Raw genomic sequence first — 50,792 nt, 5'->3', positions numbered from 1 at the left:
TGCGCGAGCGACTTCGACAGCGAGCACGACGGCCTCTCGCTCGCGGACATCATGGGCTACGCCAACAGGTCGCCGGCAAAGAACAAGGTGATCATCCTCGACAGCTGCCACAGCGGCGCAGCTGGCGGCAGCGCGGTCTCCGCCAAGGTCGCAGAGATCTCCGAGGGCGTCACGATCCTTACCGCATCGGCGGCGAATCAGTACGCGATCGAGACAGGCGGCTCAGGCGTCTTCACAAGCCTGTTCGTAGACGCCCTCAGCGGGTCTGCGGCCAACCTCGTCGGCGAGGTCACGCCGGGCAGCGTCTACGCTCACGTGGACCAGTCTCTCGGCCCGTGGTCGCAACGGCCGATCTTCAAGACGAACGTCAAGGAGTTCGTGTCGCTGCGGAAGGCCGATGCCCCCATCGAGCTTGAGAAGCTGCAGAAGCTTGTCGAGCTGTTCCAGGAGCCCACCACCCTGCTCCAACTGGATCCCAGCTACGAGCCCGAGCGCACCGGAGCCGAGGACCCCTCGTTCCCGGCGCCGGACCCGGTCAAGAATGCGGACTTCGCAGTCCTGCAGGCGCTGGTGCGCGTCAACCTGGTGCGCCCAGTGAGCGCACCACACATGTGGCACGCGGCCATGAACTCCAAGACGTGCGAGCTAACCGTGCTAGGCCAGCACTACTGGTCCCTCGTGAAGCAGGAATTGATCTGATGTCGGATACAGAAGGAATCCGCGAAACGCTCGAGAACCATCGGGCAATCGACAGGCTCGCGGCGATCGAACACGACCGTTGGGCCCATTGGCAGCAGTATCTACACGACCAGTGCGAGCGTCGCGACGACGGCTCATTGGTAATCCCCACAGAGCTCGTCTCTCGATGGGAGGAACAGATCCGCACCCCCTACGAGGAACTTCCGCCCGAAGTACAGGAGAGCGATCGCGAGCAGGTACAACGATACCTGCCCACAGTCATCGAGATCCTGACCGACTGAGCTTGTTCTTTACCCTGCGGCCTCGAAATGTGCTTCGAACTATGCCGTTGAGCTAGGCGTTCGCCGGACAGTGAGGCGGCCTTCGTCTGATCATGAGCTCCGACCAAGGTGCACTGATCAAGACGAAGGCCGTGAGAGTGAGTCTCTTGTCTCAGGAGGTCCCGGGGGAAGCGTTCGCGCAAGCGTCGCGCTTCCGGGACGAGTTCTACGCGTGTCTGACCCGACGTGGCGATGAGCTGTTCGAACTCGCGGACGCGGTGCTGTATGCGTCCGGCGCGGTGCACTCGGTTGTCGAGCTGACGCTCCTGCCCAAATACCGCCGTGGACATGGGGCAAGGGGTTACCGGAAATCGCCCTAAGGGCTGTCCCGCAAAGATCGTCTGGTGCGCCCGGCCTCAAGGGCGCGGCGCCAGGGCGGCATGATGTTCCCGTGATGAACAGTGCAGACCTGCAGCCTGCCCGGATACCGGGTTACGGCGGCGGCCCCCTCACGTACCAGGCCGGGCTCCTGGACGAGCCGCTCTTCTGGCTGGGGCACCTCTACTCGTGCATCCAGAGCGAGAACGCCGAGGAACTGCTGTTCGGCGCGGACTACGACGCGGCCAACGACTTCCAGCGGCGGCTGTGGGCGCGGGCCGAGTGGCCAGCATTCACGGTTTCCCTCGGTGCTGATCACCGTCTTCACGTGGTCTACCGCACGGTCGCAGACGACACCGGCACGGACTACCTCCTCCACCACCCCGACTGGGACCAGGCCGAACTCCTGGCCAGGGATGACGGGCACTTCATGGGACCGGGCCTGTCCTGGCCCGAGCTCGTGGCAGCAGCGGACAACACCCTGCCCGGCGGCAGCACCACCGATCCCCACTCCCGCCTGCTGCTCCTGCTGCCCGCGTTCGGCGACGATGCAGTACCCGATGATGCCGTTGGCCGTCTGGCAGGTGCGCTGCACGCCCGCACGAGCGTGGAAGACCCTGAAACCCTCGCCTCTGCTCTTCTGCAGGACCAAGGGGCTCCCGGCCCCGCACGCTGGACGATAGCCGGGCACGGTTTCTCCGGGAACGACGGCGAGTACTCCTTCCGCAACCCCACCAAGCGCTTCACCCTGTCAGCCGATCGCCTGGCCCGGGTGGCAGCCGCGCTGACGCCCTGACTCACACGCCCATTCCCAACGGCAAGTGGTCATGTTTGGAACGACCCTGCCGTGACTGCTGTGATCACGGCTACGCAGCCGGCGTGGATAACTCCGTTCACCGGGCTGAGCCCGCGCTCTTTCAACAAGTTGGTGACGATGCTGCGGCACGACGGGGCGGCCGCGGTTCGCAGGGGCCGACCGTGGAGCCTGCCGCTGGAGGACCGGGTACTGCTGGTCACGGCGTACTGGCGGACGAACTTGACGATGCGCCAGCTCGCCCTGCTGTTCGGCATCTCGAAGTCCGCGGCTGACCGCATCATCACCCACCTCGGGCCCCTGCTCGCGCTCCAGCCCCGGAAGCGGTTCCGCAAGGACACCGTGCTCATCGTGGACGGCACGCTGGTGCCCACTCGCGACCACACGGTGGCCGAGCAGTCCAAGAATTACCGGTACTCCACCAACCACCAAGTCGTCATCGATGCCGACAGCCGCCTGGTCGTCGTGGTCGGCCGGCCACTTCCGGGTAACCGGAACGACTGCAAGGCGTGGGAGGAATCCGGGGCCAAGGCCGCCGTCGGCAACACGATGACGATCGCCGACGGTGGTTGCCCCGGCACCGACCTGGTCATGCCTCACCGGCGCCGCAAGGGCGAGGAACTGCCCGACTGGAAACTGCTACGCAACAAGTCCCACAAGCAGGTACGCGCCCGCGTTGAACACACCTTCGCCCGAATGAAGAGCTGGAAGATCCTTCGTGACTGCCGCCTCAAGGGCAACGGAGTCCACCACGCCATGCTCGGGATCGCCCGCCTGCACAACCTCATCCTCGCCGTATAGATAGCGGGACAAGCTTTAGTCAGCGGGGTCTTGTGGCCCGCGGTTGCTCGGTAGGGTGTACTGCGGAAGGTTCTGGTGGCTGCCTGCGGTCGTCAGAGCACCGATGTCCGTGAAGGAGGCCTCGTGGCTGATTCGCCGAAGGTGCCCCGCTCAGGTAGCCAGCCTCAGACCAAGCCGGCAGGCCAGTCTGGGGGCCGGGGTCACAAACCTACGATGCAGCCGGGGCGGACCCCTGCGTCGCCACCGCCGCCGCCCGCGTCGCCCTCTCAGGGGCAGGGGGGTAGCTGACGAACATCGTCACGATCCGGCGGGCCGAGACGCATGCAGCACCCCAGGGAACGGCATGTGTCTCAGTCTCGCCGGGCGGGCGGTACTTCAGCGGTTCCACCAGGACCAAGTCCCGGTCCGGCGAGTCTTCTGAACTGACGTTGAACGATGCCTGGCGTCCCTCGATGTAAGAGCCGTCCTCAAGGATGCAGCCGACGAGGGGGTTCTCTCCCGGAAACCAGCTGTCGAACATGATCCACCACGCCGACATCGCAGACGCATGCGGCTTGCCTGCCGTGAGCGCAGCAGCAGCTGCGGCCAGCGCACAGGCAAACAACAGTAGCCCTACAGCCCACCAGCCCAACTGGGCGTAATGATCCCGCGCATAACCAAGTCCTTCACGGACTAGCCGGCCGACGTCCGGCGTCAGTCCAGGCATCAACCCACGTGCCAGGGCGAAGAGTACGAGGGCGGCGAGCTCGGTAAGAACGCTGCAGAAGACCACTGCGCCCGTCTCACGGAACGGTGTGGGACGGCGCTCGCTCCCCCGCCGCTCTCGGATGATCACGAACGTCAGGCCCGGAAGCAGGAGAACAACCAGCAACACGAGACCTGTGACAGTGGTGGGCACAAGGGGCCCTTCTGGTCCGTAGGTACAAGGCCGTCAGTCACCGTACAGCGCACCACCTGAACCATGACAAGCCGTCCTGTTTCTCAGCCGGTGTGCGCTAGGTACTGTCCGGCGGATCATGGGCGGAGCCATAGGCGGACTGCCGCTCCGGTGACCGTGCCGTGGAAGACATAGGCCCGCTTGTCGTAACAGGTGGCGACCGCGCGGGAGTTCTTGAGTCGGTTGATGGTCCGTTCGACCTCGTTGCGTCGCCGGTAGCGTTCGGGGTCGAAGTCGGCGGGTCTGCCGCCCGCGCTGCCTCTGCGCCGGCGGTTGGCCCGCTGGTCCTTCGGCTCGGGGATCGTGTGCTTGATGCGGCGTCTTCGCAGGTAGCGGCGATTTCGGCGGGAGCTGTAAGCCTTGTCGCCGCTGACATGATCGGGCCTGGTCCGGGGCCGCCCGACCAGCGGGCGGGGAACCCGGATTCGGTCCAAGACCTCGATCATCTGTGGGGCGCCACCCCACTGACCTGGAGTGATCAGTAGAGCCATGGGGCGGCAGCCGCCTTCACCGGCGAGGTGGATCTTGGAGGTCAGACCGCCCCGGGACCGTCCGAGTCCCTCATCGGGGGTGGTTCATGCTGGACGTTCCACAGGTTTCCAGGTGCCTTCCCCCCTCGTTCGATGACGCCTCGTGGCGTCCGTGTCCCTGCCGTCCCGCCCTGCCCCCTACTGACCTCGGACCGGGGCATGGCCGGACACCGGTCAGGGACTGGGGCGCGCGGAGGCGTGCGAGACCTGGATGGTCCCTCCTCCGAGGTTGTGCTGCACGATCTGCGTCCATCCGGCCGTACTGCCGTTAACCACCGAGATCGGGCGGTAGACCGACGGGTCGGCGGAGCTGTCCACGATCGACTGGAGCTCCTCGACCGCGCTGGGATCGTCCTCAATCAGCGCCTCCAGACGGCCCTGCCACCGGATCGCGGCCACCTCACTGCTGGAGGAGCCGCTCAGGACGACATGGCGGGTGTCCTCCAGTGCGCTGGTCATCTGCGCCTCGCGGTCCTCGGCCCGACGGCTCATCAGCCGCGCCAGACGATCCCGCAGGACGGGCCACGACTCGGTCACCATGGCCTGGACGAGCACCCGGCCGGCCGCCGCCGCGATCGACGCCGCGAATGGTTCCACCCCTGATCACCTCCATACATTCATAAAGTCTGCTCCCGACTGCCGAGACCGTTCTTCCGCATGTCTCAGTGGTCCCCTTCGGCGACCTCTTTCATGCGACGCGCGAGGGCGTTGTCGGGGCCGAAAACCTTGTGCATGTTCTCATTGATCAGCCGGGCCAGATCACGTGCCTCATCCGTTTCCCCCCTGGCCACCAGGGCGGAAACCAGACTCGCTGCGCAGCGGAGCGTATCGGGGTGCTGTTCTCCCATTGTCTTGAGACGGCCGGCCAGCGAGCGCCGCCTCAGGACCAGGGCGTCGGCGAATTCACCGACCTTTTCCCGGATGGACGCAAGGTTGTCCGCGGAGGCCAGACTCGCCGGATGGTCCTCACCGAACCGGTCGACCCTTTTTCGCCAGACGGACGACTCGATCTGATGCGCGTGGTCGAAATCCCCGGCGCCGTACAGGGAGGAGGCGAGATTCCCCTCCGAGACGAGGGTGTCGGGGTGGTCGTGGCCGAGACTCGTGATCCTGGCCCGCAGGATCTGCCGGTGCAGTTCCACCGACTCCAGCCAATTCCCCTGACCGGCCAGCGCCGCCGCCAGATTGTTCCTCGAGGCCATCGTCGCCGGATGCATGGGACCCAGCAGCCGCTCACGCGCTTCGGTGAGCCGGCGCAGCACCGCCTCGGCCTGCTGCACATTGCCCAGCTCCCACTCGCACAGTGCCACCATGTGGAGCGCCGCGAGGGTGTCCTCGTGGACCGAGCCCAGCAGCGGCTCGAACTGCTTGGTCACCCGGTCGGCCAGTTCCTTGGCGGTCAGCGGGTTACCCGTGGACAGCTGGTACCAGCACAACCGCAGCAGCAGTTCGCGGAACCCGGTCTCCGCCGACCAGCGCACGGAGTTGACCAGCGGCATGAGCGAGCGGTAGACGGGCCAGTCGGCCGCGTCACCGGGGTCGCCCGGATCGTTCGCGACGAGCATGCGGGTGAGTTCCAGCGAGAGGCGCTCGTGGTCCTCGGCGGAGAGGTTGGTGCGGATCACCGCGGCCAGCACGGGGTGCGCGCGCAGCCCCGCCCCCTTCTCCTCGGCGAGGTTCTCGACGAGCAGGGGCCGTACGGCCTTCTCCTGGTGATCGCCGTCCACCACCGTCAGCCGTAGCGGCGGCCCGAACACCTCGGGATCCGCCCTCAGCAGCCGCAGCGGAATGGGGTGGGGGGCGGTGAGGGCCAGCAGCGCCAGAAGGTGGGCCGCCGCCGGGCTCTGCCGCGCCAGCCGGTCGAACATCCGCTGGAAGCGGGCCATGAGCGAATGGCCGGAATCCCCACCCGCCCGCAGCACCACCTGGTCCAGCCGCTTGTCGAGCAGGACCAGGAAGTCCGAGACGCTGGAACTAGACACACTCAGCTGGTTGGCGGCGATCCGCAGCGCGAGGGGCAGGAAGCCGAGCCGCACCGCGATCTGGTCCGCCGCGTGGGCGGGGATGCCGGGCACGTACCGGTTCATCAGCTCGGTCGCCTCGGCCGGGGAGAAGCCCCGCAGGGTGGTGCTGTAGCGGAAGTCCGCGGTCGCGTCCCGGCGGCGCGTCACGATGACGTGGCACTGCAGGTGATGCCTGAGCAGCGCGTCGAGCGTCACCCCCTCGAACCCGTCCAGCACCAGCAGCACCTTCGGCCCGGGCGGCAGGGACCGCATCCGGTGTCCGACGTCGCGCAGCGCCGCCCCGAGGGCCGACTCGTCGTCGCAGTCGTGGCACACGTCCGACTGCCGGATGAACAGGGCGGCGCCGTAGTGCCCCCGGGCGCGATGGGCGAACTCCACCGCGAGCGTCGTCTTCCCCGCACCGGCCATGCCGGTGATCGCGTAGGGGGACCCGTCGTCGCGGAAGTGCCGCAGCATCCGCAGGAGTTCCGCGTCCCGCCCCACGAACGGCGGCGTCCGCTCGGGGACCTCCCACAGGCCGGGGAGCGCGTCGGGGTAAGAGGGCCCCGGGGGCCGCCCGCGGGAGCCGGAGCTCTCCGGTGCCTCCGGGGCCGGGCCATGGCAGGCCACAACAGCTTCCAGCAGACTCTCCCTCGCCTCCTCCTCGGTCAGCCCGGCGAGCCCGAGCTCCGCGAGGACGGACAGCTCGGGAGGCGTGTGCCCGTCGAACTGCGAGACCCGCACCGGAAGGACGTGCGAGGGCTGTTCGGTGGCCGCTTCGGCGCGCCAGGTGGCCTCCTCCGCCGCCCAGGCTCCGCTGGAGAAGTCGGGGGAGAGCAGCACCAGGACCTTGGCGCTGCCCTCCAGCGCGTTGCGCAGCATGTACGACCACGTGCCGCCGGAGGCGGCCGCCACGTCGGGCGAGACCCGGTAGCCGGCGTCGGTGAGCTGGGCGGCGATCCAGTCCGCCCAGGGTTTGTCCGCGGCCACGTGCGCGAGGAAGAAGTCGAACCTGATCCGGCCGTGCGGGCGCTGCCGGTAGCGCCGGCGCAGGGTGGCTCGCTGACCGGACTCCATCGGCACGGCCTTGGTGATCTCGCCCCGAGTCAGATGGGTCGTGAGCCGTTCGAACGCCGCCAGCAGGGTGTCCTCTTGCTGCGGCCGGTCGCCCACCGTCGCCAGCAGCTCCTCGTAGGCGTACAGGCTGCGGTAGGGCACCTCCACATCGCCCCAGTACCGCTCCACGTCCATCGTGCTGTCCAGTGGGAACGCGTGGCGGAAGCTCCACTGCGCCCAGTCCCGGCTCTCCTCCAGCCGGTCGGCCTCGCCGCTTTCCACCCGCATGGGGACTGGCAGTACGCGCACCGCGCGGTCGGCCCGCCGCCGCATCACGGATTCCACCACGTTGGCGCATCCCGAGATGGACTGGGTGCTCATGGTGAAGCAGGCGATCAGGGTGTCGGGCAGCTGGATGGTGCAGACGCCCGAGGTGTCGCTCAGCCCGGTCCTGCTGTCGATCAGCACGTAGTCGTAGGCACGCGCCATCTGTTCGCGCAGCGACTCGATGAAGGCCCCGCCGCCGAGCCGATTGTAGAAGGAGTGCCAGTCGAACGAGTTGACCCGCTGGCCGAACGACCTGTTCTGCTTGCCCGCGCACAGCAGGTCAATGTGACCGTTGTCCGGGAACTGCCAGCGCAGCGAGACCGCGTGCTCCAGCGGGTCGGCGAAGGCTTCGTGCCAGCCGGGCCCGTCATCGCCCTCCCGGTCCAGCGCGGCGAACGCGAAGTCCCACAGCAGGTCGAGCACGCCGGACGTGGACTGGAGCTCCTTGTCGAGGAGGAAGGGGTGGAAATAGCGGTGCAGGCCGGGCGCCTCCAGGTCCCAGTCGACCACCAGGACGGATTTGCCGTTGCTGGCCAGGATCCAGGCCACGTTGGCCAGGGCCATGGTCCTGCCGGTGCCGCCCTTGTACGAGTAGAACGTCACGATCTCGCCGGGCTTCTCAGCCGTCGCTGTCCCCATCATCCCTCCGAGGGTCCGTCGAGGAAGGGCCTGGAATCGAACGACACGCCCGGACCACTGCGCAGGGCAGGGCGCACCTGGGGCGCTTGCATCATCACTTGGCGGGTGAGTTCGACGAGGATCTGACGTAACGCGTCCTTGAAGGCCGCCACCGTCTTGAGCGACATCTTGAACACCGGCTCACGCAGCTGCGCGTGACGGCCGAGCACACTGAGCAGCTGCTGGCGCAGCGCGTCCGTATGGGCGGCCGTCTCCGTGTCGGAGGCGTTCTGGGGCACGGCCATCCCGGTGTTCATGGTTAGGCGCTTGTCGTACTCGCCCAGCGCGGCCTGACGGTCCCTCAGTCCGATGGTCCACGGGTCGAGGATGATGACGGCCAGCTCGTTGTCGGCCTCCACCTTGTCTAGTAACTGGGCCACTTCGCCATCGAATTCCTCCGGGTGCGGCATGAGCCGTAGCTCCGAGGCGACCTCGACCGCGTACATGAGGACCGGCTCGGGGTGGTCCGGCGCGTAGGGGGCCCAGTCGTGCTGCCGATCGCCATACGGGGTGGTGTCCTCCCGGAGCCCGCTGAGGTCCTCCTGGGTGCCCGATGCCACCACCAGCCGGACGTGCTTGGGGCCTGAGGGGGACGTGCGGGGACCCGGCACGGGGCGCGGGGAGGCCGGCCGCTCCCGCGACGGACCGTCGTCCGTGGCCGGGGTCGCCACCGCCCCGGCCGCCGCGGTGTCCTTCTGCGCGGTCAGCGGGTCGCAGAAGGCGTTGCCGAAGGAGTCGAAGTCCTCGGACATCACGCCGGCCGCCAGCGGGCTGTCGTCGATGAGCTCGGCCAGCCGCTTACCCAGAGCGAAGATGATCTCCTGGTAGAGGGGGGCGTACTCCTTGTTGTGCTTGAGCTGTACCAGCTGGCGCAACCCCCGCTTGGCGTACCGGTCGGCGAGGTCGGGCTGCTTGGCCCAGATGTCCGCGGCGGCCTTGGGGACGGACATCCTGCCGTCGAAGACCCCCTCCCAGATGACCGGAAAGATCATCTCCGGTTCGGGGCCGGCCGTGCCGAGGATGTGGTCGGCCTGGCGACGGCTGAAGGCCCACCACTCCTTGCCGCAGAACGGGCTGGCGAAGTAGCGCGGGGAGTAGAGCGGTATGAACACCTTGCAGGAGCCTAGTGCCTCACTGAGTTCTCTGCGCCACCTCATCGCCTTGCGCATGTCCAGGTAGTTGTAGCCCAGTCTGTCCGGCGCGAGGGCGGTAATGTGACCGATCTCGGTGCACAGGTCGTTGAAGAAGTCGCTGACCAGCCCATTGCCGTTGTCCTCCCCCGAGAAGCTGAGAAAAAGCTGCACCATGCACACCTGCCACCGGTCCGCTCCCCCCTGACGGCCAACGTCGCCCCCAGGTCTGCCGTCGGCAGTTTCCCAGAAGAGCCCGCCCGCGTCCCGGACTCCGCGAGGAACATCCCGATCGGACGACACGGCGGGCCCCGGCCGCCCCCGCCGGGGCCCCGCCCCTGGCCGCTTCCTCCGGCGCACCGGGGCGGGCGCGGCCGTGGCGGTTACAGCCAGCCGTTGCGGGGCGGAAGCTGCGGTGGGTGAGCCAGCAGGCGTCACTATGACGCAGAGCACGGCGGAATTCGTGCAAGCGATCACCGGCAACGTGATCAACGGCTGGACCCTGTGGCACCTGTCTGCCCCTGACGGGCGCACACTGGACGGCCTCCGCCGTGAACTCCGGCGGAACGATCCCCAGCACTGATCCGTACCGAACCGGAAGGGAGGACGCACGTGACCGTTATCAATCTCCGCGAACACCAAGTAGCCCAGAAAGCGGCCTTCCGAAGATGGTCTGGCTTCCCCGCCCGGCCGCCGGTGCCCCCGCAGGGCATACGGGGCACGATCGTGTCCGCGACCGGCTCCGGTAAAACGATCATGGCCGCCGCGAGCGCCCTGGAATGCTTCCCGGGCGGCAGGATCCTCGTGATGGTGCCAACCCTGGACCTGCTCGCGCAGACCGCCCAGGCGTGGCGCCTGGTGGGCCACCGGGCACCGATGGTCGCGGTGTGCTCGCTGGAGAACGACGCGGTACTCAACTCCCTAGGCGTGCGGACGACCACGAACCCGATCCAGCTGGCCCTGTGGGCCGGGCACGGGCCCGTAGTCGTACTCGCCACGTACGCCTCCCTCGTGGACCGCGAGGACATCACAGCACCGACAGGCCAGGGGAGGGTTCGCGGGCCGCTGGAGGCCGCTCTGGCGGGCGGAGAGCGGCTCTACGGGCAGCAGATGGACCGTTTCGACCTCGCCATCGTGGACGAAGCCCACTCAACCACCGGAGAGCTCGGGCGCCCGTGGGCCGCGATCCACGACAACCAGCGGATCCCCGCCGACTTCCGGCTCTACCTCACCGCGACCCCGCGCATCCTCGCCGCACTCCGCCCCCAGAAGGGCAGCGGCGGCCAGGAGGCAGAGATCGCGACGATGTCGGACGACCCGGACGGCGTGTTCGGCGCCTGGCTCCCCGGCGCGGAGCTGGGACTCTCAGAGGCGATCGAGCGGGAAATCCTCGCCGGGTTCGAGATCGACGTCCTGGAGATCCGCGACCCGGCCCCGGTCGTCGGGGAGTCCGAGGAAGCGCGGCGGGGCCGGCGACTGGCGCTGCTACAGACCGCACTTCTGGAGCACGCGGCGGCGTACAACCTGCGTACGGTCATGACGTTCCACCAGAAGGTCGAGGAAGCCCGCGCGTTCGCGGACAAGCTCCCCGAGACCGCAGCCCACCTGTACGTCAACGAAGCGTCCGACGCCGACCTGGCCGCCGCCGACCGGCTGCCGAAGTCGTCGATCGACGCGGAGTTCTACGAGCTGGAGGCCGGCCGCCACGTACCCCCGGACCGCGTCTGGTCGGCGTGGCTGTGCGGGGACCACCTCGTAGCCGAGCGGCGGGAGGCGCTGCGTCAGTTCGCCAACGGCGTCGACGTCACCGGGCGCCGGGTGCACCGTGCCTTCCTCGCGAGCGTTCGCGTTCTCGGGGAGGGGGTGGACATCACCGGCGAGCGGGGAGTCGACTCGATCTGCTTCGCGGACACTCGCGGCTCACAGGTGGAGATCGTGCAGAACATCGGCCGCGCGCTCAGGTTGAACCGCGACGGCTCCACGAAGGTCGCCAGGATCATCGTGCCGGTGTTCCTGGAGCCGAACGAGGACCCGACGGACATGGTCGCCAGTGCCAGCTTCCGCCCCCTTGTAGCCGTCCTCCAGGGGCTCCGCTCGCACGATGACCGACTTGTTGAGCAGCTCGCTTCCCGGGCGCTCACGAGCGGCAAGCGCAAGGTGCACGTCCAGCGGGACGAGGACGGGCAGATCGTCGGGGCCGGCGGCGCGGGCGACGGCGAGGACCAGGAGGACGACGACACCCAGGCCGCCGCCGAAGCCGCCCTGCTCCACTTCTCCAGCCCGCGCGACGCGGCGACGATCGCCGCGTTCCTGCGCACCCGGGTCTACCGGCCGGAAAGCCTCGTGTGGCTGGAAGGTCTCCAGGCCCTCATCCGCTGGCGGAAGGAGAACGAGATCACCGGCGTCCACGCCGTCCCCTACGACGTCGAGGTCGAAGTCGGCGTCACGAAGTCCTTTCCGCTTGGCCACTGGGTGCATCAGCAGCGGAAAGCGCTGCGGGCCGGGGAGCTGGAGGAGCGGCGCAAGACCCTTCTGGACGCACCCGAGGCCGGGATGGTGTGGGAGCCGGGCGAAGAGGCGTGGGAGAGCAAACTCGCCGCCCTGCGGTCCTACCGCCGGGCCACCGGGCACCTCGCACCGCGTCAGGACGCGGTGTGGGGCGAGGGCGAGGCGATGGTGCCGGTCGGGCAGCACATGGCGAACCTGCGCCGGAAGGGCGGCCTGGGCAAGGACCCGCAGCGGGCCGCCGTGCGCGCGGCGCAGCTGACGGAGATCGACCCGGACTGGAACTGCCCGTGGCCGCTGAACTGGCAGAGGCACTACCGGGTCCTCGCCGACCTGGTCGACGCCGACGGCGTCCTGCCGGCCATCGAACCGGGGGTGCTGTTCGAGGGCGATGACCTGGGCAAGTGGCTGGAGCGGCAGAAGAACCCGGGCATCTGGGCGCAGCTTCTCCCCGAGCAGCAGGAACGGCTGTCGAAGCTGGGCGTGCAACCCGACCAGCCACCAGCCCCCGCCCCGGCAGCCGCTCGTACGGCGAAGGGCCCGAGCAAGGCGCAGGCGGCGTTCCAGCGCGGTCTGGCAGCCCTCGCGCAGTGGGTAGAACGGGAAGGAGACCGGCCCGTGCCCCGGGGTGCAGTCGTTGAGGTCGCCGTCGACGGCGAGACCAAGCCGGTGCCGGTGAAACTCGGCGTGTGGATTTCGAACACCAAGACTCGGCGCGACAAGCTCACCGCCGACCAGCTCGCCTCGCTCGCGAAGCTGGGCATGGACTGGGCGAAGCCGGTGACGGACAGCCTCTGATCGCCTATATACGCCGTGACCGGGTCCCGGAGCTTTTGGAGGTCCGGGACCCGGTGCTGTACCCAGGGCCTCCTCTTGGTTACACCCCGAACTGGCTCATCAGGTCAGTGCATAGTTCGTCAGCACTGCTGCGTCCTTCGTCATTCGCTGCGGCGGGTGAGAGCGCGGTATGGGCCGGTTGGATGCGGTGGGGCCGGCGGGCGTACGGCGGCTCCGTCTCCGCCCCGTCTCCCCAGGTCGAGGTGAGCGGCGAGAATGCCCTGGGTCTGTCTGCGGAGATGATCGCCGCTGTGAGTTGCACCGTGCTGTCCAGGCGCAGTTTTCGCTGCTGTTCCTGGGTGGTGGCGATGAAGTCGTAGCAGCATGCGGTCACCAGGCGTTGGGACACCAGGAGGTCGTCGTCCTGGCCGGGGGGCTCTTGGATCTCGCGGATGTAGGACAGGTTGGCGGCCATTACTACGGTGCCGTCGTAGTGCAGTTCGGTGATGATCTCCCGGTTGATGGGCGAGGCGAGGTTGTTTCACACCCAGCGACGCAGGCCGGGCCGGGGGTTGAGCCGGGTGTCCGGTCCCACCCCGACCAGGGGCCCCGGCACCGGCTCTCGCGGGTTCAGATGGCGGGCTCGGGTCTGGGCGGCCTCGAGGACTTCCCGTGCTTCGTCGCGACTCATCGTGTAGGCGCCGCGGGGCAGGGGCCGCTGCGGCCGGGAGACCGCGACGAACCACGCCGAGGGCACGGAAGCGTGGGCGGCGATGGTCTGGGTGGTGAAGTCGATATGGCGCTGGATTTCTTCGTCGGCCCGGCCGACGCGGGCGAAACGGTCACGGTAAGCCCGCTCGATCCGAGGCTCTGCCATCCAGGCGGTGTGGTCGTTGTCCCGGTAGGGGATGACTGCGGCCTGCTGTTCCTTGTCTCGTGCTGCGCCACCGTAGACGAAGTGCGGTGCCATCTCGCTGGCCGGCACGTCGACGACCAGGACCGTCTTCGTGCTGTCGGTCAGCTCGAATATGTCCAGGTCCGGCAGGTAGGGCTGAACGTGGTTGCGGATCCACTGGGCATACTGCTGCCGGTTGACTTCCTCGGGGTCGATGCCCACCAGGGCTGTTGCGTGACGCCGTCAACGAGGGCCGGATCACGACGCCGGGACCGGTGAAGTGGGCGCGGGGGATGCCTGCGGTCATCGCGCGGAGCGTCTCGTTCACCTGGCTCATCGTCTCCGCGCCGGTCAGCTGCACCCGGGCCGCGAGCGGTGCCCGATGCCGGCGCGGTGGAGTTCGGCGGCCGTCGAGGTGACCGCCGCGGCGTGGTCGTCGTAACTGGTGCCGAGCAGCTGTCCGGTGACCGGGTCGTACTTCTCCTCACGCAGTGCCGAGATCCGTATGCCCTTCGGCTCCAGCAGCTTCTTCGCCTCGCCGTGTCCTCGCTTCGTCAGCACCCATACCTGCCGCTGGTCTGCCCGGACCGTTTCGATCCTCACCAGGTGGTGCTCCTGAAGATCCAGGAGGTTGTCCCGCACGAGCCTGTCGTGCTGGTTGTCCGGGCGGGTCAGCTTCCACAACTGGTCGGGCGTAGCCCTCTGGAAGATTCCCAGTGCTTGCAGCAGTTCCTGGCGTCGAGGTTCGGTCGAAGTCCTTCTGTGCTGGGGACGCCTTTGTACAAGAGGGTTGTCGGACCTGCGACGCCCCCCCCTTCGCCTGCTCTGACCTGCGGAAACGCCCGGCCCTTGGCGTCGGGGCGCGGAGGGGGTGATGGAGGGGTCCACGGAGGGGGTCTTTCCGGCCCGGACAGGGGTCTGCTCGGGGTCGTCTGCGGTGCTCGCCACAGGGTGCTAATGCAAGGTGGGGCGGGCCTATCCCGCCGTTCACTCTGTACAGGTGTGGTTTCGGGCCTCCGTGTGACGCCAGTCTTGGAAAACCTCTCCGCCGCGACCGGATCGTGATCAACCGTGTCCGTTCTCAGTAGATGTGGCGATTCCCGGTGGTTCTGGCGAACGACCTGGCGGGCCTGGCAACTACGCCGGGAAAAGCACGAGCGGGGGCGGGGCGAGACGCCGTAGCCTGGCGTAATGCCCGAATTTGCGCATACCGAAGCCACGGCTCAGCGCGCTCTCGATGTCATCGACCAACTTCTTGCCGCACGCGAACAGATCGCGACCGGTCAAGGTGGCATCTCTTTCTTCAAGGGCCATGAAGCGGTGGCACCGAGCGCCTGGAGCTGGTGGATGCTCATCGGCGACTCCGCGCGAGTGGTACGGGAAGAGACGGTGAAGGGCAACGGGTTCGTCGTCGCGCCTGTGATGCGGAACCTCATGACGCACGCGGTGGCGCTCGCCTGGCTCGTGGACGGCGGCGAGACGGCAGTCAAGGCCGTGGACGCCTACAGCGACGAGCAGCTCCTCAAACTGATCACCAACGCCAAGGAGGCCGGGTGGGACGTCGACGGAGACCCCGTCGAGGCCCGCGTCCGCAAGGCAGTCAACGACCGCGTCACCGACCCGGACCCGGCGGTCGACCGACTGAGGAACGAGATCCGCAATACCGCCGCGCTGATGGCCGCGTTCGGCGAGCAGGATGCATACCTGCCCTACCGGCACCTCAGCTCGTACTCTCACACCACGCGGGAGACCGCGCAGCTCTACTTGCACTCTGCCGCGTCGGGCGCATGGCAGATCCGCACTCGGCCCAGGCCGAGCGGTCTGAATGACATCATCTGGGCGGCGGTGTGCCTAATCCAGTCGGGCAAGATCATCGACTCCATCCTCACCGGCCAGCCATTCGCCCAGCTGCTCAACGAGGCCACCTCTCACCTTGGCCTGCCCGGCAACATCATGCCCACGCGTCGCAGTCGATCGGCCTAACCCCTCGCGCTTTCGTCCCTACCGGGTCAGCGGCCGGAGAGGAAACATCGCGCTCAGCTTCGGTAGTTTGCGCGCCGCCTCGTCTTCGCATCGCACATTCCACTGCTCGCCGAGTGGCCCTCGGCTGCCCTCTACATCGCCTTGCTCAGCTTGGACAGCTTCATGGAATGCGTCGCCGCAGTCATCATCGATGCCGGTGAGGAGCCCGTACGCCTCCATGGCGACGCTGTCGCAGTGAACGCTGAGCGTTCTCACCCCAGATTGAGTGCCGGCCCCTGTGGGGTGAAGTGGGCGGGGGCCAGCGACATGCTGCTACGGCAGGCCGCTGGCCGCTGTGCTTGGCCGTTGCGCCGGATCGAAGTTCCCACGCGCGAGGAGGCGGGGCAAAGACCTGACGCCGTCCGCCGCTGAGCGGCTGCGGCTACATCGCTGGTGGGAGTGTCGCACCAGGGCGATACCGTGCCGCCATGGCTGACGTTTTTGAGCTCTCAATCGTCCTGAACTTGCGGGAAAGCCTGTCGGATGAAGAGATCGCAGAGCTTCGGTGGCATCTCGGGCTGGGCGACAAACCGGAGATCCTCCGTCTCGTGACCTCGTTTCCGGTCGTAGTTGAGGACGACTGCGGCGAACCCGTCATAGAGAACCATCCCGTGCCACTGCTCGGCCGACATGGCGAGGCGTGGAAGGTGGACGGAGCACTCGTCTCGGTGCTGCTGTGCCCTGAAGAAGGCCGTCACGGGTCATGGGCCCTGACCGTTCGGCAGGAGATCCACCCCGATGAGTTCGAATCCACCGGTGAACTGCTCAGGTGGCTGGCTACCAAAGCCGATGACCGGCACCGTTCCTCCACCGGTGAGGTCCGCCTGGGCTGGACCAGGTTCTACGAGTCACACCAGTACGAGCCCTTGGTGGTTCGAGACGACGAGGTCGTGTGGCCGTAAAGCCCCAGCTTCACCCTCAGCCTGAACGGCGGACCGGCCTCCCATGGCAACAAATCTTGAGCGTTCTCACAGAAGTCGGTCTCCACCCGCTCCGTCCCATATGGATCACCCCTCAACCTTCAGTGAGAACGCTCAACGTTCACTGCGACAGGTCAGCAGGGGGAGAGTTCTCCCTCCTCAGCGGCCGGGCTCTGTCCACAGGGCCGAAATTAGAGGCTCCTCTTGAGGCCGCCGCGATCAGCGGGGCGGCCCGTCGTTGAGGAGCTGTCATGCCCGAGAACACCGTCACCGCGCCGCTCGCCCCGATGGAGCCGGCCGACGTCGCCGACGCCTTCGCTTACATCCAGGCGTAGCACTCCAGGGACATCGACACCGCTGACGCAGTCGCCGACGACATCGGCCCGGAGAAGCTGCACCGGATGCTCGTGGACGTCGCCGCGCGCGTCTTCATCCCGATCACCGCCGAGGACTACCACGACGGGGAGCCGTGCGCGCACTCCTTCCTCGCCGCCGCGCTAGGGCGGCTGCTGCTGAAGCTCGCCTGCCACGGCGTGTGCCTGGCCAGCACGCCGGGCACCGCCGACACCATCACCCGCTTCACCGACAACATCCTCACCGAGGACCACGGCGACGTCGCCGACGTCCTGCACCAACTGGAGGCCGCCGGGATGAAGCAGGCGACGGAAGCGCACCCGGCGCACCGCACCACCGCGTAGAACGCGTCCGGGACAGCAGTGGTGCGCATCGCGGGCGCACCACCGCACCGCGCCGCGCCGGGTACCTGGGGCGCGCCACCGCATCGGGCGCACGGCGTGCGGGCCCTCTATCACGCACCCCCTTGACCACGGCCTGACCGGCGACCGGAACGTGCTGTGTCAAGGAGAAACGCACCGGGTGGAGGCGCGGCCCCGCTCCCCTCCATGGCGCCCGGTCCCGGCCGGTGGACTCCACTCAGTGGAGTGGCCACCCGAAATCGACCGTGCGCACCACCACACCGCCCATGCAGAGGCGAGAACAGCGCGGCGAGGGTTCACGCTGCTTCAGGTCAGCTCAAATACGAGTCCATGAGCTGGCCATCAACCCAGCATAGAAAGGCTGCTCGCCTCGCCGCTCCGAAACCTCGGTTCCGGGCGGTGCAGGCCAGCGCCCTCATGGCCTTCGACGTCCGGACGGTGCCCGCCCGGGAAACGACCGTCCGGACCGTCCGCGTGCGCCGATCTGTTGGCGGCCGCAGGGGAGGGCAGTAGGGCGTTGGTCAGGGAACCAGCCTGACCTGTGTGGTCTGAGCCCACCTCTCGATTCGTACCTTGTTGTAGGCGGTCCAGTGGGCGAGGCTAATGCTTCCGTCCCGCGTGACTGGAGTGGCTTCGGCTATCCCGAACGCCTGGATGAGTTCGTCGGCGACGTACGCGGCTGTCTGAACCAGAGCGGTGCCAGCGTCGGCAAGATCGTCGACCAGCGCAACGGCCTCGGCGTCTGCGTAGGCGCACGTGTGGGTACTCAGAGGCATTCGGCGTCCGCGGTACTCGTCCGTCTGATCGATCCGGAAGGGCAGCAGCGGTGCCATCTGCGGGCGGGGCGGGCCGTGAGGGTGCGTGTGCGGGGCTTCGATCAGTGCTGCCTTGACCAGGACGGTGCCGGAGACGCCAGCGCGATCCCGGGCATGGGCGCCCAGGAAGTACAGCATCGAAAGCAGCTCGTAGACGACCGTGTCCAGGTCGGCGAAGTTGAACTCCTTGAGGTCCACCGTTGCCGTACCGGAGTGGATGCCGGGTAAGGCGACGTGACCAGCAGATTGCGTCGGTGACGGTTGAAGGTCCCCTGTGTGATCGGCATGTCGCCGGGGACCTCCGGCGTGACGCTGACCATGAGCTGCGGTTGGTTGCTGGGCGGGAGCGCCATCAGGGCTTCGCGTTCGATGTCGAGCAATCTCTTGGCACGGTCTGCCGTGGTGGTGAACCGGTGGTGATAGGCGGTGGCGACATCCGTCTCGGTCAGCCAGGTGGTCAGGGATCCAGTACGTCGGGGGTAGCGCAGTGCTTTCTCCGTCGCCTTGACCGGCGGTGTGGTCACAGCATGGGGCCCATGAGGGCTGCGCGGCACCGCGAGAATGAGGAAGCCCCGGCCGGGATCGTCCGGGTTGCGAACGGGGTAGGTCTCGTAGCGGACCTGCGGTGCGGTACTGCTGCCGATGACCTGTTCAAGGTGTCGCAGATGAGCGTCCGCGAGATCGATGTCCATAACCTTCGTGGGGACACCTTTGACGTCAGTCAGGCCGATGACCAAGGCGCCGCCGATGTGGTTGGCCAAGGCGCAGATGTCCTTGGCCAGCTCTTCCTTGCCCTTCGGATCCGCAGCGGCAACCTCCCGCTTGTACTCCAGGTCCTCCGCCTCAGCAGCGGCTTCTACACCAGCCAGCCCAGCTATCTGTTCGTAGGTCAACTGATCAAGTCGGCTGCCGAACAGTGCTTCCAGGCGCCGGGAGCGAAACGTCATGACCGGGCACTAGTGCACACATCGGTACCTGCCACCCGGCGGAGGTGAGCCGGAGGGAGGGTACTGAGCAGCAGGCTGAAAGCGGCAACCGGGATCACCTCACCCGCGTTCTACTGCGGCGAGTTGCTGTGGTCCGTGCCTGTTTGATCGCTGAACTGTGGGTTCCGGTTCCACGGGTAGCTCTGCCAGCCGGCATCCAGCACCTGATTGCGTCCCAGCTGCCTGCCGACGAGCATCTGGCTCAGCGAGTACGTCGACTGGTGCACATCCGCTTGGCGTTCCAGAAGTAGCTGATCGACTGGGCGGTCTTCCACGGTGACGAGATGCTCGATCTCCTCGGCGCTGCAAACGGTGACGAAGGTGTCAGTCTCAGGGTGCTGGTCTCTTTGGAAATTGGCGTTGGCGGTGTGGAATGCCTCCAGTGTGACCACAAGGCCCTGAAGTGGACGTTCCCTTGGTATGTGGGAGAAGTCGGGGTGGCCCTCCTTGATGAGAGCGGCCGTGGTGTCGATTTGCTCGTAGGCGTGCGTGAGCTGTTTCTGGACGGCACTCGTCCGTTCCAGGATTCCCAGTCGCATGGGCTGCGTTGGACGGGTCGACTTGACCTCCACAAGGAGGGTCAGGTCGTCCATGGCGACGATCCAGTCGACGCTGCGTCGGTTGTCCCGGTTGTAGAGGACCTCGGCATGGACCGTGGCGTGGGGAATCTGGCGGAGATTGCGTCCGATGTACTGCTCGAAGAGGTGCCCCAGGTCTTCAGCAAAGGCGTTTCCGTACCGGACGACGCCCATGTAGAACAGACCCAGCGGGCTGCCCTTCGGAGCGATGAGGTGTGAGGAGGGGGCCAAGAAACCGGGGCCGAACCCACGAAGAAAGGGTTGGCCACGCAGGGGGTTGTACTCGAAGCGTCGCAGGTGAGGGTCCCGACTGATGCGGCGTTCGTTCGTGGCTTTGAAGGCGGGCTGATCAACGACAAAGTGCGTCTCGACGACGCGCCGGATGGTTTCTGCGGGTATGACAGCGCAGATCTCCCGGAACTGCGGTTGGTCGAGCCAGGCGGGGTCGAAGCGGCCGGCGTTCTGATACGCCGCTACCTGGAGAAGCATCGTCACGCCCACGTACTCGGACAGCGAGCATCCGAGCAACTCGTTCGCCCATCCGGCAGTCATGCAGCGTAGAGGGCCCTTCACCTGCGTCTGCTCGAACAGTGCCGCCGTACGCGCCAGCGCGTTGTACGTCGCGCCTTGATATGTCAGTTGCTGTCCCGACATACGCAGCATGAAACCGGAGACTGCCTCGTAGGTGCCGTTGTCCCTGATCATCATGTCTGTCAGCTGTGAGTACGCTGCCAGGATGCGCAGCAGGTCCTCTTCGGTACAGGATCCGTCGCCCCGATGCTCATTGCCGTAAGCAAGCGAAACTCGTGCTGTTTCAGCGAGGGCCCAGGGCGTGTACTTCATGTACGGGCTGTTCCAGTAGCTCGAGTCCTTCCACCGGGCTGACGCTGCGGCAACCACTGGCAGCAATGCGCTAGGACGGTGCCGACGGACTCGCTGCACATACTCGTGATCAGACACAAGCCGGTCATAGAGGTTCGCTGCCATCCAGCAAGGATGGCCGCCGGCACAGGTCCTGTCCTGTGGGTTTCTAAGATCAGTGGAGCGGAAAGCCTCTGTCGGGCCCGGCATTTTGCGCCCGCTGCTGGCCTTCTTCGTCCGCAGCACCGGATCCGAGGACCCGGCGCGTGCTTGCCGTGCCAGCCAGGTGGGAGCCGACCACCCCGCGCGCTCGCAGTTCCTGAAGGTCTGGCAGGCGTATGCCGGGCAGCGAGTCGAGGATGTCGGCCTCGGCTGCGCGAATACTGCTGGGCCCGGAAGCTTCAGGGCCTCCGCCAAGGGCGCGGCGAGTGGTCACAGAGATCATCGTATGAGCGCGAACCCCACGCCGACTACGCTGCGGCCCGCAGCCGACCACAGCCGGCGCCCTCCCGTGTTCTGGGACCAGGACGTGCGGCATGATCGGACGCTGCCGGACCGACGAACACTTCTCGCCGGTCCGGCGCTCCTCCGGCGCCCTGCGGTCTGCCTCGCCGCCCCTGTGCCGGGGCGGATTCCCTTGCACTTCCAGTCGTTCCAGCGGGCACACGATGTTGGAAAAGACCTCGCCCACGTGAGCCCGGCCAGAGCGTCACCAGTTCCGCCTGTTGCTCAAACCTGGGCGGGTTTCAAAAACTAGCCCCTGCACGAGGCGTGCAACCGCACGGCTTCGACTGTGATCCAGCCGTACTGATGCCAGCGGAACTGGCGGGTTGAGCTCCAGTTCCAACGATCGTTCCAGTTGGAAAATGGCTGTTCAGAGCGTTCCAAGTGCCCACTCGGTGGACGATGCGCGGCGTCGTCACCACAGCCAGGCGGTGGAGTGCCGTACCCGGGACAGGGCACGGGCATCGCGACGCGCGGCCGCGTTGCCGATCCGGCTCTGCCGGGAGCGGGGCCGGCGGGACTCCCCAGCCGCGAGGCGGCGTTTCCCGGCGTCCTGGAGCCGGCGCCGCTGCTTGTGCAGCTCCAGCTTCTCCGCCGCTTTCGACTTGCGCTTCCGGGGCCGCTTCCAGACCGGCTGCCACCCCAGGTCCTCGTCGAGCTCGGGCTCCTGGTCCTCGTCGAGCGCGGCGGCCATCTCCTTGTGGGCTGCGCGGGCTCGGGCGAGGGCGTCCTCTACTCCCGGGATCTCCGGATTCTCCTCCGGTGTGCTCATGCGACTCCTCCAGTGGGTGTCCGGCCCGGCGTCTGTTGCACGCCGGGCTGCTGGGCGTGCGGTGGCGGGGACGTCGCCGGGGCGGGTCGCGGCGCGGGTTGGCAGCCATCTTGGCGGCGGCCTCGATCGTGGCCCGGGTCTGCTCCAGCGCGGCAACATCGGTCCCCCGCTCCTGGGCGCGGCCGGCCTTCCGGTCCGTACGCGAGAGCCGCAACCGGCGACGTCCTGGCGCCGGGTGACGGCGTTGTCCAGGGCGGTCACGGCCAGCCGGGACTTCATCCGGGCGTCGATGGAGTAGCCCACGATCCGGTTGCTGAAGACGTCCTTGACCGCGCAGAGATACAGCTTGCCCTCGCCGGTGGCGTGTTCAGTGATATCGGTGAGCCACAGCCGGTTCGGTCCGGTCGCGGTGAAGGTCCGGTTCACCAGGTCGTCGTGGACCGGTGGGCCCGCCTTCTTGGCCCGCCCTCGCTTCTTGCCGAACACGCTCCACCACCGGTTGTCCCGGCAGATCCGCCACGCGGTCCGATCGGCCATGTCGGCACCGGCGTCGCGGGCTTCGTCAGCCAGGAAGCGGTAGCCGAACTCCGGGTCGTCGCGGTGCGCGGCAAACAGCGCGTGCGCGCGATGGGCCTCGGCGAGCTCGGCTGCGGTCACCGGGTCGTCGAGCCAGCGGTAGTAGGGCTGTCTGGCGAGCTTCAGCACCCGGCACGTCACCGTGACGGGCACCCCGCCTGCGGCCAGCTCTTTCACGAGCGGGTAGATCCTTTTCCCGGCAGGTTCGCCTGCGACAGATAGGCCGCCGCCCGCCGCAACACCTCGTTCTCCTGCTCCAGCAACTTGATCCGCCGACGTGCTTCGCGCAGCTCCGCGCTCTCCTGGCTGGTCGTCCCGGGCTTCACGCCGTCGTCGATGTCCGCGCGGCGCATCCACTTCCACAACGTCATCGCGTGGACGCCGAAGTCGGCGGCCACCTGCTCGACCGTGACGCCCGGGCCGCGGTTCCTCGCGACCCGCACGACGTCCTCGCGAAACTCCTGGGGATAAGGCTTGGGCACAGCAACATCCTTCCCACCTGCCATAGACGGCAAGCCAGTTCAGATGTCACCCGATCGTGCGGCAGACCCAGGCGCAGTCTCACACGGGCAGTCTCCTCGCAATCGAACATCGAAGTAACGCTCCGCGACGACTCCCCAAGATCTGTGCCAGAATCCCGTTTTCATCAGCGAAGCCAGGACCGGTCACCACCCGGACCCAGCAGGAAAGTCCATCTTCGGTACCAAGCACGATGGAGCTCTGGCCGTAGACGGCGGCAACGCGCTCGTGATGGTCGTCAGCGAAGGCCACGCCTTCCCAGGCAGAGAGCGTTCCATGCGGCTCGGGTGCCATGACGGGTTCTGCCTCCACGTGTTGCTGGCGCCTGCGAGCGCCGGTGGGAGCAGATTCGCGTGAGCGGGGATTCTGCGATACGGACAAGGTTGATTCCCGCGCAGGTGGAACAAGGCGTGCAGCGAGGCCACATTGTCCGCGGACGAGCAGCACGTCATGAACGGTGACCTGTGGCGCGGGTGCGAGGACGGCTCGGCCGCCTATTGTCTCTCCCCCGGCGCCTACCTGCGATTCCAGCCTGCCCGTCACGAGGTGGGCACCAAGCGCTCAGTCGGTTGGACGTCGCGGTACACCGTCGAGTCGGGCGAGGGCGCCACCGTCGTCGCTGGCGCAGCTCACCTCCTGGAGGTGGTGGACGCGGGGCCCGAGGACGGCAGGCATCCCTCACTCCGGAGCTGTACGACGCGGCCGTCATTGCCGACGGGCCGACCACCGGGGACGCATGGGGCGCCTTCGGGTGGGCCGGAGACGGCAAGGTCGCCACGTGCCGGGCGAACGACACGACCAGCGACTGACGCTCCGCGGGGGCGCATGCGGGTGCCGCCCCGCTCGCATGTGAGGTTGTCGGGGCCTGCGCCGGCTGGGCAGAGGGGTTCTCAGCCCGCACGGGGGATGGTCCCGGCCACCCTCGTGAGGTGACCGGGATGCTTTCGCTCGGGCATCGGCGCTGTTGAAACTGAGAGGAGTTCATGCCGTCGGTGGTCCGCGGGTCGGATCGGGAAGGGACTGACCGTGAGGGGCAGGGTTCACGATATGGGGGTGAATTCGGGCAGGGTGAGGGCCGAATAGGCTGGGCGTCCTTCACCGGGGGGCATGGCGCTGAGGTTGCGCAGTCTGTCGTTGCGTTCCTTCAGGGCCTGGGGCGTGGTCGGGAAAAGGGTGGCACCGCCCTTGCCGACCAGCGCCTGGTTCGTGGTCACGAAGTCACGGGTGGAGTGTTCGTAGGCGGTGAAGCTTGTGGCGTGGTCCCGGTTGGCCAGGGAACCGGCGAGCATGTAGGCGCCGACGAGGGCGAGGCTGGTGCCCTGTCCGGTGAGGAACGAGGGCGCCCATGCGGCGTCGCCCACCAGCGCGATTCTGCCGCTGGACCAGCGGGGCATGCGGATCTGGCTGACCGCGTCGAAGAATACGTCGTCCGCGTCGCGCAGGGCGGCCAGCATGCCCGGGACCTCCCATCCGGCATCGGCGAAGGCCCTGGTGACCAGGTCGCGTTGGGCTTGCAGGTCCCGGAACGCGTCGAACGGCAGTTCCGGCTGGGCGAAGTTCAGGAAGGCGTGCACTTCGTCGTCGCCCACGGCGTAGAGGGCTGCGGCCCTGCCCGGCGCGTTCCACATCACGGTCTCGTGGGAGAGGCCGAAGGTGTTGCGCATGGTGAACACGGCGAAGCAGTAGCCGAGGTAGTGGTGGAATTGCTCCTCGGGACCGAACAGCATCTCCCGGGTATGTGAGTGCGTGCCGTCTGCGCCGAAGACCATGTCGAAGGTGCGTCTGCTGCCGCCGTGGAAGGTGACGTCGATTCCATGGCCCGACTGGTCGAGGGTGTCGATGGAGTCGTTGAAGAGGAACTCCACGTCGTCGCGGACCGCAGTGTGGAGGGCGTCGGTGAGATCCCCGCGCCGTACCTCCAGGTCTCGTCGGGCGACACCGCCGGTGATGGTGTGCGGGTGGAGCAGGGCCACTTCGTTGCCGTCTCCTTCGAGGAAGGTCAGCCGGCGCAAGTCGATGTGGGCTTCTCGCAGTCGGGGCAGGATCCCCATCCTCCGGACGACTTCCAGTGCGGTGCCGCGCACGTCGATGGGGTACCCACCGCTGCGCAGCGTGCTCGCTTTCTCCACCACCGTGACCGCGTATCCGTAGCGGTTCAGCCAGTACGCGAGGGCGGGGCCGGCGATGCTGGCTCCGGAGATCAGGACCTTGCGCCGCCTCGGCGTGGTTCGGGTAGCTGTCAGCTGGTCGGTCGGGGTCATTCCTTGGTTCCTTTGCTCATGGTTCGGACGACAAGCAGGGACAGCACCGCGACGGCTCCGGCGATGAGGAAGCCGGTGGTGAAGGCCGATTCGGCCGGGATTTCCGATCCGGAGGACGTTTTCGCGGTGAGGAGTGCGCCGCCGAGCATCCCGCCCACGGCGGAGCCCAGTACGCGGGTCACCAGGACCAGGCTGGTGGCGATGCCGGTGTCGCCTTCGTCGACGGAAGAGGCGATGCTGGTCACCATGGCGGTGACGCACAGGCCGCTGGCCAGTGCGATCAGCGCCTTGCCGACGGTGATCTGCCAGACCTCGGAGTGTGCGACCGACAGGGTGAGCAGGGCGGCGGCCATGAGGACGGCCGCGGTGGTGACCACGGCACGCGAGCCGAAGCGCCGCTCCCCGATCCCGCCGAGCGGGCCGGCCAGCATCGCGGCCACGGCGCCGGGCAGGAGGACGAGGCCGATCTCGGTGGCGTCGAACCCGAAACCGTATCCGTCGCCGGACATGTCGAGCAGCTGCGGAACGAGATAGACCCCCATCGCGGTGCCGAGGCAGATCACGAACGTCACCACACACGACTTCCAGATCAGAGGCCGTGTCAGCATGCGCAGATCGACCATCGGTGCGGATGCGCGGCGTTCCACGGCCGTCCATCCGGCCACGAGGGCGGCCAGCACCACGAGGAGGGCCACGAACACGAGTGGCTGCGAGCCCGCCTCGGGCGCCAGCGCGAACACGAGCATGAGGGTGACCAGGATCCCGCTCAGGAGAAGCAGGCCGGGCCAGTCGATGCCGGCGTCGTCCGACCGTCCCGGCGGATCGGACGGCATCAGCCGGTTCACCAGCAGGGTGAACCCGATGACCGCGAAGGTCGGTACCGCGAACATCCAGTGCCGGGAGAACGCCTCTGCCACGGGTCCGGCCGACAGCAGTCCCACCATCGAGCCGCCTACGAACATCCCGCTGACCAGCCCGATGGCCGCCTTGGAGTCTCCTGCAGGGAGGTGTTTGCGCACCACGATGAACGACAGCGGCAGTGCGCCCACCATCGCCCCTTGCAGAATCTGCCCGAGCAGCAGCACCGGCAGGCTGGGCGCCGAGGCGGACACCAGGCCGCCGACCGAGACCACCGCCATCAGCCGGATCAGGACTCGCTTTCCGCCGTAGCGGTCCCCGAGCTTGCCGGCGAACGGTGTGACGAGCGTGCCGGTGATGGCGAGCACGATGTTGAGGAGCGCTCCTTCGGCCGGGCTCATGTCCAGCTCACGTTGCAGGAGCGGGAGCGTCGGCGCCACGACCGACTCCAGGGCGCCGGTGGAGATCGCCAGCAGGCCGAGGGCCGCGACGGCGGCCTTCCTCATGCGGACCGGAGGAGCCAGGGCTGTGGTCATAAGCGTCCTTTCATTGTTGCCGGGCAGGTAAGGGCCAGACGTTGTCGCCGGGCAGGTAGGAGCCAGCCGTTGTCGCCGGGCAGGTAAGGGCCAGACGTTGTCGCCGGGCAGGTAGGAGCCAGCCACACGTGTGGCCCTGCCGGCGGCGGTGGGCGATGGCGCCGATAGGGAACCGCTCGTCGAGGGCGCGGCCGGTCCGGTCGGGGCTGAGGTCGCGCGGCCGGGCGCGCGGCCGGTCCGGTCGGGACTGAGGTCGCGCGGCCGGGCGCGCGGCCGGCCACGTGGGCGGGCGCGTGGCCACGACGTTCACGGCCGGTGTGGCGAGCCCTGCCGCGAGTACCACGCGAGCTTCGTGCGTCCGGCACAGCGCAGCGCCGGTGACTGATCAGACGATGATGAGCGCGGCAGCCCCAGTTCGCCGCCGTGCCCCTTGACCGCGGGCGGCTCCCCACCGGAAAACCCGCTGCGGGCCCGGTCAGTGCGGGGGTGACCACCGCGGCGGTGACGTCCATCACCGCCAAGTGGCGGGCCGTCGCCGCCTGCGCACCCATGGCCAGGGCGAGCAACGACACCATCAGCGCGCGGACGCCGGGCTGTCCGCCCCGACACCGGCCAGACGGAGCGCCGTCGCGGCCAGGACGAGTACGACATCGCCCAACAGCTCCGCGCACGCCAACGGCCCCAACCGGGGCAGCAGCCAGCGTAATACCGACGGCGTCACCGTGAGGAGGGCCGGGCCCACACCGGCGGATGCGAAGGAGCCGTACCGCAGCGGCGGCGCATGGGGTGGCTCGCCGCTCACGCCGCGCGGCATCGGGGTCAGCGTTTCCGCCGCGATCGCGGGGCCGGTGACCACGGCAGCCGCGGAGCCGAGCAGGCTCTCGCAGCTGAGGCATTGTCAGGACCTGGAGGTGGGTGGAGCCCGCCAGGCGCGGGGTGCCCCGTTCGCGACGGCGGTCCAGGGCCGTGATCACCAGCGTGTTGACGGCGCATCCCTCGAGGCCTGCGGGCATGGTGTTGTTCATCCAGGCGCCCGGCTTCGCGTCGAAGCTCTTCTCCGTGGCGTGCCCGGGGGCGTCGGTAACGTTGCCCAGGGCGGTGTGTAGCTTCTCCGAGCCACCGCGTTCCAGCAGAGTGCTGCCGGAGCTCGAGGTGACCTGGCCGGCAAGGGGCTCCCGGTCCATGGTCACTGTGGCCAGGCCGCGTCCGCGGCGTGGACGGCCTCACGGGCGAGTCCGTTGGGACGCCTCATGCCACCGCACCTGCCATCGCGCCCGTACGGGAGGTGAGTACCGGCACTCGTACCGCAGTCTGTTCCGCCGGCCCCTGTTCGAGGTGGTCGGCGAAGGTGCCGTCGGCGAGGAAGAGTACGCGGTCGGCCCAGGCTGCGGCGGTCGGGGCGTGGATGGCCAGGGCGACGGTGGCGCCGAGGGTGTTCACCGTGTGCCGGAGCAGGCCGAGGGCCTCGGCGGCGGTGCCGGTGTCAAGGGTGCCGGTGGGCTCGTCGGCGAAGATCACGTCGGGGGCGGTGACCAGGGTGCGGGTGACGGTCACGCGTTGCTGCTGGCCGCCGGCGAGTTCACCGGGCCGGCGCTTCGCCTTGTCGGCGAGGCCGACCAGGGCGAGTACCGCTTCCGCCCGGCAGTGGTCCTGGCGCTGTCCGGCCAGGCGTATCGGGAGCAGCACGTTCTGCTCGACGGTCAGTGAGGGCGGCAGATTGAAGGCCTGGAAGCCAAAGCCGAAGCCGAAGCGGCTGCGGCTGCGGCGCAGCTCGGTGAGCTTGTTCTCGCTCATGCCGGTGATCTCCGTGCCGCCGAGGCGCACCGCCCCGGAGGTGGGCCGGTCGAGCCCGGCGGCACATTGCGGGAAGGTGGACGTGCCGGACCCGGACGGGCCCATGATCGCGGTGAACGTACCTTGGGAGAGGCCTAAGTCGACACCCGCCAGGGCGCGCGCCGTCCCCGTGCCGCGGTCGTACTGCCGCTGCACACCGCGCAGTTCGACGGCGAGACCGGGAGCGGTGGCCGGGGCGGTGCCCCGGGCCGCCGGCCGATCGTTCACTTTCTGCCACTCTCCCTTGCGAAGCCTCATGCTCGCCCTTTCGTGATCTTTTCGTTCCGATGGGCTACACGGTGCGGGGACGGCTGCGCGCCGGGCGTCATACCCGGGAGCCAAACTGGAGGTGCTACCCCGGTAGGGGGTGGCGGGGGCAGAACGCCCTTGGCGTCGCTCGATGCGTACGATCCTGCCCCCTCGGGGGGACCAGGCCTGATTCGTAGGCCGTTATGGGGCGGAGAGAACGTGGCAATCTGCCGGACGCCGAGTGGGAGCAGCCGCGCCCGTTCCTGCCGGTGAGCAACGGGCGGTGTGGGCGGTGGCGTGATCATCGACAAGTGATCGACGGGACTCTTCACCGGGTTCGGACCGGGGTTCACTGGCGTGATCTGCCGCAGCGGTTCGGGCCGTGGAAGACGGTCTACGAGCACCATCGGCTTTGGTCTGCCGACGGAACCTGGGAACGGCTGCCGCAGCAGGTCCAGGCCACGGCCGACGCGGCAGGGGAGATCGACTGCGACATCTCGGCGGACTCCACCATCGTGCGCGCACACCAGCACGCGGCCGGCGCCCGCAACGAGCCACCACCGGCTCTTGCCGACTCAAAGGGGGACGAGTCGTTGGAACACCAGGACGAAACTCCGTGGCAGAGCCTCGTCGCCCGGCTGGTGGAGGTGGTGCGGGAGGCGAAAGCCCGAACCGTTCACGCGGTGGCTACACCAGCAAGATCCACCTGAGCGCCGACGGCCGCTGCCACCCGCTGTCCTGATCGTCACGCCGGTGCAGCGAGCCGACTGCACCCAGTTCATACCGGTGCTGGAGAAGATCCGGGTCCTCCGGTTCGGACTCGGCAGGCCCTGCAAGAAGCCCCACAGCATCGCAGCCGACAAGGCATACAGCAACGGTCTTTGCCGCCAATATCTGCTGCGGCGCACCATCCACCACACGGTCTCGGAGAAGGCCGAGAGCCAGACCACCCGCCTGCGCAAAGAATCGCGAGGTGGCCAGCCACCGGGGTTCGACGAGGAGCGCGGCAAGAAGCGCAACACCGTCGAGAGTGCCATCAACAGGCTGAAGAACCCCCGCGCCGTAGCGACCCGTTACGGCGCGGCTACGTCTGCCTCGGCACTGTGACCGCAGCCGCACTCGTCATCTGGCTCCGCACCTGATTGCGTGCCAGGAGCTCAACTCACCAAGGCACCTGGCGCCAACACCAGACCCGCTCCCGCGAGGAAGTCCTCAAGGCTGATGACACCGTTGCCGCTGCCGTCGTCCCATTCGATCAGGAATCCGGAGAGGCCCTCGTTCCAAGACTCCGACGTGTCGGCGTCGTCCTCGGGGCCGGGATGCAACTCGACGCACCCCTCACCATGCCGGTACCGGAGATACAGATACTGGCCGCCCGCCGTCCAGGCGTCCCACTGCGACGGGTATGCGGAGCACGTCTGCACAACCCGCGTCAGCTTCCGACCCTCATCCGCACTCATCCGGCGATGGTCGCGCAGCATCAGGCATCCAGCAATCGACTTCAGACCGTCGCTACACGCGCCCACACAGCAGCCATACGCACGCCGTCAACGATCGGCCGGACAGCTCCTAGCCGTCCTGGGCGGTCAAGTTTCGATGGCACGAACCACCTGGTGGCCGAACCTCAGTGGCAATCAGTCAAGGCTGGATGGCAGAGGACACCTACAAACCCGAGAAACGGACAAACAGGGACAAATTCCGGGCGGGGTGCATAAGATCTGACATCGCGAGGGAGCATCACAGCCACTCTCCGTCAGCGTGACACCGGGTCTGGGCCCGCAGGCAGTCGGCCGCCCGGTGGCGTTCTTCAACTCGCTCGGGTGAGGAACCGACGAGCGCGCCGGCTGCTTCCGGCTCGGTGGTGGCGATCAGGGCCGCGAACGCCAGTTCGTCGACATCGGCGCCGGGGACCAGGCGGGCGAGTTCGGAGAGCAGCGTGGCGTGCGCGAGGACCGGAGGCGTCAGAAGGACGGCGGCTTCCTCGCGGGCTGCCGGGTCGCGGTAGTGGCCGAGGTGCGCGGCCAGGGCGTGGGCGAGCCAGGCGTCGACTTCGACCTGGACGTAGCCGTCGGTTCGCCGGGTGAGTCAGTCCCGGACGGCTTCGTCGCCGGTACGGGGCTCGGTCTGTGCCAGGGTGCCGAGCTCGCGCAGCGCCTGGAGCTCGTCGGCGCGGGCCGCGATCCGCATCGCTTCGCGCAGCTCGGCTTCCCGGGCGTCGGCGGCGTCGGCGAGCTCGGCCTGGACGACGTCATCGGCGTCCGGGGCGTAGACGCTGCCCGCAGGCGCGGCGGCAAGCAGCTGGTCGATGCGTTCCCACTCCGCGAGTTCGGCCGGGCCGCGGGCGTAGTCGGCCAGGTCCTCGTGCCGGGAAGCCTGCCGGGCGTCATCGAGGGCCGCCGCGACGGCACCGGCGTCCGTGCCCCTCGCTCGGCCCCGCACGACGCGCCGCCCAATGCGGCCGGGTCGACCGGCTCACGGGGCGCGGCAACGCGCGGGCGAGCGGTCGAGCGGTCGACGAGTGCCGTCGCCTGGCGCCACATCTTGGTCATCTTCGGCCACGTATTTCATGGGACGGATTCGGAGCGGGCCGCCACCAGAGCGCTGTAAGACGGCCCGCTGGACTGAGCCGAAGCTCGGGAGTTGTCACCAGCGGGACCGGCTGAGCTGGTGAATGCGGACGGCCGAGTCAGCCCGGTTGCCACACGTGAAGCATCAGACTTGTCACAGGCGCTCGTTCGGCAGTCTTTCCGTCACCAGGCTGGACCTGAGCCCGCTCTCGCTACCAAGCGGCGCAGACGCCAAACCTCCCACACTGCGCCCTTCGGTCGCCGATGAGTTCTGGTCTCCCGGACGGTCCAAACTGGCACACCTGACGAAGGGAGAACCCAATGGGCGAGACGGGATTGCATCCGATGACTCACCTCGCACGTCGCATGTTCGAGCTCCTGGAGCCGATCTGCCTGGTCACGTTCCTCGCGGACGAGTGCAACGAAGAACTGGCCGCACTCGGCCACCGCACCTATTGGGACGGCTACTTCGCCAGCCGTGCCGCACCCCTGGGGCGGGTGCCGGCCCACGTCGTGCACGCGGCCTTCTACAACTTCGCCGACGGGGAAGCCGCACGGCACATCCCCAGCGCCTGGGAGACGATCTCGCCCGAGGCCTCCGTTGCCGCGCGGGAGCGGGGCAGCGCGGCCTCCCTACGCCGCATCCTCGGCGACGAGCTGGCCGGGTCCCCGGGTTTGGTGCGCGCCGCGGACTTGACCACCAAGGCCGCAACGAGCGCCCCCATCGAAGGCCGGGTGATGTACGCCGGCATGCGCACAATTGAGGTACCCAGCGACCCCGTCGCCCGGCTGTGGCATTCCGCGACCATGCTGCGCGAGCACCGCGGCGACGGGCACATCGCCGCTCTCGTCGGCGCGCGCATCGGCGGTACGGAGGCCCACGTGCTCTCCGCTCTGGAGCAGGGCATCCACCCCCCGGAGTCGTTCGGACGCATCCATCACCTGCCCAAGGAGCGCCTGGCCGCGGTCATGGGCGGCATGCGCGAACGCGGACTCGTCGACATCGACGGCCACTTCACCGACGCGGGCCACGCGATCAAACAACGCATCGAAACCCTCACTGACGAACTCGCCATCCCGCCCTACGACGCCCTGTCCCCCGCCGAACTCGACGAACTGATCACCAGCCTCGAACCCATCACCGCGACCCTGGTGGCCACAGGCTCGCAGTGACACATGGACATTGCCACAGTTCTCCGTGATCGGAAACGCCCTGGTGGGCGCGAGGGCCCACCAGGGCGTTTCCGTCACAGCATGCACCCAACGGCAACCGCGTAGGTGAATACAAGTCTGCATATGCGACAACTGCCGCGCTTCGGATCACGGACTATTTTATAGCAGGCGCGGAATTCGGCCGGTCAGAACCGGAAAGAAATTCAAGACACAAACGCGAAATCCGCACGGAGGCCATCGGCCCGTGTGCCCCATTCCGTGAAATATGACTCCGTGATGGCCTCCGCAATAATCGGATGCAGATCTTCCTCTGTCGCACCGGCCTCCTGGAGCTCCAGGCTCTGCTTCACATAGGTGGGAGAGACGTCCGTGGTGATCTGGCGTTGTAGCTGTAGCTGTACTGGTTTGTGCCGGAGGTGTTGGTGAGGGGCGGTGACGGAGCCGAGGCCGTCGTGGTGACAGTAGAAGGGGCCAGCGCTGGTCTTGAGGGATTCGACTTGGCCTTGCGGATCCCAGGTGTAGCTGCTCTGGAGCTGGCCTATGCCGTTCGTCTCGGCTGCGATGGTGACGAGCGGGTTGTTGATGTCCCAGTAGGAGGTGCGCTGGCGGACGCCGTTCTTGGCGGTGGCGGTTCTGTTGCCGCCGGCGTCGTAGGTGCCGGTGCCGGTGCCGGTGCCGGTGCCGGTGCCGGTGCCGGTGCCGGCGTCGTAGGTGCCGGTGCCGGTGCCGGTGCCGGTGCCGGTGCCGGCGTCGGTGCCGGCGTCGTAGGTGCCGGTGCCGGTGCCGGTCTTGGCTGAGGTGAGCTGGTTGCTGGCGTCGTAGGCGAGGGTGTCGGTGCCATTGCAGGTCTGGTCGCCGTCGGCCTCGTAGCTGAAGGACCGGATGGTGGTGCCGGTGGTGGTGCTGCGGCAGCAGGTCGTCGTAGGTGTAGGCGTTGGTGACACCGGTGGTGGTGGAGGTGACCCGGTTGCTGGCCTTGTCATAGGTGCAGCCGGTGTCGGGCGTGGCCTTCGGACAGGTGTCGGCCTTGGTAGCGGAGACGCATTCGGTCAGGAGCTGGCCGGTGTCGTCGTAGGTGAAGTACCGGGACGAGGCGGCCTGACCTTGAGTGGTGGAGTCGATTCTGGAGGGCTGTCCGGATGGGTCCAGGATTTGCTGCCACGTGGTGAGGGATGTTCCTGCCTTGGCGCTGTTGACGGCTGTGAACAGTCCGGCCTTGTCGTAGCTGCGGCTTTCGGTGTGGCCGTTCGCCAGGGGAAGGCTGGCGGTGGTGAGGTTCCCGGCGGGGTCGTAGCCGTAGTTGATGGTGGTGCCGTTGGCTGCTTCTGAGGTGCGGCGTCCGCAGCCTGCGCGGGCGTGTCGTAGTAGCCAGGCCGTGCCAGCAGGGCCGAGCCGAAGTAGTAGCCCTGTTCTTCTTCCTGTTCTTCTTCCGGCTCATCGTCGGCTGCGAACGGACGCCAGAAGCTCAGCAGCAAGTCCGGGGCGATGAATGAAGCATCGTCGTCAGGATCTTCCTCGATCGCGGTGACCTCACCGACACGCCGGACAACCTCGCGGGCCGGAGGCGCGAACACGTCCACACCCTGGAACAACACGCGGTCCGCCTGGGACGACGGCCTTCCCAGCTCGATGGCTTCGAGCAGGTCACGCGCGCAGTGGATGCTGACCATCAGCCCGCTGGCCGTTCCAGCGTTCGGGGGCCATGTAGGCGAGGTTGCTGTGGAACTTGCAGGTGCGGTTGGCGGTACTGACTTCGGCGTAGCGAGTGATCCCGAAGTCGGCGAGGCACCAGCGGCCCGCCTAGCAGCAGGATGTTCTCAGGCTTGAGGTCGCGGTGGACGACCTCTCGATCCTTGAGGTCGGTGAGTGCTTCGGCGACGTCGGACAGGACGGCGACCGCCTCGCTGAGCGGCAGCCGGCCGTGGTCCTGGAGGTGGCCGCGCAGGGACTTCTCGGCGCGGGGCATCACGAGTGCCCACTGGTCTTCGTTTCGCCGCTGTCGATGACCGGCACCACGTTGCGGACGCCGTCCGGGTCGGTGAACAGCATCTCGCGCTCGGTACCCGGGTTCTTGGGCACGAGCTTCACCGCCGCCTCCTCGTCCTCGGTGCTCACCGCCTCGAACACGGCGCCGAAGCCGCCACCCCCGATACAAGCGCCGACGGCCCATTCCTTGTTCAGTGCCAATGTCATGGTGCGCTTTGCCTCCATCGTCAACTGCTGTCTCGTATGAGCTGTTTCGGTCCTCCTCTATGGTCTTAGGCCCACTGGCACAGGGCGGGCTGATCGTCCGGGGATCGTGCCGTCTCACGGAGCGGCGAGGATCACTCCTCGTCGGTCCGCGCCTTCGCGAACGCCTCTCCGGAGTCCAGTGAGCGGAGTAGGGGACCAAGCAACCTTCGAGTCACCATGCCCGGCGCATCGCGCAGCTCGGCAAGCGAGGCGCCGGTGCTCTCCTCGTACGTGTCGGCGCTGTACCGGTGGTCGCTGGAGAGGATGGCCGGCTGGCTCCAGCGGCGTCGGCCACGGAGCCGGTTGGCGCCGACCGCCACGGCCCGGTTGCCGTGGTAGCCCACGTCATCGGAGATCAGGCGGATCAGTTCCGGCATGTGCAGGGTGAAGACGACGGCGGCGGGTCGAAGATGACCTGCTCGGCCTCGCCTGGTGACTCGTACGACCTGGAGTTGGCATCGGAGAGGCGGGTCATGAGCAGCGGCAGCCCGCCGTCCTCGAAGACCTGAAGCTCGATAACGTGCTCGCCAGAGGGACGGCCTTCCGGGGTGCGGATGCGACCGTCCTGATTGCTGCTATCAACGAGTGGCTGTGATCGGCACCCGTCGCGCGACGGCCTCGAAGCAGGGCTGCGTGACCTCAAGGCGGCCGCGGAAGCCGGTTCCCAGGACCACCGGAACCGACAGCCCGGCGGCACCCCGCCGAACGGGCTGCTCATCCGGGGGGTTGTAGCCTGACCGGATGAGGAGCGACGTATATCGGGACGTGGGCGAGGCCGCCTGGTCGTGGGTGCTGGACCACGTGCGCGAGGCCGAGGGCCCATGGCTCGTGCAGGCGGTGGTGGAGGGCGGTCCGGAAGCCGTGTCGCCGCCACAGGACCGCGACTCGCTGTACGCAGGGATCGCCGGCTTGGCCCCGGTGCTGGTCGAGATCGCGCAGTACCGGGAGCTGAGCGCGCGGGAAGCGGCACTGGCGACCGGCATCGTGACCAGGCTGTCGGCACAGGCCGGGCAGCGAACGGAACCCTCGCTGTACGACGGCCTCGCCGGTGACGCGACGGCGCTCAGGCTGCTCGCCCCGGGCGAGGAAGCCGTGGCACTGCGGCAGCTGGCCGCCCTGGCGACCGGCGACGGGTGGAAGACCACCCTCGATTTCGAACCGGGCTCCGACGCACCCCTCACCGACGTCATCATGGGGACCGCGGGCGTCGTGATGACGGCGGTCTGGGCGAAGAGCGAGTACGCAGAGGCGATCGCGACGACGGGAGGCGAGGCGCTGCTGCGGGCGGCGGACCGTACGGAAGCGGGCCTCGACTGGGGCATGACGCCGGGGAGGCCGTCGAGGGCACCGAACTACTCGCACGGAACCGCCGGCATCGCGGCCGCACTGGCGGTCGCGGGCACCGCCCTGGACCGTCAGGACTTCATCGAGGCCGCGGTGGAAGGCGCCCGGCACGTCCTCTCGGTGGGGTCCTTGGAGGACGCCGGTTTCGTCGTCCCGCACACGATCCCCCCGTCGAAACGGGAGGTGGAACCGGTGACGTACACGTGGTGCCACGGCCCGGCGGGCACCTCGCACCTGTTCACCGCACTGGCACACGCAGGGGTCGCCGAGGTGGCGGGCCATGACGTCGACGAGCTGCGGCACCGCTGTATGACCTCGATCCTCACCTCGGGCCTGCCGCAACGCCTCCGTCCCGGCTTCTGGGACAACGACGGCCGCTGCTGCGGAACGGCAGGCGTCGGAGACGTCCTGCTGGACGCCGCCCAGGACTGCCGGGCGCCGCAGCGGAGGCAGACCCTGCTGCGGGCCGCTCACCGGATGGGCGATGCGCTGGTCGACCGGGCCATCAGAGATGATACGGGCGCCCGTTGGCGCTTTCTGGAACACCGCGAGGACCCGCCGCTGCTGCCGCCCCAGACGACGTGGATGCAGGGCGCAGCGGGCATCGCGGCCTACCTTCTGCGCCTAGCCCGGTACGGCGAGAGCGGCCCCGACGCCCCGGTCGTGGACCGCCCGGACCAGTGGTGGGCCGTGCCGGCGCACCTGCGGAGTACTCGCACGGACTCATGAGCGAGTGGTGGCCTCATTCGAGACAAGCAATCCACAACGATCTCGGCCCAGGCCTTGTGCGATGCCTGGGCCGCCCGGGCCAAGAGCGGAACAGTGCAGGACGAGGTCGAGTTCAGGGGCGACCGCTGTCTGATGCCGATCTCGAATTTTCCCCACTGCGGCTCTTCGCCCCAGTTAGTTCACGGAGCGAATCAACTGGGGAGCGCGGGCGTGACGTGGTTGCTCTTCGACGAGTGTCAGAGCCGTAGGAGATGATCGGGCCATGCTGCAAGCGAGGGACGAGCACGGTCGTCAGGTAAGGAATCCGGGGCCCACTGCCTTGAGCCGGATGGTGGCGAACCTCGGCCGGGGCAACGCCTTCGTCATCGTCGAGCGAGTCGACGACGAGACGGTCGGCGATTGGTATGTGCAGGCGTGGCTGAGGGATGACAACACCTATCAGCTGGAGTTCCGTGACGGGACGGCGGCAGAGCACTACCAGACCCGGACGATCTCCCAGGAAAGGGTGATCGTTGCCCTGAGCCGCTGGACCAAGGGGCGCCCGGATTGGAAGGACGCGTTCATGTGGAACAACATCGGTGCCTCGTTTAAGAACGCCGCCTGACCCTGTCGCCGCCTGGGGCCGACAAGGTCAGTGACGTGCGGTCGCTCAGCTGCGACGCATGGGGGTGACGTCGGGACTTGATGCGGGGATGGTGGGCTGCGCGGCCTCGGGGGAAGCGGGAAGCACCACGATGGTGACGGGTTTGTCGCAGTGCGGGCAGTTACGGATAGCTGTGGGCGTCAGGGGGCGTGGGTGCCGGTGACTGCCGCGTGACCACGTCGGCCTCCGCTGCATTGATGGCTTCGTCGCGTTCACGGCGGCGTCGCCTGGCCGCTTCAGCTTTGCAGCGGGGGGTGCAGTAGGTGTGGCGGGTTGCCTGAGGGTTGACCTGGAACAGGGTCCAGCAGATGGGACAGGCCCGGAGTTCAACCAGCACGTCCGGTCACCCCTTTGCGGCGGTTGTCGGCGTGGGACTGGTGCGAGCGGAGACGGTAGGACGGTCCGTCGAAACCGACGACGGCAGCGCGGTGAAGGAGCCGGTCGAGCATCGCGGCGTCGACGGTCGCGTCGCCGAAGGCGCCTGCCCAATCTGCAATACCGACATTGGTCGTGAGGATCGTGCTCGGCTTCAGATACCTCTGGTTGATCACCTGGAAGAGGGCCGAAGCGCCGTCGCCTGGCAGCGGGAGGTATCCGAGTTCGTCGATCACGAGCAGGCGAGGTCCGGCGAAGAACCGCATGATGCTCGACCACCGACCTTCGAGCGCGGCCTTGTGGCATTTGGCGGCGAGTTCGGCGGCGGTGGTGAAGTAGACGCGGTGGCCGGCATCGACCGCGGAGCGGGCGAGTGCGACGGCCAGCATCGTCTTGCCGACGCCGGGCAGGCCGACCAGCAGGACGTTGGAGGCGTTGTCTAGGGACCGCAGGGTGGCCAGGTCGCGGATGAGCTTCTCGTCGACGCCGGGCTGGGCGGCGAAGTCGAAGTCGTTCAAGGTCCATGGTTCTGGCAGGCAGGCGAACCTGAGTCGGGAGGAGAGTTTGCGGGCTTCGGTCGCCTCCACTTGGATCTCGAGGAGTTTCTCCAGAGCGGTGGTGAGAGTCATCCGCTCGGCTCGAGCCTGGTCCAGGACGCGGGGAAGGGCTTCGGCGTCGTCGTTGAGTTTCAGGTAGGACAGGTAGCCTCGCAGCTGCTGGTAGCGGCGGGCCTCGCTCATCGGCATGGTGTCACTCACTCTCGCGCTCCTGGTGGGTGGGGCCTGCCGCAGCCGGTCGGCGACGGCGGCGTAGTGAGATAGGTCGATGACGACCCGGTTCGCGACGTCTGTTTCAGGTCGGCCGCGAAGCTTTTCGGCTTCCGCCTGAGCTGCAGCCGACGGGGGCCGGCGGACCTCGGTGCGGCGGCAGGGAGCCTTGTCGGAGAACGAAGCGAGAACGGCTCGTTCGAGGGCAATGACGTGCCCGGCGTCCCGGATGGTCTGCCCGGCTCCGTCCGGTGCCCGGCTGTGGTGGGCGCGCGGCCGGCGGTGACCACGTGCAGGTCGTCCTCGCCGAAGCGGATCCGGACTGTGACGTGGGCGCCGGTCAGCCCGGGCGGGGCGGAGTAGTGGTTGCCGGCGAAGGAGACGAGTCCTTGCGGGCTGACGACGCGGGTCTGCTCAAGCTCGGCGGGGAACGGGCGGGTCGGCAGTTCCAGCAGAGGCTCGGCTTCGGCAAGCGCGGCGACCGTGGTCGACGCTCCGTCGAGCTTGCGTTTGCGGCTGTCCATCTGGACGGACAGCTTGTCCACGCCGTTCTGGCCTGCCTCGATCCTGATGCCGTCCGGGACGGTTCGCCACCAGCGTTGGGCCGCTGAGTGGTTGGCCTTCTCAACGACGCCCTTGCGGTTGCCCCGCCGGGGCGGGCAGATGTCGATGCCGGCTCAGTAGTACTTTGCGACGGCGGCGAACGCCGGAAGGATCCGTCCGGTCGGCGGATGGCAGACGGTGGCCATCCGGTCGAACCGCCACCTTCGGGCAGTTCCGCCCAGGCGCCGCAGCACAGCGCCCATGGCTTGGACCAGGTGAGGGAAGGTCTCCGCCTCCGCGAGCACGGCCCGCCATCGTCCCGAGTGGGCCAGGGCGCCGACTAGGAGATGTGCGTTGGCGCCGACGCCCCACTCTGCGGGCGGGTCCGGGAGCTCGACCCAGTCGAACTGGATCTCCTCGCCCGGAGGATGCGCGATGATCGCCACGTCGCGGCCGCTCGAAGCCCGGCATGGTTCGCAGTGGGGTCGCGCTTTGTATCGCCGCAGGGCCCGGGTGAACGTTGAGTAGCCGCCCGAATAGCCGAGTTCCACCACTTCATCGAAAGGCGTCGAGGCCCACAAGTGGGGGTCATCGCTGAGTCGTTGACGGCAGTACTCCAAGAAGGGCATGAACGCGTCCGGCGACTGACGTCTATATCCGGAGACTCGCTCGCCATTCAGATACGCGCGGATCGTCTTGCGGTCATGCCCCAGGTGCCGGGCGATCGCCGAAATCGACCAGCCCTGGCGACGCAATGCGTGAGCATCCACGTCTTCCTCCCAGGTGAGCATCCAGGGCCCTTCAACAGCCCGAACTCCGTGCTCACGCAGGCTCTCCGCGACATGCCGACACCAGTGCGACACGCCGGGAAGATCACTCAATGGGTGGGGAGATCACCCGAGCAGGTTTGGCCACCTGAAGAGCGGCACCTGGGGAGATTCAAAGAGCGCCATCAACACGTCCACACCCTGGAACAACGCTCGGTCCGCCTGGGACGACGGTCTTCCCAGCTCGATGGCTTCGAGCATGTCGCGCGCAGTGGATGCTGACCATCAGCCCGCTTGTCGGCGTACACGTGAACGTCCCCACCCGCGTACGGATGAAAAGGGCCAGTTGTTGATGCGGTGAGACCTGCTGCTCGGCACTCTGCTGCTTGGTCGGTGAGAGGCGACGGGAGGCGGTCGGCGGTGGTCCTGGATCCGCAACGTTGGTTGGAACTGCGACGCTTTCGGAGTCTGTTGGAATCCGGGGCGGTCAGCCTGTCGGAGGTGGCTCGGGAGGCTGGGCTGGACAGGAAGACGGTCCGCAAGTATCTGTCGGCGCCGGGGCCGGCGACCCCGCCGCGCCGGTCGCCGAACGGGCGGTCGAAGGCGAGGGTGATCGACGAGTTCGCGCCGCTGGTCGATTCGATGCTGCGGGCGGAGATCCTGATGAAGGCCGCAGTGATCCACGAGCGGCTGGTGGCGGAGTACGGGTTCACCGGCAATTACCAGCGGACCAAGCTCTACGTCCAGGAAGCCCGGCCCCGGATCGCCGAGGAACTCGGCATCACGCCGAAGGAACTGGCGGGCATGCACCGACGCTTCGAGGTCATCCCCGGCGCCCAGGCCCAGGTCGACTGGGGCGACGAGGGCAAAATCCTCGCCCACATGGGTGTCCCGAAGGTCTACTCGTTCCACATGACACTGTCGTACTCACGCGACCCATTCTGCTGCTTCACCACCAGCCAGGACCTCCAGACGTTCTTCGACTGCCACCGCCGGGCCTTCGCCCACTTCGGCGGCGTCCCGATGACGATCGTCTACGACCGGACCAAGACCGTCGTCCGCCGCCATGTCGCCCCGGGCGAGGCGGTCCCGCTGCATCCGGAGGCGGTCGGCTTCGCCGGCCACTACGACTTCGACATCGACGTCCTGGCCGCCTACCGGCCCACCGGCAAGGGACGCGTCGAGCGGCAAGTCCTCATCGTCCGCGACCACGTCCTGTCCGGCCGATCCTTCTCCTCCGTCGAGGAGCTGGACGCCGCCTTCATCACCTGGGTCCCGCAACGGCGGGCACAGGCCCACAGGACCCACCAGCAGATCATCGGCGAGCGGGCGGCCCGTGATCACATGGCTCTCAAGCCGCTGCCGCCAACCCCGTATCTGGTGGCCGAACGGCACCTGCGGCCGGTCGGCAAGGACTGCCTGGTCGCCTTCGGCGGCAACCTCTACTCGGTCCCGGCCCGCAGGGTCCGACCGCGTCAGCTGGTGGAGATCCGGGCCACAAAGTCGCAGATCATGCTGCACTCCACCGTCGCGGCCAGCAGCGGCGAGACATTGCTGGCGACCCATCCTCGGGCGATCGGCCGCGGGGTCCGCGTCGTCGAAGAGGCCCACTGGGACGGCCTGCCCACCGGCAGAGGACGTCGCACCACAACCAGCGACGTCCTGCCCCAGCCCCGCCAAGAGCGTCCTCGGGGCGAGGAGGCCGGACCTCTGCAGGCCCTGCTGAACCAGGCTGCGGCCACCCGCGTCGAGGTCGGTCGCCGACCTCTGTCGGTCTATGACGAGCTGACCGGAACCCGTCCCTTCACCACCCGTCCGAGCACGAGGGAAACGTCTTGAGCGAGCTGGTCTCCACCCGCATCCGCAACACGGCCGGCAAGCTCGGCCTGCCCCACCTGGCCGAAACGATCAACGAGTACACCCGTCGGGCCGACGAGGGGAAGATGGGCTACCTCGACTTCCTCGACCTGGTGCTGTCCGAGGAACTCGCCGTCCGCGACGACCGCCGCTTCCGCCAGGGCCTGCGGCTCTCCCGGCTGCCGCACCACAAGACGCTCGACGAATACGACTTCTCCTTCCAGCCCGACCTCGACCCGCGGAAGGTCAAGGACCTTGCCACCCTCTCGTTCGTCGACGGCAAAGCGAAGGCCGCCCTGCTGGGTCCGCCCGGGGTCGGCAAGACGCACATCGCCGTCGCCCTGGCGGTCGCGGCCTGCCGGGCCGGCTACTCGATCTACTTCACCAGCCTCGACGACATGGTCCGCAACCTCAAGGCCGCCGAGGCCGCGGGACGGCTGACGAACAAGCTCGGCACCTACCTGCGACCGAGCGTCCTCGTGGTCGACGACGTCGGCTACCAGCCCCTCGAACGCGCGGAGGCGAACCTGGTCTTCCAGGTCATCTCCAAGCGTTACGAGAAGGGCTCGATCATCCTGACCTCGAACAAGACCTTCAGCGAATGGGGCCAACTGTTCGGCGACGAGGTCCTCGCCACCGCCATCCTCGACCGGCTCCTCCACCACTGCGAAGTAGTCTCCATCAACGGCCCCAGCTACCGGCTCAAAAACCGTCTCAAGGCCATCGAGCGAGAGAACGACGTGGCCTAACCATCCACGACGCCTCCGGCAGCCGAGCACTTGATCAGTCGTCGATCACCCGTTGAAAGATCTCGGAGAACTCGCCGTTCTCGATCAGGCCGGCGATCACGCCGGTCATACTGTCGATGCCGGGATCTCTGACGATCAGACCATCCGAGACCCAGAAATACCGGCCCCCGAGGGCCTCGTCGGTCCCTGCCCAGAGCTTCATCAGGCGCTCGACTTCCACGACGGTGAACACGGTCGCGGTCCAACAAGATCCGTCCTCCAGAGTCACGAAGACATCGACGTTGCAGACCTCGTCCAAGTCCTCGTCGTCGCTGGGCACGAACGACGCCTGGAAGTTCTCCATGCTGACCCGATACCAGGGCTCGTCCCACCCTCGCTCGATCGGCTCAGACGATGTGCTGAAGCTCATCGCGTGAGTGTCCCTGCTCGGGCCATCGATCTCAACCGAAATCCTCTATCCCATTGCCGCTGCCTGCGGCCAGAGCCGGGGACGTTCGTCCGTACGCATCTGGGGAGAAAAGTCCGTACGCCGACACCGCTGGCCGGAACACGTGCTGGCCCGACCGGTCGGACTCCGATATCACAGAAGGATCGCGGAGCGAGTCCAACGCGGTGTTGGCCGCGTGTCGAGTCATACCGATCCGTAAAGGGCCAACGCCGTTTGGTGGGGCGAGGTCGACGTCCATGCGGGCATGTTCCCAAACAGGTCTGACCGCGAGTGACGAAGGGGCATCCAGTCCCGGCAGGTTGCAGAGTGTGAGGGCTCCACAGAAGTTGGACCAGAACCGAAACTCGTGAACATCACCCGACCGTGGATCTGGGTGCCTCTCAAACCCGTGAACAACTGACGGCACTACTGGGTTCTGACACAGATCTTGGGGAGCCATCGCAGAGGGTGAGGGGGCTATTTGATTGAGAAAGGTCCAAGCCCGGTGGCTCGACATAGGGGCTCACCTCGTACCCTCCGCACATGACTGATGATCCGTTCCAGTGCCGTTGTGTCCTCTGCCATGACTACGGCGACCGGGACGAAGCGGATCGCATGGATCTGACGGTCATCGAGCATGTGCAGCAGCACGGATGGCACGTCGTGCTGGTTCCCGAAGACGAGATCGGTCCTGGATTCGCTTACACGATCGGCCTCGCGCACACACACGGCGGACCTGAACTCGCCATGTGCGGGCTCGATGTCCACGCGATGCATCGCATGCTCAACCCTCTCGGAGAGAGGTCTGCCGCAGGCGAAACACTGGCAGACGGCCAGAGCCATCCTGATGTTGTCGCCGGCCATCGAGTCGCACTCAGGCACGTTGATCGTGGCTGGCACCGGACCTTCTTCGGGCAGGCCATCGGCTTCTACCGGCGGCCGCCTCTCCCTGTAGTGCAAGTCGCGTGGCCTGATGCCGAAGGCCGTTTCCACTGGGATGGGGGCGCGCTTCCGGCTGGTCGGCGGGGTGCCGACGTACTGCCTGACCGACAACGAGAAGACCGTCACGGTCAAGCACGTCGCCCGGATCGCGATTCGCAACCCTGAGATCGTGCCGATCGGCCGGTACTACGGCACGGTCGTGCGCATGTGCCTGCCCGCCGACCCCGAGTCCAAGGGTGGCTCGGAGGCCACGGTCCGCATCGCCAAGCGGGACCTGGTGCCGACTGCGGTGAACTTGCGCGAGGAGTACCGCGATTTCCAGGCATTGCTGGCGGCCTGCGACAGCTTCATGGCCGAGGTCAACGGGCAGATCGACCGGGAGACCCGGCGGGTCCCCGCCCAGATGCTCGCCGAGGAACGTCAGCGGCTGCATCCCGTGCCTCAGCACGCGTTCACCGCAGCGTTCGGGCAGAGCCGGCTGGTCGGCAAGGACGCCACGATCCAGGTCGACGCGGTCCGCTATTCGGTGCCGCACGCCTTGATCGAGCAGAGCGTCTGGGTTCGCTTCCAGTGCGATGACCTGATCGTCACCGCGATGACCGGGGGCCTGCCCGTGGAGGCGGCCCGACATGCCCGCTCCACCCCGGGCAACCCGCGGATCGACGACGCCCACTACCCCGAGGGCTCCCGCGGCAAGCAGGTGCCGACACCGACCACCCCTGCCGAGGCGGAGTTCCTGGCGCTGGGGCCCGGTGCGGCACTGTGGCTGCAGGAAGCCGGCGACACAGGAGTGCGTCGGGTCTTGGCGAAGATGACCGATGCGGTCGCACTTGCCAAGCTGCACGGCATCGACGCGGTCGACCGGGCGTTGGGCACCGCGGCTACCGTCGAGCGGTTCGCCGACGGTGACCTGATGGCGATCCTGGCCCACCAGGTTGAGTATGACGACACCGAGCCGACCCGGGCGGGCGAGGCACACAGCCTGCAACCGGGCACCTACGCCTGGTCAGGCTTTGGGTCCCCGTGACGGGCGGGCCTCAGCCGTCCAACTCGTCGTCGCGAACCCACCACACGGGCGGGACCTCGGCCTGCGGGGCGGACAGCACGTCGATGGATAGCGGCGCACGGTTGCCCTGCGGGTCGAAGACCTTGAACCCGGCCGAGACCAGGATGGTTCTGATCGCCGGTGTCATCGCCTCGACCACCGTCCGCTGGTGCTCAATCAGGGGCATGTCGCGCGGCTCGCAGTCGAGGGCCCGCTTGGCGCTCAACCACAGCCTGGGGCTGCACCACCAAGTCACTTTCACACCGGAGCAGTCGTCGTACTCGCAGACGCTCACCTCCACCCCGGAGGAGACGATCTTGTCCAGTCCGGGAACGACGACCGGCAATCCCGCAGCGGCCAACTCGCTCCTGGCCCTGGTCGCGATCCGTTCCCACTCGGCCAACACCGCGGCATTCACCTTCTCCAACACCATCCCGGCACCCTAGCCGGATCTTCCCGCTCCACAGAAAGTGCCGCCTGACATGACTGAAACGCCCAGCACCCTGACCGCGTCCAGACCGCGGATGCAGGCTCCCGCCACAGCCGTCGCAGCGACTTCCGGCGCCGCGTTCGACGAGGCGGTCACGCTGACCCGCAAGCTGAAGCTCCCGCACATCCGCCGGGCCCTGGCCGAGATCATCCCGGTCGCAAAAGCCCAGCGATGGGATCCCGCCGAAGTCGTCCGGGCCCTGCTCGCAGAAGAGGCCGCCGGGCGCGATGCCTCCAACCGGCGCACCCGCCGCCAACGCGCGGCATTCCCCACCGGCAAGACCTTCCACATCTGGAACGAGGACGCCTCCTCCATCCCGGTCCCCACCCAGTCGGCGCTACGGACCCTGGAGTGGGTCGGCCGCCGGGAGAACCTCTGTGTCGTCGGCCCGTCCCGGACCGGGAAATCACACTTCTGCGAAGCCCTCTGGCAAGCCGCCGACGACGCCGAGATGACCGTCACCTGGTTCACCATCGAAGACCTCGGAGCTCTGGTCCGATGTCACCGCGTCGACGACTCCGTGACGAAAGCCGTCGCCCGCATCACCCGCACCGACCTGATCATCGTGGACGATATCGGCCTCCTGCCGATCTCTCCAGACGCCGCGGAAGGCTTCTACCGCCTGGTCGATGCCGCCTACGAACGCCGCAGTCTGGCCGTCAGCAGCAACCTTCACCCGGCCGGCTTCGACGCGATCATGCCCAAGACCCTCGCGACCGCGGCCGTCGACCGCCTCCTTCACCACGCCCACGTCGTCGTCACCCGAGGCGACAGCCACCGCCTCAACGAGGCCACCACCGGACGCGGCGTCGTTCCCCTGAACTAACCCCACCCACTGGGGAGAAACGCTGTCCACCTGGGGGCCTCTGATGTCCACCAGCGGGGAGGCCAGCTGTCCGCCAGCGGGGAGATTGAACTGTCCCTTGACACCCTGTCTCGCAGTAGCGTCGGATCACCGTGTCGTGTTCGGCGACGAGCCAAGCAGAGCCGTCGCCCTGGGCGCCGTACTAGTACGCCTGAGCCCGTCCGAAGCGTGTGGTGATGTACGAGGCACCATGCCAGAGCCGCATGCACAGGTCACGGCCGCCGTAGACAGCAACGCCACCGAGCCTGCACGGGGCGTCGACGCTCCGGGAAGGCAAGCGCGCAGGTGTGGTCCGGCGACTCTGCAGGGCCACTGGCGGAAGGGCAGCGGAGTGGCGTCCGGGGCGGCAGGCACGCAGGGACGCAGGGGCCATGGCTGACGAAGAGAAGCAGCGCCAAATGTCACTTGCCGACCATCGTGTGACCGCTCCCCGCCGGGCGATTTGTCAGATCCAGGGGAAGGATGGGAGGGCGCTGCGGCGAGCAGTATGCCGCCGACGCACGCTCCCACATCACCCGAACCGCGCCGGAAGGACATGTCATGGCCGCCACCACACCCAAGGCTCCGACTGCACCAGGGGTACGGTCCTGGTGGGGGATCCCGTATGCCACCGCCGAGCGGTACCGCCGCCCCGTGGTCGCGGATTTCGATCCGGACCTCCCCTATGACCGCAAGGGCATCGTCTCCGTCCAGCCCGACAGCGGTGACTGGCTCGAAGCGGACAGCGGGATGGGCGAGGACTGCCTGAACCTGAACGTGTGGGCTCCCGAGGAGCCGGCCAGGGAGGCGCTGCCGGTGGCCGTGTACATCCACGGCGGCGGATTCGAGTACGGCGCGAACACGCAGATCACCTCGAACGCCGCTGGCCTCGCCGCGACGGGGCGCGTGGTGGGCGTGTCGATCAACTACCGGCTCGGCGCCCTGGGCGCTCTCTCACTTTCGCAGTACGGTGGGCGGCTCGCCGAGGCCAGCAACCTCTTCCTGCAGGACGCCATCGCCGCGCTCACCTGGGTCCAGCGGAACATCGTCCACTTCGGTGGCGATCCCGACCAGGTCACGGTCTACGGCCACAGCGGCGGCGCCTATACCGCCTTCGGGCTGCTCAGTGCCTCCTCCGCCAACGGCCTGTACCGGCGCCTGGCCGGGTTCTCCGGCGGGCCGGCCCGCTCCATCCCGGCCTGGTGGGCCGAGGAGCTCGCGCACTGGTTCGTCACGGAACTCGGTGTCGCCCACAACCCCGACAAGCTGATCGACCTCGACACGGCCTCCCTGGTGGCCGCCCTGCAGAAGGTCGCCCCAACGGATCTCGGAGTCCGCGGCGGGGTGGACAACCAGGCCACCGGCGTCGTCCTGGACATCGGACAGCCTGGGGCAGTGGTGCGCGCCACCCCCATGGACGTCCTGGCCTCGGGCACGCACCGCGGTGTCGACGTGCTGCTGAGCATGGCCAGCGACGACATGGGCTGGTGGGTGGCGAACGACCTCGACCGGTTCGACCCGAACACGCTCGACCGCGTCACCGACGAGGTCGCGGGGTGGCGCATTGCCCGCTCCCGCGCCAGGAAGATCGTCCATGCCTATGACCAGGGCGGCCGTACCCCGGCCGAGGTGCGCGCCGCGCTCATGGCGGACTACCTCTTCGCGCTTCCCGCCGCCCGCGGTGCCCTGGCCCACGCCGCCGCGGGCGGCAACGCCCATCTCCTGGTGATCGGACCCGCCGAGGGCGCGCCCGCCGTGCACGGCACCGAGATGTACGCCCTGGTCGGCCAGGAACGGCCGGGCCGCAGTGCCGAGCAGGCCGAGCGTGACACGCGTATCCGCGACATCCTGCTCGACTTCGTCACCGGCGAGCCGTCCCGGCTGTGGCCCGCCGTCACGGACCGTCCGACCTCGGAAAGGGTCGGCAGCCCTCCCTTCGAGGCGAGCGCCCACTATCAGGCGGCCCTCGATCTGTGGGAGGGCATCGACCGTCCCTGACGGCCATCGGGGATGAAGGGCATGCGGAACAGCACAGAGCTACCAGGGGACGAACACGGTAAAGGAGCTGGGTATGAGCGAAGGGACAGCAGCGGGCGATTCCGTACCTGCGACGATGCGGGCCGTTGTCGTCACCCGGCCGGGCGGCCTGGACGCGCTGGAGATCAAGGATGTTCCGGTGCCCGTCCGTAAGCCCGGCTGGGTGCGGATCAGGGTGAAGGCGTTCGGCGTGAACGAGTCCGAGGTCACCACCCGCAAGGGCGAGTCGGATGCGGAGGTCACCTACCCGCGCGTTCCCGGCATCGAGGGCGTCGGTGTGGTCGAGGAGGCCGACGGGGCCGGCGGACTGCGGCCGGGACAGCAGGTGGCGACCATGATGGGCAACATGGGCCGCTCGTTCGACGGCGCGTACGCCCAGTACGTGACCGTCCCGGCGGCGCAGGTCATCCCGTTCGAGACCAGTCTGCCGTGGGAGGTCGTCGGTGCGCTGCCGGAGATGTTTCAGACCGCCTACGGATCGCTGACCACCGGCCTGGGCCTACGGGCGGGGCAGACTCTGTTGATCCGCGGCGGCACTTCCACGGTCGGGCTGAGCGCGGCCACGATCGCGAAGGACTTCGGAGCCACCGTGCTGTCCACCACCCGCAGCCCCGGCCGGACCGGGGAACTCACGGCGGTGGGCGTTGACCATCCCCTTGTCGACGACGGCACCCTCGCCGCCCAGGTGCGCGCGTTGCTGCCGGACGGTGTGGACGCCGCACTGGAACTGGTGGGCTGCTCGGTCCTCGCCGACACCCTCAGCACCGTCCGCAGCCACGGCACGGTCTGCTTCACCGGAGCCCTGGCGGGGCAGTGGACGATCCCCGACTTCACTCCGTTCATGATCCCCAGCGGGGTGCGGCTGACCAGCTACGCGGGCGAGGCCACCGACCTGCCGGCCGACGTCTTCGGCCACCAGCTCCAGGCCATCGCCGAAGGGCGCCTCAAGGTTCCGGTCGCGAAGGTCTACCACGGCCTGGAACAGGTCCGTGCCGCCCAGGCCCACCTCGAGTCCGGTACCACGCCGGGCAAGCACGTCGTCGTCCTGGACGACTGAGCCCGGATCCCTGGACCTGAGCGGCAAGAGCGGTCGGCGCCGTCCCGGATCGTTCGCGCAGGGCGGCCGCCAGCCCGGCGGCCTCAGTGCGCTCGGGGGAAAAGCTGCTCGACAGCCGTCACCACCGCGGCGCGGCGGGCGGTGGTGGTGGGGTCCACGGCGTGCGCGGCGGCGGCCTTGCTGAGTTCGGGTTGTGCCGCCCAGGTCGTGGCGATCTGGTTGACCAGGGCGAGGACGTCGGCCGGGTCCCAGGCGGGGTCGAGCTGTCCGGCCTGCTGCGCCTTGCGGAGCTGACCGACTTTGCGGGCGATCAATGCCTGGGCGTGATCGTCGGCCGTGGCGGTGGTGTCCGGCAGTTCGAGGCGGCCCCAGGTGATCAGGCGGTGGTGGTCCGGCCGGGCGACGAAGTAGTCGAACAGCCGGCCCGCGTAGCCAGGGAGGTCGGACGGGTCCAGTTGGGTGGCCTCGGCGATGACGACGTGCTCCCGTGCGGCGACGTCGGCATAGAGCGCGCCCTTGCCGCGGAAGTAGGCGTAGACGCGCTCTTTGCTGGTCCTGGCGAGCTTGGCGATGCGGTCCACGCGGGCGCCGGCGATGCCGTGGCGGGCGAACTCCTCCATGGCAGCGGTAAGGATGCGCTCGCGCGTGGTGTCGCCGCCGGAGGCGGGAGCTGCGGTCTGGCCGGAGTCGCGGGACTGGGACATAACCCGAGGATAAGGCACCAAACCGTTCGGTTTGGCATCCGGGCGACCGACACGTAGAGTCAAACAGAACAGTTCGGTTTGGCCTCCGTGGGTTAAGCCGTCGAAACACTGAGGGAGTGAACTCAATGCAGCACCGCAATCTGGGCTCTCAGGGCCTGCGCGTCTCGGCGCTCGGCCTGGGGACCATGGGCATGTCCATGGGCTACGGCGCCTCGAACGACGACGAGGGCATCGCGACCATCCGCCGCGCCCATGAAGTCGGGATCGACTTCTTCGACACCGCCGAGCTGTACGGCGCCGGTACCGGCAGCAACGAGATCCTCCTGGGCGAGGCAGTCAAGGACTTTCGCGACGAGGTGGTCCTCGCCACCAAGTTCGGCTTCGACATGACCGCCCCGGCGATCAGCCCCGCCTTCGACAGCCGCCCGGAGAACATCCGCAAGGTCGCCGAGAACAGCCTGCGCTACCTGCGGAGCGACCACATCGACCTCTTCTACCAGCACATCTCCGACCCCGCCGTTCCGGTCGAAGAGGTCGCCGGCGTGGTCGGCGAACTGATCACCGAAGGCAAGGTGAAGTACTTCGGCCTGAGCAACGTCGGCCCCCAGTACATCCGCCGCGCCCACGCTGTCACCCCGGTCTCCGTGCTCCAGTACGAGTACTCGCTCTTCGAGCGGGAGATCGAGGAGAAGACCCTTCCCGTG

47 protein-coding genes and 5 pseudogenes (1 of these 52 running past the window's edge) are annotated in these 50,792 nt (G+C 67.9%); 21 read left to right on the top strand and 31 right to left on the bottom strand.

Annotated elements, in window-relative coordinates:
- The 5 genes and pseudogenes from OG446_RS37090 to OG446_RS37070 all read left to right on the top strand — a co-directional run.
- On the top strand, positions 1-699 hold a 699-nt coding region (locus OG446_RS37090), incomplete at its 5' end, for a caspase family protein (RefSeq protein ID WP_328892015.1).
- Positions 699-980 (top strand): hypothetical protein, encoded by a 282-nt coding sequence (locus OG446_RS37085; protein ID WP_328892016.1) that lies wholly within the window; start codon positions 699-701, stop codon positions 978-980. The genes OG446_RS37090 and OG446_RS37085, both read left to right, overlap by 1 nt.
- A gap of 137 nt (positions 981-1,117) precedes the next feature.
- Positions 1,118-1,315, top strand: a pseudogene (locus OG446_RS37080) (NF041680 family putative transposase); the annotation flags it as partial.
- 98 nt (positions 1,316-1,413) lie between these two features.
- Complete coding sequence (locus OG446_RS37075; protein ID WP_328892017.1) at positions 1,414-2,133, top strand: hypothetical protein; 720 nt, start codon at positions 1,414-1,416, stop codon at positions 2,131-2,133.
- Positions 2,134-2,184: 51 nt separating this feature from the next.
- Positions 2,185-2,952 (top strand): transposase, encoded by a 768-nt coding sequence (locus OG446_RS37070; protein WP_328892018.1) that lies wholly within the window; start codon positions 2,185-2,187, stop codon positions 2,950-2,952.
- A gap of 208 nt (positions 2,953-3,160) precedes the next feature.
- On the opposite strand, the gene OG446_RS37065 is transcribed toward OG446_RS37070, so the two are convergent.
- From OG446_RS37065 to OG446_RS37045, 5 genes and pseudogenes are all read right to left on the bottom strand, one after another.
- Positions 3,161-3,850 (bottom strand): DUF6338 family protein, encoded by a 690-nt coding sequence (locus OG446_RS37065; protein WP_328892019.1) that lies wholly within the window; start codon positions 3,848-3,850, stop codon positions 3,161-3,163.
- A gap of 116 nt (positions 3,851-3,966) precedes the next feature.
- Positions 3,967-4,458, bottom strand: a pseudogene (locus OG446_RS37060) (IS5 family transposase); the annotation flags it as partial.
- 135 nt (positions 4,459-4,593) lie between these two features.
- Positions 4,594-5,016 carry a hypothetical protein gene (locus tag OG446_RS37055; RefSeq protein WP_328892020.1) on the bottom strand — a complete coding sequence of 141 codons (423 nt, stop codon included), beginning with the start codon at positions 5,014-5,016 and terminating at the stop codon, positions 4,594-4,596.
- Positions 5,017-5,081: 65 nt separating this feature from the next.
- Entirely contained in the window at positions 5,082-8,447 is a 3,366-nt protein-coding gene (fxsT, locus tag OG446_RS37050; protein WP_328892021.1) for an FxSxx-COOH system tetratricopeptide repeat protein, read from the bottom strand.
- Positions 8,444-9,790, bottom strand: coding sequence for a TIR-like protein FxsC (locus OG446_RS37045; RefSeq protein ID WP_328892022.1), 1,347 nt, complete (start codon positions 9,788-9,790; stop codon positions 8,444-8,446). The genes fxsT and OG446_RS37045 overlap by 4 nt, the downstream gene beginning before the upstream one ends.
- Positions 9,791-10,225: 435 nt before the next feature.
- Between OG446_RS37045 and OG446_RS37040 the strand changes: the two genes are divergently transcribed.
- On the top strand, positions 10,226-12,916 hold the full coding sequence (locus tag OG446_RS37040) for a DEAD/DEAH box helicase (RefSeq protein WP_328898154.1): 2,691 nt from the start codon (positions 10,226-10,228) through the stop codon (positions 12,914-12,916).
- A 79-nt stretch (positions 12,917-12,995) separates the two neighbouring features.
- Here OG446_RS37040 and OG446_RS37035 read toward each other — a convergent pair whose 3' ends face one another.
- The 3 genes from OG446_RS37035 to OG446_RS37025 all read right to left on the bottom strand — a co-directional run bounded on the left by OG446_RS37035 (position 12,996) and on the right by OG446_RS37025 (position 14,474).
- Complete coding sequence (locus OG446_RS37035; protein ID WP_328898153.1) at positions 12,996-13,370, bottom strand: hypothetical protein; 375 nt, start codon at positions 13,368-13,370, stop codon at positions 12,996-12,998.
- 66 nt (positions 13,371-13,436) lie between these two features.
- Complete coding sequence (locus tag OG446_RS37030) at positions 13,437-14,012, bottom strand: AlbA family DNA-binding domain-containing protein (RefSeq protein WP_328898152.1); 576 nt, start codon at positions 14,010-14,012, stop codon at positions 13,437-13,439.
- 129 nt (positions 14,013-14,141) lie between these two features.
- Positions 14,142-14,474, bottom strand: coding sequence for a hypothetical protein (locus OG446_RS37025; protein WP_328898151.1), 333 nt, complete (start codon positions 14,472-14,474; stop codon positions 14,142-14,144).
- Between the two features lie 507 nt (positions 14,475-14,981).
- Between OG446_RS37025 and OG446_RS37020 the strand changes: the two genes are divergently transcribed.
- From OG446_RS37020 to OG446_RS37010, 3 genes are all read left to right on the top strand, one after another.
- On the top strand, positions 14,982-15,773 hold the full coding sequence (locus OG446_RS37020; RefSeq protein WP_328898150.1) for a hypothetical protein: 792 nt from the start codon (positions 14,982-14,984) through the stop codon (positions 15,771-15,773).
- Between the two features lie 467 nt (positions 15,774-16,240).
- Positions 16,241-16,714 (top strand): hypothetical protein, encoded by a 474-nt coding sequence (locus tag OG446_RS37015; protein WP_328898149.1) that lies wholly within the window; start codon positions 16,241-16,243, stop codon positions 16,712-16,714.
- 419 nt (positions 16,715-17,133) lie between these two features.
- Positions 17,134-17,430: a hypothetical protein gene (locus tag OG446_RS37010; RefSeq protein WP_328898148.1), complete on the top strand. Its 297-nt coding sequence runs from the start codon at positions 17,134-17,136 to the stop codon at positions 17,428-17,430.
- A gap of 539 nt (positions 17,431-17,969) precedes the next feature.
- Here the strand turns inward: OG446_RS37010 and OG446_RS37005 are convergent.
- From OG446_RS37005 to OG446_RS36960, 10 genes and pseudogenes are all read right to left on the bottom strand, one after another.
- Positions 17,970-18,224, bottom strand: coding sequence for a hypothetical protein (locus OG446_RS37005; RefSeq protein ID WP_328898147.1), 255 nt, complete (start codon positions 18,222-18,224; stop codon positions 17,970-17,972).
- 101 nt (positions 18,225-18,325) lie between these two features.
- Complete coding sequence (locus OG446_RS37000) at positions 18,326-19,210, bottom strand: AlbA family DNA-binding domain-containing protein (protein WP_328898146.1); 885 nt, start codon at positions 19,208-19,210, stop codon at positions 18,326-18,328.
- 110 nt (positions 19,211-19,320) lie between these two features.
- Positions 19,321-20,670, bottom strand: a complete 1,350-nt coding sequence (locus OG446_RS36995) for a hypothetical protein (protein ID WP_328898145.1) — start codon at positions 20,668-20,670, stop codon at positions 19,321-19,323.
- A gap of 937 nt (positions 20,671-21,607) precedes the next feature.
- The gene (locus tag OG446_RS36990; protein ID WP_328898536.1) at positions 21,608-21,964 is read right to left on the bottom strand and encodes a hypothetical protein; all 357 of its coding nucleotides are present in this window, start codon (positions 21,962-21,964) and stop codon (positions 21,608-21,610) included.
- Positions 21,965-22,180: 216 nt separating this feature from the next.
- A pseudogene (locus OG446_RS36985) lies at positions 22,181-22,414 on the bottom strand (DDE-type integrase/transposase/recombinase); the annotation flags it as partial.
- Positions 22,415-22,713: 299 nt separating this feature from the next.
- Positions 22,714-23,022: a transposase gene (locus tag OG446_RS36980; RefSeq protein WP_328898144.1), complete on the bottom strand. Its 309-nt coding sequence runs from the start codon at positions 23,020-23,022 to the stop codon at positions 22,714-22,716.
- Between the two features lie 1,077 nt (positions 23,023-24,099).
- Complete coding sequence (locus OG446_RS36975; protein WP_328898143.1) at positions 24,100-25,320, bottom strand: FAD-dependent monooxygenase; 1,221 nt, start codon at positions 25,318-25,320, stop codon at positions 24,100-24,102.
- Positions 25,317-26,714, bottom strand: a complete 1,398-nt coding sequence (locus tag OG446_RS36970) for an MFS transporter (RefSeq protein ID WP_328898142.1) — start codon at positions 26,712-26,714, stop codon at positions 25,317-25,319. Before OG446_RS36970 ends, OG446_RS36975 begins: the two co-directional genes overlap by 4 nt.
- A 574-nt stretch (positions 26,715-27,288) precedes the next feature.
- Positions 27,289-27,528, bottom strand: a complete 240-nt coding sequence (locus OG446_RS36965; protein ID WP_328898141.1) for a hypothetical protein — start codon at positions 27,526-27,528, stop codon at positions 27,289-27,291.
- A 434-nt stretch (positions 27,529-27,962) separates the two neighbouring features.
- Entirely contained in the window at positions 27,963-28,805 is an 843-nt protein-coding gene (locus OG446_RS36960; protein ID WP_328898140.1) for an ABC transporter ATP-binding protein, read from the bottom strand.
- A 194-nt stretch (positions 28,806-28,999) separates the two neighbouring features.
- Between OG446_RS36960 and OG446_RS36955 the strand changes: the two are divergent.
- Positions 29,000-29,938: pseudogene (locus OG446_RS36955) on the top strand (IS5 family transposase).
- 15 nt (positions 29,939-29,953) lie between these two features.
- Here OG446_RS36955 and OG446_RS36950 read toward each other — a convergent pair.
- Together OG446_RS36950 and OG446_RS36945 are read right to left on the bottom strand one after the other, a co-directional pair.
- Positions 29,954-30,277 carry a hypothetical protein gene (locus tag OG446_RS36950; RefSeq protein ID WP_328898139.1) on the bottom strand — a complete coding sequence of 108 codons (324 nt, stop codon included), beginning with the start codon at positions 30,275-30,277 and terminating at the stop codon, positions 29,954-29,956.
- 604 nt (positions 30,278-30,881) lie between these two features.
- Entirely contained in the window at positions 30,882-31,235 is a 354-nt protein-coding gene (locus OG446_RS36945) for a hypothetical protein (protein WP_328898138.1), read from the bottom strand.
- A gap of 473 nt (positions 31,236-31,708) precedes the next feature.
- On the opposite strand from OG446_RS36945, the gene OG446_RS36940 reads away from it, so the two are divergent.
- Entirely contained in the window at positions 31,709-32,536 is an 828-nt protein-coding gene (locus OG446_RS36940) for an SCO6745 family protein (RefSeq protein WP_328898137.1), read from the top strand.
- Between the two features lie 203 nt (positions 32,537-32,739).
- Here OG446_RS36940 and OG446_RS36935 read toward each other — a convergent pair whose 3' ends face one another.
- The 5 genes from OG446_RS36935 to OG446_RS36915 all read right to left on the bottom strand — a co-directional run bounded on the left by OG446_RS36935 (position 32,740) and on the right by OG446_RS36915 (position 35,145).
- Positions 32,740-33,480 carry a hypothetical protein gene (locus OG446_RS36935; protein WP_328898136.1) on the bottom strand — a complete coding sequence of 247 codons (741 nt, stop codon included), beginning with the start codon at positions 33,478-33,480 and terminating at the stop codon, positions 32,740-32,742.
- A 105-nt stretch (positions 33,481-33,585) separates the two neighbouring features.
- Positions 33,586-34,206: a hypothetical protein gene (locus OG446_RS36930; protein WP_328898135.1), complete on the bottom strand. Its 621-nt coding sequence runs from the start codon at positions 34,204-34,206 to the stop codon at positions 33,586-33,588.
- A complete protein-coding gene (locus tag OG446_RS36925; RefSeq protein WP_328898134.1) occupies positions 34,206-34,502 on the bottom strand; it encodes a protein kinase domain-containing protein in 297 nt (98 codons plus the stop codon). Before OG446_RS36925 ends, OG446_RS36930 begins: the two co-directional genes overlap by 1 nt.
- Positions 34,502-34,729: a hypothetical protein gene (locus OG446_RS36920; protein ID WP_328898133.1), complete on the bottom strand. Its 228-nt coding sequence runs from the start codon at positions 34,727-34,729 to the stop codon at positions 34,502-34,504. Before OG446_RS36920 ends, OG446_RS36925 begins: the two co-directional genes overlap by 1 nt.
- A 131-nt stretch (positions 34,730-34,860) precedes the next feature.
- Positions 34,861-35,145 (bottom strand): hypothetical protein, encoded by a 285-nt coding sequence (locus tag OG446_RS36915; RefSeq protein ID WP_328898132.1) that lies wholly within the window; start codon positions 35,143-35,145, stop codon positions 34,861-34,863.
- Between the two features lie 364 nt (positions 35,146-35,509).
- Between OG446_RS36915 and OG446_RS36910 the strand changes: the two genes are divergently transcribed.
- A complete protein-coding gene (locus tag OG446_RS36910) occupies positions 35,510-36,841 on the top strand; it encodes a lanthionine synthetase LanC family protein (RefSeq protein ID WP_328898131.1) in 1,332 nt (443 codons plus the stop codon).
- A 262-nt stretch (positions 36,842-37,103) separates the two neighbouring features.
- Entirely contained in the window at positions 37,104-37,445 is a 342-nt protein-coding gene (locus OG446_RS36905; protein ID WP_328898130.1) for a hypothetical protein, read from the top strand.
- Positions 37,446-37,810: 365 nt separating this feature from the next.
- On the opposite strand, the gene istB (OG446_RS36900) is transcribed toward OG446_RS36905, so the two are convergent.
- The 3 genes from istB (OG446_RS36900) to OG446_RS36890 all read right to left on the bottom strand — a co-directional run bounded on the left by istB (OG446_RS36900) (position 37,811) and on the right by OG446_RS36890 (position 39,960).
- On the bottom strand, positions 37,811-38,617 hold the full coding sequence (gene istB, locus OG446_RS36900) for an IS21-like element helper ATPase IstB (RefSeq protein WP_328898129.1): 807 nt from the start codon (positions 38,615-38,617) through the stop codon (positions 37,811-37,813).
- The gene (locus OG446_RS36895) at positions 38,614-39,171 is read right to left on the bottom strand and encodes a Mu transposase domain-containing protein (protein WP_328898128.1); all 558 of its coding nucleotides are present in this window, start codon (positions 39,169-39,171) and stop codon (positions 38,614-38,616) included. Before OG446_RS36895 ends, istB (OG446_RS36900) begins: the two co-directional genes overlap by 4 nt.
- Before the next feature lie 132 nt (positions 39,172-39,303).
- Positions 39,304-39,960 carry a transcriptional regulator gene (locus OG446_RS36890; RefSeq protein ID WP_328898127.1) on the bottom strand — a complete coding sequence of 219 codons (657 nt, stop codon included), beginning with the start codon at positions 39,958-39,960 and terminating at the stop codon, positions 39,304-39,306.
- A 369-nt stretch (positions 39,961-40,329) separates the two neighbouring features.
- On the opposite strand from OG446_RS36890, the gene istA reads away from it, so the two are divergent.
- Both istA and istB (OG446_RS36880) read left to right on the top strand, forming a co-directional pair.
- Positions 40,330-41,775 carry an IS21 family transposase gene (gene istA, locus OG446_RS36885; RefSeq protein ID WP_443050255.1) on the top strand — a complete coding sequence of 482 codons (1,446 nt, stop codon included), beginning with the start codon at positions 40,330-40,332 and terminating at the stop codon, positions 41,773-41,775.
- A complete protein-coding gene (gene istB / locus OG446_RS36880) occupies positions 41,772-42,542 on the top strand; it encodes an IS21-like element helper ATPase IstB (RefSeq protein WP_328898125.1) in 771 nt (256 codons plus the stop codon). The genes istA and istB (OG446_RS36880) overlap by 4 nt, the downstream gene beginning before the upstream one ends.
- 34 nt (positions 42,543-42,576) lie before the next feature.
- On the opposite strand, the gene OG446_RS36875 is transcribed toward istB (OG446_RS36880), so the two are convergent.
- Positions 42,577-42,951 (bottom strand): hypothetical protein, encoded by a 375-nt coding sequence (locus OG446_RS36875; RefSeq protein ID WP_328898124.1) that lies wholly within the window; start codon positions 42,949-42,951, stop codon positions 42,577-42,579.
- Between the two features lie 561 nt (positions 42,952-43,512).
- Between OG446_RS36875 and OG446_RS36870 the strand changes: the two are divergent.
- Both OG446_RS36870 and OG446_RS36865 read left to right on the top strand, forming a co-directional pair.
- Positions 43,513-43,914, top strand: a pseudogene (locus OG446_RS36870) (DUF4262 domain-containing protein); the annotation flags it as partial.
- Positions 43,915-43,942: 28 nt separating this feature from the next.
- Positions 43,943-44,938: a Mu transposase domain-containing protein gene (locus OG446_RS36865; protein WP_328898123.1), complete on the top strand. Its 996-nt coding sequence runs from the start codon at positions 43,943-43,945 to the stop codon at positions 44,936-44,938.
- A 10-nt stretch (positions 44,939-44,948) separates the two neighbouring features.
- Here the strand turns inward: OG446_RS36865 and OG446_RS36860 are convergent, their stop codons facing one another.
- The gene (locus tag OG446_RS36860; RefSeq protein WP_328898122.1) at positions 44,949-45,389 is read right to left on the bottom strand and encodes a hypothetical protein; all 441 of its coding nucleotides are present in this window, start codon (positions 45,387-45,389) and stop codon (positions 44,949-44,951) included.
- Between the two features lie 91 nt (positions 45,390-45,480).
- Between OG446_RS36860 and OG446_RS36855 the strand changes: the two genes are divergently transcribed.
- The 3 genes from OG446_RS36855 (at position 45,481) to OG446_RS36845 (ending at position 49,384) form a co-directional block, all read left to right on the top strand.
- Positions 45,481-46,272, top strand: a complete 792-nt coding sequence (locus tag OG446_RS36855) for an ATP-binding protein (protein ID WP_328898535.1) — start codon at positions 45,481-45,483, stop codon at positions 46,270-46,272.
- Positions 46,273-46,851: 579 nt separating this feature from the next.
- Positions 46,852-48,288 (top strand): carboxylesterase family protein, encoded by a 1,437-nt coding sequence (locus OG446_RS36850; protein WP_328898121.1) that lies wholly within the window; start codon positions 46,852-46,854, stop codon positions 48,286-48,288.
- Positions 48,289-48,361: 73 nt separating this feature from the next.
- Positions 48,362-49,384 carry an alcohol dehydrogenase catalytic domain-containing protein gene (locus OG446_RS36845; RefSeq protein ID WP_328898120.1) on the top strand — a complete coding sequence of 341 codons (1,023 nt, stop codon included), beginning with the start codon at positions 48,362-48,364 and terminating at the stop codon, positions 49,382-49,384.
- Positions 49,385-49,467: 83 nt separating this feature from the next.
- Here the strand turns inward: OG446_RS36845 and OG446_RS36840 are convergent, their stop codons facing one another.
- Positions 49,468-50,088, bottom strand: coding sequence for a TetR family transcriptional regulator (locus OG446_RS36840; protein WP_328898119.1), 621 nt, complete (start codon positions 50,086-50,088; stop codon positions 49,468-49,470).
- A 125-nt stretch (positions 50,089-50,213) separates the two neighbouring features.
- Here OG446_RS36840 and OG446_RS36835 point away from each other — a divergent pair, with 125 nt between their 5' ends.
- Positions 50,214-50,792: the 5' portion of an aldo/keto reductase gene (locus tag OG446_RS36835; RefSeq protein ID WP_328898534.1), read on the top strand. Its footprint extends 414 nt past the window's final position; 579 of the gene's 993 nt are visible here — the first part of the coding sequence; it begins with the start codon at positions 50,214-50,216; its stop codon lies off the right edge, out of view.

The organism is Streptomyces sp. NBC_00236 (assembly GCF_036195045.1).
Lineage (GTDB): Bacteria > Actinomycetota > Actinomycetes > Streptomycetales > Streptomycetaceae > Streptomyces.
Note: the sequence above shows the minus strand (reverse complement) of the source record. Positions and strands in the feature narration are given on the sequence as shown.

Coding starts and splice junctions, on each gene's coding strand:
- OG446_RS37085 (WP_328892016.1), top strand. CDS start 699: ATGTCGGATACAGAAGGAATCCGCGAAACGCTCGAGAACCATCGGGCA.
- OG446_RS37075 (WP_328892017.1), top strand. CDS start 1,414: ATGAACAGTGCAGACCTGCAGCCTGCCCGGATACCGGGTTACGGCGGC.
- fxsT (WP_328892021.1), bottom strand. CDS start 8,447: ATGATGGGGACAGCGACGGCTGAGAAGCCCGGCGAGATCGTGACGTTC.
- OG446_RS37045 (WP_328892022.1), bottom strand. CDS start 9,790: ATGGTGCAGCTTTTTCTCAGCTTCTCGGGGGAGGACAACGGCAATGGG.
- OG446_RS37035 (WP_328898153.1), bottom strand. CDS start 13,370: ATGGCCGCCAACCTGTCCTACATCCGCGAGATCCAAGAGCCCCCCGGC.
- OG446_RS37020 (WP_328898150.1), top strand. CDS start 14,982: ATGCCCGAATTTGCGCATACCGAAGCCACGGCTCAGCGCGCTCTCGAT.
- OG446_RS37015 (WP_328898149.1), top strand. CDS start 16,241: ATGGCTGACGTTTTTGAGCTCTCAATCGTCCTGAACTTGCGGGAAAGC.
- OG446_RS37010 (WP_328898148.1), top strand. CDS start 17,134: ATGCTCGTGGACGTCGCCGCGCGCGTCTTCATCCCGATCACCGCCGAG.
- OG446_RS37005 (WP_328898147.1), bottom strand. CDS start 18,224: ATGCCTCTGAGTACCCACACGTGCGCCTACGCAGACGCCGAGGCCGTT.
- OG446_RS37000 (WP_328898146.1), bottom strand. CDS start 19,210: ATGACGTTTCGCTCCCGGCGCCTGGAAGCACTGTTCGGCAGCCGACTT.
- OG446_RS36995 (WP_328898145.1), bottom strand. CDS start 20,670: ATGAAGTACACGCCCTGGGCCCTCGCTGAAACAGCACGAGTTTCGCTT.
- OG446_RS36990 (WP_328898536.1), bottom strand. CDS start 21,964: ATGAGCACACCGGAGGAGAATCCGGAGATCCCGGGAGTAGAGGACGCC.
- OG446_RS36975 (WP_328898143.1), bottom strand. CDS start 25,320: ATGACCCCGACCGACCAGCTGACAGCTACCCGAACCACGCCGAGGCGG.
- OG446_RS36970 (WP_328898142.1), bottom strand. CDS start 26,714: ATGACCACAGCCCTGGCTCCTCCGGTCCGCATGAGGAAGGCCGCCGTC.
- OG446_RS36965 (WP_328898141.1), bottom strand. CDS start 27,528: ATGCCGCGCGGCGTGAGCGGCGAGCCACCCCATGCGCCGCCGCTGCGG.
- OG446_RS36960 (WP_328898140.1), bottom strand. CDS start 28,805: ATGAGGCTTCGCAAGGGAGAGTGGCAGAAAGTGAACGATCGGCCGGCG.
- OG446_RS36950 (WP_328898139.1), bottom strand. CDS start 30,277: ATGCTGCGCGACCATCGCCGGATGAGTGCGGATGAGGGTCGGAAGCTG.
- OG446_RS36940 (WP_328898137.1), top strand. CDS start 31,709: ATGACTCACCTCGCACGTCGCATGTTCGAGCTCCTGGAGCCGATCTGC.
- OG446_RS36930 (WP_328898135.1), bottom strand. CDS start 34,206: ATGGTCAGCATCCACTGCGCGCGTGACCTGCTCGAAGCCATCGAGCTG.
- OG446_RS36925 (WP_328898134.1), bottom strand. CDS start 34,502: ATGCCCCGCGCCGAGAAGTCCCTGCGCGGCCACCTCCAGGACCACGGC.
- OG446_RS36920 (WP_328898133.1), bottom strand. CDS start 34,729: ATGACATTGGCACTGAACAAGGAATGGGCCGTCGGCGCTTGTATCGGG.
- OG446_RS36915 (WP_328898132.1), bottom strand. CDS start 35,145: ATGCCGGAACTGATCCGCCTGATCTCCGATGACGTGGGCTACCACGGC.
- OG446_RS36910 (WP_328898131.1), top strand. CDS start 35,510: ATGAGGAGCGACGTATATCGGGACGTGGGCGAGGCCGCCTGGTCGTGG.
- OG446_RS36905 (WP_328898130.1), top strand. CDS start 37,104: ATGCTGCAAGCGAGGGACGAGCACGGTCGTCAGGTAAGGAATCCGGGG.
- OG446_RS36890 (WP_328898127.1), bottom strand. CDS start 39,960: ATGCTCACCTGGGAGGAAGACGTGGATGCTCACGCATTGCGTCGCCAG.
- OG446_RS36875 (WP_328898124.1), bottom strand. CDS start 42,951: ATGAGCTTCAGCACATCGTCTGAGCCGATCGAGCGAGGGTGGGACGAG.
- OG446_RS36865 (WP_328898123.1), top strand. CDS start 43,943: ATGCCGAAGGCCGTTTCCACTGGGATGGGGGCGCGCTTCCGGCTGGTC.
- OG446_RS36860 (WP_328898122.1), bottom strand. CDS start 45,389: ATGGTGTTGGAGAAGGTGAATGCCGCGGTGTTGGCCGAGTGGGAACGG.
- OG446_RS36855 (WP_328898535.1), top strand. CDS start 45,481: ATGCAGGCTCCCGCCACAGCCGTCGCAGCGACTTCCGGCGCCGCGTTC.
- OG446_RS36850 (WP_328898121.1), top strand. CDS start 46,852: ATGGCCGCCACCACACCCAAGGCTCCGACTGCACCAGGGGTACGGTCC.
- OG446_RS36845 (WP_328898120.1), top strand. CDS start 48,362: ATGAGCGAAGGGACAGCAGCGGGCGATTCCGTACCTGCGACGATGCGG.
- OG446_RS36840 (WP_328898119.1), bottom strand. CDS start 50,088: ATGTCCCAGTCCCGCGACTCCGGCCAGACCGCAGCTCCCGCCTCCGGC.